Origin of the sequence: Brevundimonas sp. KM4, assembly GCF_000964075.1 — a bacterium.
In the GTDB taxonomy this organism is placed as follows: Bacteria; Pseudomonadota; Alphaproteobacteria; order Caulobacterales; family Caulobacteraceae; genus Brevundimonas; species Brevundimonas huaxiensis.
Map to the genome: position 1 here is coordinate 112,629 of NZ_JZRG01000003.1, position 47,838 is coordinate 160,466.

49 protein-coding genes and 1 other RNA gene (1 of these 50 cut by a window edge) are annotated in these 47,838 nt (G+C 67.3%); 23 read left to right on the plus strand and 27 right to left on the minus strand.

The window, feature by feature from the left end; genetic code table 11:
- The 6 genes from galU to VH88_RS00750 form a co-directional block, all read right to left on the minus strand.
- On the minus strand, positions 1-310 hold the beginning of the coding sequence (galU, locus tag VH88_RS00725) for a UTP--glucose-1-phosphate uridylyltransferase GalU (protein WP_017506634.1). Its footprint begins 569 nt before the window's first position; 310 of the gene's 879 nt are visible here — the first part of the coding sequence; it begins with the start codon at positions 308-310; the stop codon falls past the left edge of the window.
- Between the two features lie 120 nt (positions 311-430).
- Positions 431-1,498: a substrate-binding domain-containing protein gene (locus VH88_RS00730; RefSeq protein ID WP_045809537.1), complete on the minus strand. Its 1,068-nt coding sequence runs from the start codon at positions 1,496-1,498 to the stop codon at positions 431-433.
- A 79-nt stretch (positions 1,499-1,577) separates the two neighbouring features.
- Positions 1,578-2,390, minus strand: a complete 813-nt coding sequence (phnE, locus tag VH88_RS00735; RefSeq protein ID WP_045809538.1) for a phosphonate ABC transporter, permease protein PhnE — start codon at positions 2,388-2,390, stop codon at positions 1,578-1,580.
- Positions 2,387-3,403: a phosphate/phosphite/phosphonate ABC transporter substrate-binding protein gene (gene phnD / locus VH88_RS00740; protein WP_045809539.1), complete on the minus strand. Its 1,017-nt coding sequence runs from the start codon at positions 3,401-3,403 to the stop codon at positions 2,387-2,389. The genes phnE and phnD overlap by 4 nt, the downstream gene beginning before the upstream one ends.
- A complete protein-coding gene (phnC, locus tag VH88_RS00745) occupies positions 3,400-4,209 on the minus strand; it encodes a phosphonate ABC transporter ATP-binding protein (RefSeq protein ID WP_017506638.1) in 810 nt (269 codons plus the stop codon). The genes phnD and phnC overlap by 4 nt, the downstream gene beginning before the upstream one ends.
- Positions 4,210-4,300: 91 nt before the next feature.
- Positions 4,301-5,524, minus strand: coding sequence for a DUF2254 domain-containing protein (locus VH88_RS00750; protein WP_045809540.1), 1,224 nt, complete (start codon positions 5,522-5,524; stop codon positions 4,301-4,303).
- A gap of 204 nt (positions 5,525-5,728) precedes the next feature.
- On the opposite strand from VH88_RS00750, the gene VH88_RS00755 reads away from it, so the two are divergent.
- Both VH88_RS00755 and VH88_RS00760 read left to right on the plus strand, forming a co-directional pair.
- Complete coding sequence (locus tag VH88_RS00755) at positions 5,729-6,994, plus strand: type III PLP-dependent enzyme (protein WP_045809541.1); 1,266 nt, start codon at positions 5,729-5,731, stop codon at positions 6,992-6,994.
- A 213-nt stretch (positions 6,995-7,207) separates the two neighbouring features.
- Positions 7,208-8,263: a deoxyhypusine synthase gene (locus VH88_RS00760; RefSeq protein ID WP_045809542.1), complete on the plus strand. Its 1,056-nt coding sequence runs from the start codon at positions 7,208-7,210 to the stop codon at positions 8,261-8,263.
- A gap of 61 nt (positions 8,264-8,324) precedes the next feature.
- Here the strand turns inward: VH88_RS00760 and VH88_RS00765 are convergent, their stop codons facing one another.
- Genes VH88_RS00765 through VH88_RS00775 form a run of 3 tightly spaced genes read right to left on the minus strand, consistent with a single transcriptional unit; the run spans position 8,325 to position 11,809 of the window.
- A complete protein-coding gene (locus tag VH88_RS00765) occupies positions 8,325-9,452 on the minus strand; it encodes a GTP-binding protein (RefSeq protein WP_045809543.1) in 1,128 nt (375 codons plus the stop codon).
- Between the two features lie 41 nt (positions 9,453-9,493).
- On the minus strand, positions 9,494-9,718 hold the full coding sequence (locus VH88_RS00770) for an alkylphosphonate utilization protein (RefSeq protein ID WP_045809544.1): 225 nt from the start codon (positions 9,716-9,718) through the stop codon (positions 9,494-9,496).
- Between the two features lie 51 nt (positions 9,719-9,769).
- Positions 9,770-11,809 carry an NAD(+) synthase gene (locus VH88_RS00775; RefSeq protein ID WP_045809590.1) on the minus strand — a complete coding sequence of 680 codons (2,040 nt, stop codon included), beginning with the start codon at positions 11,807-11,809 and terminating at the stop codon, positions 9,770-9,772.
- A 522-nt stretch (positions 11,810-12,331) separates the two neighbouring features.
- Here VH88_RS00775 and ftsY point away from each other — a divergent pair.
- The 3 genes from ftsY to VH88_RS00790 all read left to right on the plus strand — a co-directional run bounded on the left by ftsY (position 12,332) and on the right by VH88_RS00790 (position 14,593).
- Complete coding sequence (ftsY, locus tag VH88_RS00780; protein ID WP_045809545.1) at positions 12,332-13,267, plus strand: signal recognition particle-docking protein FtsY; 936 nt, start codon at positions 12,332-12,334, stop codon at positions 13,265-13,267.
- A gap of 1 nt (position 13,268) precedes the next feature.
- Complete coding sequence (locus VH88_RS00785; protein ID WP_045809546.1) at positions 13,269-13,889, plus strand: inner membrane-spanning protein YciB; 621 nt, start codon at positions 13,269-13,271, stop codon at positions 13,887-13,889.
- A 98-nt stretch (positions 13,890-13,987) separates the two neighbouring features.
- The gene (locus VH88_RS00790; protein WP_045809547.1) at positions 13,988-14,593 is read left to right on the plus strand and encodes a MarR family winged helix-turn-helix transcriptional regulator; all 606 of its coding nucleotides are present in this window, start codon (positions 13,988-13,990) and stop codon (positions 14,591-14,593) included.
- On the opposite strand, the gene VH88_RS00795 is transcribed toward VH88_RS00790, so the two are convergent.
- From VH88_RS00795 to VH88_RS00815, 5 genes are all read right to left on the minus strand, one after another.
- A complete protein-coding gene (locus VH88_RS00795; protein ID WP_052689433.1) occupies positions 14,590-14,988 on the minus strand; it encodes a phasin family protein in 399 nt (132 codons plus the stop codon). The genes VH88_RS00790 and VH88_RS00795 overlap by 4 nt on opposite strands.
- A 68-nt stretch (positions 14,989-15,056) precedes the next feature.
- Positions 15,057-15,830 carry a creatininase family protein gene (locus VH88_RS00800; protein ID WP_045809549.1) on the minus strand — a complete coding sequence of 258 codons (774 nt, stop codon included), beginning with the start codon at positions 15,828-15,830 and terminating at the stop codon, positions 15,057-15,059.
- A 46-nt stretch (positions 15,831-15,876) separates the two neighbouring features.
- The gene (locus tag VH88_RS00805; RefSeq protein WP_045809550.1) at positions 15,877-16,494 is read right to left on the minus strand and encodes a TetR/AcrR family transcriptional regulator; all 618 of its coding nucleotides are present in this window, start codon (positions 16,492-16,494) and stop codon (positions 15,877-15,879) included.
- Complete coding sequence (locus VH88_RS00810; protein WP_045809551.1) at positions 16,494-18,104, minus strand: DHA2 family efflux MFS transporter permease subunit; 1,611 nt, start codon at positions 18,102-18,104, stop codon at positions 16,494-16,496. The genes VH88_RS00805 and VH88_RS00810 overlap by 1 nt, the downstream gene beginning before the upstream one ends.
- Positions 18,101-19,186, minus strand: coding sequence for an HlyD family secretion protein (locus VH88_RS00815; protein WP_045809552.1), 1,086 nt, complete (start codon positions 19,184-19,186; stop codon positions 18,101-18,103). Before VH88_RS00815 ends, VH88_RS00810 begins: the two co-directional genes overlap by 4 nt.
- 121 nt (positions 19,187-19,307) lie before the next feature.
- Between VH88_RS00815 and VH88_RS00820 the strand changes: the two genes are divergently transcribed.
- Positions 19,308-20,624: an NAD(P)/FAD-dependent oxidoreductase gene (locus VH88_RS00820; protein ID WP_045809553.1), complete on the plus strand. Its 1,317-nt coding sequence runs from the start codon at positions 19,308-19,310 to the stop codon at positions 20,622-20,624.
- A complete protein-coding gene (nth, locus tag VH88_RS00825) occupies positions 20,621-21,367 on the plus strand; it encodes an endonuclease III (RefSeq protein WP_045809554.1) in 747 nt (248 codons plus the stop codon). Before VH88_RS00820 ends, nth begins: the two co-directional genes overlap by 4 nt.
- Here the strand turns inward: nth and VH88_RS00830 are convergent.
- Positions 21,364-21,852 (minus strand): MarR family winged helix-turn-helix transcriptional regulator, encoded by a 489-nt coding sequence (locus tag VH88_RS00830; protein WP_197070950.1) that lies wholly within the window; start codon positions 21,850-21,852, stop codon positions 21,364-21,366. The two genes, nth and VH88_RS00830, sit on opposite strands and share 4 nt — an antisense overlap.
- Before the next feature lie 225 nt (positions 21,853-22,077).
- Between VH88_RS00830 and VH88_RS00835 the strand changes: the two genes are divergently transcribed.
- On the plus strand, positions 22,078-23,538 hold the full coding sequence (locus VH88_RS00835; protein WP_082064320.1) for a methyl-accepting chemotaxis protein: 1,461 nt from the start codon (positions 22,078-22,080) through the stop codon (positions 23,536-23,538).
- A gap of 40 nt (positions 23,539-23,578) precedes the next feature.
- On the opposite strand, the gene VH88_RS00840 is transcribed toward VH88_RS00835, so the two are convergent.
- Complete coding sequence (locus VH88_RS00840) at positions 23,579-24,451, minus strand: RimK family alpha-L-glutamate ligase (protein WP_045809557.1); 873 nt, start codon at positions 24,449-24,451, stop codon at positions 23,579-23,581.
- 91 nt (positions 24,452-24,542) lie between these two features.
- Between VH88_RS00840 and VH88_RS00845 the strand changes: the two genes are divergently transcribed.
- Positions 24,543-25,562, plus strand: coding sequence for an adenosine kinase (locus VH88_RS00845; protein WP_045809558.1), 1,020 nt, complete (start codon positions 24,543-24,545; stop codon positions 25,560-25,562).
- Between the two features lie 43 nt (positions 25,563-25,605).
- Here VH88_RS00845 and VH88_RS00850 read toward each other — a convergent pair whose 3' ends face one another.
- The gene (locus VH88_RS00850) at positions 25,606-26,736 is read right to left on the minus strand and encodes an aromatic ring-hydroxylating dioxygenase subunit alpha (RefSeq protein ID WP_045809559.1); all 1,131 of its coding nucleotides are present in this window, start codon (positions 26,734-26,736) and stop codon (positions 25,606-25,608) included.
- 108 nt (positions 26,737-26,844) lie between these two features.
- Between VH88_RS00850 and VH88_RS00855 the strand changes: the two genes are divergently transcribed.
- The 3 genes from VH88_RS00855 (at position 26,845) to VH88_RS00865 (ending at position 30,658) form a co-directional block, all read left to right on the plus strand.
- Positions 26,845-27,828: an alpha/beta fold hydrolase gene (locus tag VH88_RS00855; protein ID WP_045809591.1), complete on the plus strand. Its 984-nt coding sequence runs from the start codon at positions 26,845-26,847 to the stop codon at positions 27,826-27,828.
- A 6-nt stretch (positions 27,829-27,834) separates the two neighbouring features.
- Positions 27,835-28,458 (plus strand): trans-aconitate 2-methyltransferase, encoded by a 624-nt coding sequence (locus VH88_RS00860; RefSeq protein ID WP_045809560.1) that lies wholly within the window; start codon positions 27,835-27,837, stop codon positions 28,456-28,458.
- Between the two features lie 106 nt (positions 28,459-28,564).
- The gene (locus tag VH88_RS00865) at positions 28,565-30,658 is read left to right on the plus strand and encodes a transglycosylase domain-containing protein (protein ID WP_045809561.1); all 2,094 of its coding nucleotides are present in this window, start codon (positions 28,565-28,567) and stop codon (positions 30,656-30,658) included.
- 72 nt (positions 30,659-30,730) lie between these two features.
- Here the strand turns inward: VH88_RS00865 and VH88_RS00870 are convergent, their stop codons facing one another.
- From VH88_RS00870 to VH88_RS00885, 4 genes are all read right to left on the minus strand, one after another.
- A complete protein-coding gene (locus VH88_RS00870) occupies positions 30,731-31,108 on the minus strand; it encodes a lysozyme inhibitor LprI family protein (RefSeq protein WP_045809562.1) in 378 nt (125 codons plus the stop codon).
- A 58-nt stretch (positions 31,109-31,166) separates the two neighbouring features.
- Positions 31,167-31,889, minus strand: a complete 723-nt coding sequence (locus tag VH88_RS00875; protein WP_045809563.1) for a M48 family metallopeptidase — start codon at positions 31,887-31,889, stop codon at positions 31,167-31,169.
- Positions 31,855-33,135, minus strand: a complete 1,281-nt coding sequence (locus tag VH88_RS00880; protein WP_045809592.1) for a polyhydroxyalkanoate depolymerase — start codon at positions 33,133-33,135, stop codon at positions 31,855-31,857. The genes VH88_RS00875 and VH88_RS00880 overlap by 35 nt, the downstream gene beginning before the upstream one ends.
- A gap of 80 nt (positions 33,136-33,215) precedes the next feature.
- Complete coding sequence (locus tag VH88_RS00885) at positions 33,216-33,839, minus strand: SCO family protein (protein WP_045809564.1); 624 nt, start codon at positions 33,837-33,839, stop codon at positions 33,216-33,218.
- A 44-nt stretch (positions 33,840-33,883) separates the two neighbouring features.
- On the opposite strand from VH88_RS00885, the gene VH88_RS00890 reads away from it, so the two are divergent.
- Both VH88_RS00890 and VH88_RS00895 read left to right on the plus strand, forming a co-directional pair.
- Positions 33,884-35,338, plus strand: a complete 1,455-nt coding sequence (locus VH88_RS00890; protein ID WP_231576538.1) for an ActS/PrrB/RegB family redox-sensitive histidine kinase — start codon at positions 33,884-33,886, stop codon at positions 35,336-35,338.
- Positions 35,339-35,427: 89 nt separating this feature from the next.
- Positions 35,428-35,982, plus strand: coding sequence for an ActR/PrrA/RegA family redox response regulator transcription factor (locus tag VH88_RS00895; protein ID WP_045809566.1), 555 nt, complete (start codon positions 35,428-35,430; stop codon positions 35,980-35,982).
- A 9-nt stretch (positions 35,983-35,991) separates the two neighbouring features.
- On the opposite strand, the gene VH88_RS00900 is transcribed toward VH88_RS00895, so the two are convergent.
- Both VH88_RS00900 and ffs read right to left on the minus strand, forming a co-directional pair.
- A complete protein-coding gene (locus VH88_RS00900) occupies positions 35,992-37,824 on the minus strand; it encodes a DNA polymerase III subunit gamma/tau (RefSeq protein WP_045809567.1) in 1,833 nt (610 codons plus the stop codon).
- 340 nt (positions 37,825-38,164) lie between these two features.
- Positions 38,165-38,260: signal recognition particle sRNA small type (gene ffs / locus VH88_RS15485), an RNA gene on the minus strand.
- A 47-nt stretch (positions 38,261-38,307) separates the two neighbouring features.
- On the opposite strand from ffs, the gene nudC reads away from it, so the two are divergent.
- Positions 38,308-39,228: an NAD(+) diphosphatase gene (gene nudC / locus VH88_RS00905; protein ID WP_045809568.1), complete on the plus strand. Its 921-nt coding sequence runs from the start codon at positions 38,308-38,310 to the stop codon at positions 39,226-39,228.
- A gap of 293 nt (positions 39,229-39,521) precedes the next feature.
- On the opposite strand, the gene VH88_RS00910 is transcribed toward nudC, so the two are convergent.
- Positions 39,522-40,244, minus strand: a complete 723-nt coding sequence (locus tag VH88_RS00910) for a 3-deoxy-manno-octulosonate cytidylyltransferase (protein ID WP_082064316.1) — start codon at positions 40,242-40,244, stop codon at positions 39,522-39,524.
- Between the two features lie 142 nt (positions 40,245-40,386).
- Here VH88_RS00910 and VH88_RS00915 point away from each other — a divergent pair, with 142 nt between their 5' ends.
- Complete coding sequence (locus VH88_RS00915; protein ID WP_045809570.1) at positions 40,387-41,121, plus strand: cytochrome c family protein; 735 nt, start codon at positions 40,387-40,389, stop codon at positions 41,119-41,121.
- 72 nt (positions 41,122-41,193) lie between these two features.
- Here the strand turns inward: VH88_RS00915 and VH88_RS00920 are convergent, their stop codons facing one another.
- Positions 41,194-41,808, minus strand: a complete 615-nt coding sequence (locus VH88_RS00920) for a malonic semialdehyde reductase (protein ID WP_045809571.1) — start codon at positions 41,806-41,808, stop codon at positions 41,194-41,196.
- Between the two features lie 155 nt (positions 41,809-41,963).
- Here VH88_RS00920 and VH88_RS00925 point away from each other — a divergent pair, with 155 nt between their 5' ends.
- Both VH88_RS00925 and recR read left to right on the plus strand, forming a co-directional pair.
- The gene (locus tag VH88_RS00925) at positions 41,964-42,293 is read left to right on the plus strand and encodes a YbaB/EbfC family nucleoid-associated protein (RefSeq protein WP_045809572.1); all 330 of its coding nucleotides are present in this window, start codon (positions 41,964-41,966) and stop codon (positions 42,291-42,293) included.
- Positions 42,293-42,895 carry a recombination mediator RecR gene (gene recR / locus VH88_RS00930; RefSeq protein WP_045809573.1) on the plus strand — a complete coding sequence of 201 codons (603 nt, stop codon included), beginning with the start codon at positions 42,293-42,295 and terminating at the stop codon, positions 42,893-42,895. Before VH88_RS00925 ends, recR begins: the two co-directional genes overlap by 1 nt.
- Positions 42,896-42,900: 5 nt before the next feature.
- Here the strand turns inward: recR and VH88_RS15305 are convergent, their stop codons facing one another.
- Positions 42,901-43,263, minus strand: coding sequence for a hypothetical protein (locus VH88_RS15305; RefSeq protein WP_052689434.1), 363 nt, complete (start codon positions 43,261-43,263; stop codon positions 42,901-42,903).
- A 120-nt stretch (positions 43,264-43,383) separates the two neighbouring features.
- On the opposite strand from VH88_RS15305, the gene VH88_RS00940 reads away from it, so the two are divergent.
- The 5 genes from VH88_RS00940 (at position 43,384) to VH88_RS00960 (ending at position 47,009) form a co-directional block, all read left to right on the plus strand.
- Complete coding sequence (locus VH88_RS00940) at positions 43,384-44,601, plus strand: DNA recombination protein RmuC (RefSeq protein ID WP_045809574.1); 1,218 nt, start codon at positions 43,384-43,386, stop codon at positions 44,599-44,601.
- A gap of 85 nt (positions 44,602-44,686) precedes the next feature.
- Positions 44,687-45,145: a hypothetical protein gene (locus VH88_RS00945; RefSeq protein WP_052689435.1), complete on the plus strand. Its 459-nt coding sequence runs from the start codon at positions 44,687-44,689 to the stop codon at positions 45,143-45,145.
- A gap of 3 nt (positions 45,146-45,148) precedes the next feature.
- Positions 45,149-45,355 carry a helix-turn-helix transcriptional regulator gene (locus VH88_RS00950; protein WP_039244055.1) on the plus strand — a complete coding sequence of 69 codons (207 nt, stop codon included), beginning with the start codon at positions 45,149-45,151 and terminating at the stop codon, positions 45,353-45,355.
- Positions 45,352-46,002, plus strand: a complete 651-nt coding sequence (locus VH88_RS00955) for a hypothetical protein (RefSeq protein WP_045809575.1) — start codon at positions 45,352-45,354, stop codon at positions 46,000-46,002. The genes VH88_RS00950 and VH88_RS00955 overlap by 4 nt, the downstream gene beginning before the upstream one ends.
- Positions 46,003-46,046: 44 nt before the next feature.
- On the plus strand, positions 46,047-47,009 hold the full coding sequence (locus VH88_RS00960) for a TraB/GumN family protein (RefSeq protein ID WP_082064317.1): 963 nt from the start codon (positions 46,047-46,049) through the stop codon (positions 47,007-47,009).
- 168 nt (positions 47,010-47,177) lie between these two features.
- Here the strand turns inward: VH88_RS00960 and VH88_RS00965 are convergent.
- A partial coding sequence (locus VH88_RS00965) for a hypothetical protein (RefSeq protein ID WP_231576539.1) occupies positions 47,178-47,838 on the minus strand: 661 nt, incomplete at its 5' end.

The following is a 47,838-nucleotide window of genomic DNA, read 5'->3' on the forward strand; positions in this document are numbered from 1 at the left end:
TCTCCCCGGCCGAGGCCAGTTCGGCGTTCATCATCTCCAGGATGTCGGTCTTGCCCTTGGCCTGAAGCTGGGCTTCCAGTTCGATCTGATGATCGAAATAGTCCTCGATGGCGCCCTTGGAGCGGCCGGTGACGAAGACGATGTGCTCGATCCCTGCCTCGCGCGCCTCTTCGACGATGTAGGACAGGATCGGCCGGTCGACGACGTTCAGCAGTTCCTTGGGGGTCGTCTTGGTGCCGGGCAGAACCCGGGTGCCGAGGCCCGCGACGGGCAGTACGGCCTTGCGCAGGCGCGCGGGCGTGGTGGTCATCAAATCATCCTGACAGCTATCCCGCCCCTTCTACGGCCTCGTGCGCTTCAGTTGAAGCGCTTCGCGCTTCAACGGGGCGAACCGGTGAAAGAAGGGGCGGAACGGCGGTCGGGTTCCGCCTTATTTGGCGGGGCGGGCCATCGGGGTCATGGCGGCGATGGTCGCGCGCTGGGCCAGCAGTTGGTCTTCCGGCAGCGGGATCAGGCCGCGATCAGCCAGATAGCCGCCCTTGCCGGCGGCGCCTTCCGACAGGAACTCCTGCACGAACTGCTGCAGGCCCGGAATGACGCCGATGTGGGCCTTCTTCACATAGATGTAGAGGCTGCGCGACAGCGGATAGGCGCCGCTGGCGATGGTGTCGGCGGTCGGGGCGACGCCGTCGATGGTCTCGGCCTTCACCGTATCCAGGTTCTGCTCCAGGAACGAATAGCCAAACACGCCCAGCGAACCCGGCGTGCGGGTCAGGGTCTGGACGATGGCGTTGTCGTTCTCGCCGGAATCGATCCAGGCGCCGTCCTCGCGCAGGGTGTGGGCGATGGCTTCGAACCGGTCCTTGTTGCCTTCGATCGCCTTGACGGCCGGCACCAGCTTGGCGCCCGGCGTCATGCCCAGCTCCAGGAAGGCGTCGCGCGTGCCCGAGGTGGGCGGCGGGCCATAGACCTGGATGCGCTGGTTCGGCAGGCCGGCGTTGACCTGGTTCCAGGTCTTGGCCGGATTGGCGACGAACTGACCGTTGGCGCCCGGCACTTCCTTGGCCAGGCCCTCATACAGGTCGTTCAGTTCGAAGTTGAAGCCGTTGCCGTTACGGGCCGTGGCGATGACGATGCCGTCGAAGCCGATCTTGATCTCGACGATGTCGGTGACGCCGTTCTTGGCGCACAGGTCGAACTCGGACTGCTTCATCTGACGCGAGGCGTTGGCGATGTCCGGGGTGGTCGGGCCGACGCCCTGGCAGAAGGCCTGGATGCCGCCGCCGGTGCCCAGCGATTCGACGCGCGGCGCCGCGCCGCCCGAACCGCGCGCGAAGGTCTCGGCGACCCGCGTGGCGAAGGGGAAGACGGTCGACGAACCGGCCGCCCAGATGCCGGAGCGCGCGCCGGAGGCGGAGCCGCCCCCGCCGTTGTCGCCACAGGCCGCCAGGGCCAGAAGGGCGGCGGCCGAAGCCGCCAGTTTCAGTGTGCGGATCATCCAAGGCTCTCCCTGAGCATCGATTTCGCGATGCTTAGAGCAGAGGATTATGACAGTCCCGCGAAGGGGACCGCCGCCGCTACAGCAGGCGGCGGCGCATCACCTGCGACAGGGTGTCGATCAGGGTCACGGCGACCACGACGACGATCACGATGGCCGAGACGGCGCGGAAATCGAAGGCGTTCATGCTGTCGAACAGCACCTGGCCGATGCCGCCCGCGCCGATCAGACCCAGCACGGTCGCGGACCGGCTGTTGGATTCGAAACGGTATAGGGCGAACGAGGTCCACAGCGGCGCGACCTGAGGCAGGACGCCCCAGACGATCTCGTGCAGCTTGCCCGCGCCGGTGGCGCGCACGCCTTCGACCGGACCCTTGTCGATCGACTCGACCGCTTCCGAAAACAGCTTCGCCAGAACCCCGGCCGTATTCAGGGTGATGGCCAGGACGCCCGCCAAAGGCCCCAGGCCCACGGCGGTCACGAACAGCAGGCCGATCACCAGATCCGGCACCGAACGCAGCAGGTTCATGATCCAGCGCACCGGCGTCACGACCCAGACGGGCGCGATGTTGCGCGCCGCCGCCAGACCGAGCGGAATGCCCAGGATCACGGCCAGGAAGGTGCCCCACAGGGCGATCTGCACCGTCTCCCACATCTTGGCGACGAACATCTTCCAGTCGCTGAAGTCGGGACGCAGCAGGTCATGGACGAACAGCTGGGTGCTGTCGTTGCCCGCAAACAGGCGCGAGATGTTGCCCAGATCGACGGCGTCGATGCTGTACAGCAGGACGGCGGCGACGCCGCCCCAGACCAGGACGTCGGCAACCCAGGCGAGGGCGGACTTCTTGGGCGCCGCCGGAATCGCGACGGCGGGAGACGCGACTGCGGTCAAGGCCGGACCTCACGCAAGCTGCGCAGGCGTTGAAGCTCGCGCTCGGCGGCGGCGGCGGCGGCCGTATCGCCCTTGGCGCGGGCCTCGCCCAGTTTCTGGTCGGCGATCATTTCGCGGATCGGGTCCAGATAGCTGTCGTCGGCGGCGGTGAAGCGGGAATATTCCAGGTCCGCCAGAACCTTGCGTTGCCGCTCGGCCTCGGCGCCTTCGCCCTGGCCATAGGTCAGGAAGAAGCTGCGGATCTTTTCCTTCAGCGCCGGATCCAGATCCTCGCGCACGACGATGCCGCTCTCGGGGATCGGCGGCGAGGTCCAGATTTCTTCGATCTGGCCGGCCAACTGCGGGTTCTCCTTGCGCATGAAGATGGTGTTCACGCTGTTGGAGGTGGCCACGTCGATCACGCCGGTCGCCACGCCGAAGGCGTTGGCCTGGTGGTTGGCCGAGCGCACGGTCTTGAAGCACTGGCTGGGGACCACGCCGCGCGGATTGAACAGGAAGGTCAGCGGGGCCAGGGTGCCCGACGTCGACTGGGCGTCGCCGATGCCGAAGTTGTACTTCTTGCCGCACGCCATGACCTGATCGAGCGTGATGCCCGATCCCTTCTTGACGATCAGGGTCGACTGATAGCTGTCCAGACCCTCGCGGTTGACGGTGCGGGCGATGACCTCGGCCTTGGCGCGGTCGATGGCCTCGACCTCAGGCTTGGCGGAAAACCAGCCCACCTGAGTGTGGTTGCCGCGCATGGCCTCGACCAGGACGGTATAGTTCGAGCCGAAATAGGGCTTCACCGGCACGCCGATGGCCTTGGACATGTCGTCCAGCAGCGGCTGCCACAGCGGACCGGCCGAGGCCTGGCCTTCGGCGGACAGGATCGAGAAGGTGATCTCGCTCGCCGTGCCGCCCGCAGCCTTCTTGTCCTCGCCGCCGCCGCAGGCCGCCAGGCCCAGGATCATGACGGCGGCGCCGGCCGCCGCCATCAGACGACGAGTGGGGGCAATACGGGACAGGCTCATGCCTTGGTCTCCCAGAACGCGTCCTCGAACTCGGGACCGTAGATTTCGATCAGGCGCTTTTGGTCCAGCGCCGTGGACGGGCCGTCATAGACGATCTTGCCGCCTTGCAGGGCGATGACGCGGTCGCAGTAGCGGATGGCGTAGTCGACCTGGTGCAGGGTGACGATCACCCCCATGCCGTCGCGCTTGTTCAGCTCGACCAGCAGTTCCATCACCTTGCGGGCGGACACCGGGTCCAGCGAGGCGACGGGTTCGTCGGCCAGGATGGCCTTGGCGCCCTGCACGATGGCGCGGGCGATGGCGCCGCGCTGCTGCTGGCCGCCGGACAGGGTGTTGGCGCGCTGGGCGGCATAGTCGCTGACGCCGACGCGGTGCAGGGCCGCCATGGCCTTGTCCTTGTCCGCCTGGGGCCACAGGCCCAGCAGGCCCTTCCATCCGGGCAGACGCCCCAGCGCGCCCAGCATGACGTTGGAGAACAGGCTCAGACGCCCGACCAGATTGAACTGCTGGAAGATCATGCCCAGCTTGCTGCGCGCCTTGCGCACGGCGCCGGTGACCCGGCCGTCCTTCTGCACGGTCTCGCCGAACACCTGGATGGTGCCGGCGCCCGCGTCGATCGACTGCAGGCCGGTGATGGAGCGGAGCAGGGTGGACTTGCCCGAACCGGACGGACCGATCAGGGCGACCATTTCGCCGGAGGCCACGGAAATCGAGACGCCGTCCAGCGCCTTTCGCGATCCGAAGGTCTTCGACACGTCACGCGCCAGGACTAGCCCAGGGGCGGCGGCGGCTGCGGATGAACTCATGAACTCGCTAGGAGGCTATGGCGAAGGGGCGCCGCAATAAGCTGAAATCACGCTTGGGCAAGTCTTAATCGCACGGGGCGTGGGATTTCGTCTAGTCCGCCCTTACGGTCTCGCCCAGGCCGCAACGCCGCAGAAGCGCCCCGTCCGCCGCGTCCTGGGGCTGCGCCGCCTGTAGCAGCCGGGCGTCCATGGCCAGCGCCGGACCCGCCAGAACCGGATGGACCGACAGCGACGCCAGGGCCTTGCGCAGTCTGATGGCGGCCGTCAGATCGTGGGCCCCATGCCGCAGGACCGGGCCGAAGATGTCGTCCAGCAGCTCGGATGCGTCCAGCGCCTCGGCCAGAACGCGGTCACACTCCGCCACCTTTTCGGTTCTCTGATCGGCCCACTGATCCAGCAGCCGAACGCCTGATCCGACGACGCACACGACCGTGCCGATGTCGTTGACGGCGCTCGACAGCGCCTTGTCGGCGATCTCGCCCAAGACGATCAGGCCATAGCGCGGATCCTGATCGAACGACCGTTCCCGACCTAGGATGAAGGCGCTGAGCACCGCATCTGGGGCGATCTTGTCGCCGTCCAGACGCGCCAAGGGTTCGCCCCGCATGCGAAAGGCGCCGGGCCGCGCCAGAATCTGGACCCGCGCATCCGCCCGTTCCGCCAGCGTCTGCAGGTGCTGGACATCGACGTTCAGGACGTAGCCGGTCGACGCCGCCGCGACGATCCGGCCTTGCGAAAGCGTTCCCGACGCAGCGCCCATGCGTGGTCGTTCCGCGTCCGCCTTCAGCGCCTTGGCCGCCTCGGCCTCGACCCGCTCGACGGTATGGCTGAGCCGCGCCAGACTGGTCAGGCGGCTTACCCAAGTCAGAAGACGAAAGGCCACCAGCGCCACGACGCCAAGGCTGAAGACGAAGATGATCGCTCGTCCGCCCGGGCCGTAATACTGGGCGTTGATCGCGGTGACGCCGACGATGGCGTAGAGAAAGGCCCCCACGAAGGTGGACAGGGCCTTTTGCGTGCTTTCGTCGCCGGTGATCAGGGCGGCGGCTCGCGGAGTCGCTGCGCTCGACACGCTGGTATAGGCTGTGACCATGGCGCCCAGCGAAAAGGTCGCCACCGCCAGAAGGCTGGACGCCAGGATCGTCAGCACCGCTTCGACGGAATCGCCGCCGAACCGTTCGGCCAGAACGTCAGGGGCGAACGGCGCGCCCCACGCCCCGGCCAATGCGGCGATCACGCCAAGAGCGGCATACAGGCTGGCGCGCCACCACAGTTGCCGCGACAGGCGACGAAACAGAAAGATCCAGCGATTCATGACGGTCCCCTCGAAAGCCTAACGCAGCCGTTGGTCGCCAGTTTCCCCGACGCTTCGCACCGCTTCTTGCCGGCCCCGCCATGAAAAAACCTCTTTACATGACAGTCGCGCGTCCCCATATCGCGCTTTCCGGCGGACCCCGTAGGTCCTGTCTGCGCCGCTAACGCCGGTCTGGGTTTAACAATTAGCAGGGGGTTACGTGAATTGCGCACGTATCAGCTTCCCCTGGACCTGGTCCGTGAGCGGCCCCCTGAACGTCCCGTCGCCCTCGTGCGGCCGCGTTCGGTTTCCGTAGCGGCGCGCTGGTTCCAGGATAATCTAAAGGCCGACGTCTTCTACGCTGTGAAGGCCAACCCTTCGCGCTGGGTCGTCGAAACCCTGATCGAGGCCGGCGTTCGCGGCTTCGATGTGGCGTCCATCGCCGAGATCGAGCTGGTTCGTTCGGTCAGCCATGACGTTCGCCTGGCCTTCATGCATCCGGTCAAGAGCCGCTCTGCGATCACCAAGGCCTATTTCGATCACGGCGTGCGCACCTTCTCGCTCGACTGCATCGACGAGCTGAACAAGATCCTCGACGCCACCGGCGGGGCGGACGACCTGAACCTGATCGTGCGCATGGCCGTCTCGGCCGACGGCGCCGCCTATACGCTGTCGGGCAAGTTCGGCGTGTCGTCGGATCAGGCGCCGGCCCTGCTGATGGCGACGCGCCAGGCGGTCAAGGACGGCCTGATGGGCGTTTCCTTCCACGTCGGCAGCCAGTGCATGCGCCCGACCGCCTATCAGGCCGCCATGGCCCAGGTCGGCCGGTCGATCAGCCGTGCGGGCGTGATCGTCGATATCGTCGATGTCGGCGGCGGCTTCCCGTCCGTCTATCCGGGCATGGTCCCGCCGGACATGAGCGAATACGCCGACGCCATCCATCGCGGCTTCAACGAGATGCCGGTGTCGGAAACGACCGAGCTGTGGTGCGAGCCCGGCCGGGCGCTGGTCGCCGAATCCTCGTCGATCCTGGCCCGTGTCGACCTGCGCAAGGGCGACGCCCTTTATTTGAACGACGGCTCCTACGGCTCGCTGTTCGACGCGACCCACTCGCGCTGGCCCTTCCCGACCAAGCTGGTCCGGGACGGCGAAAGCGCGGGCGAGCTGAAGGCGTTTCAGTTCTACGGCCCGACCTGCGATTCCATCGACCATATGCCGGGACCCTTCTGGCTGCCGGCCGATGTGCGCGAAGGCGACTTCATCGAAATCGGCATGCTGGGCGCCTATGGCGTCGCCATGTCGACCGGCTTCAACGGCTATGGCGAACACGACATCGCCGCGGTCGAGGACGCCCCGATGGCCTCGCTGTACGGTCTGGCCCCGCGTTCCATCCCCACCGTGCGCACCACGGCGGAAGAGAACGCCCGTAAGGTCGTGCGCCTGTCACGTCCCAAGGGTAAGGCCGGTCAGCGCAAGTCGCGCCGGAAGTAGCACGCTAGCACCTGCAACCGTCATCCTCGGGCAAGACCCGAGGAGCGGCCCGTCTGCGTCTTCCTTGCGAGGAACGCGCGGCGGAACGTCCGGCCCTCGGATCAAGTCCGAGGGTGACGGCCGATGGTTGGGCGTCTATCGGTCCTGTCGGTCGCTCCGTCCCGGCACGTCTGCTTGTTCGACGGGCGCTCAAATCACAGGGAAACCGCCGAAATGAACGCTCCCGTTCAATCGAACACCAAGGCCCAGCTGCTGCAGAATGTCGTCGAGCACGTCGACATCACCAGCTTCGACGCGCGCCCGATCATCGACTCGATGCGCAAAATGTCCTTCTCGTCGCGCGACACCGCCCGCGCTGCGGATATCTTCTCGATGGCCATCGAGGACAAGGACTGCTCGCCCTGGCTGATCCTGGCCGGTTCGACCTCGGCCGGCGGCTGCATGCACGTTTACCGCGACATGGTGAAGTTGGGCATGGTCGACGCCGTGGTCGCCACCGGCGCCTCGATCGTCGATATGGATTTCTTTGAGGCCCTGGGCTTCAAACACTATCAGGCGGCCGGCGAGGTGGACGACAACGTCCTGCGCGACAACTACATCGACCGAATCTACGACACCTATATCGACGAGGAAGAGCTCCAGGCCTGCGACCACACCATCCTGGAGATCGCCAACCGCCTGGAGCCGCGCGGCTATTCCAGCCGCGAGTTCATCTGGGAAATGGGCAAGTGGCTCAGCGAGGGCAATGCGAAAAAGCCCGGCTCGCTGATCCAGACCGCCTATGAAGAGGGCGTGCCGATCTTCTGCCCGGCCTTCGTCGATAGCTCGGCCGGCTTTGGTCTGGTGAAGCACCAGAAAGAGCGCGCGGCCGCCGGCCAGCCCTATCTGATGCTGGACGCCATCGCCGACTTCCGCGAACTGACCGACATCAAGATCGCCGCCGGCGTCACCGGCCTGTTCATGGTCGGCGGCGGCGTGCCCAAGAATTTCGCCCAGGACACCGTCGTCTGCGCCGAAATCCTGGGTGTCGAGGCCGAGATGCACCGCTATGCGGTCCAGATCACCGTCGCCGACGTCCGCGACGGCGCCTGCTCGTCCTCGACGCTGAAAGAGGCCGCGTCCTGGGGCAAGGTCCAGACCACCCACGAACAGATGGTCTTCGCCGAGGCCACCACGGTCGTCCCCCTGATCGGCTCCGACGCCTACCACCGCGGCGCCTGGAAGGCCCGCGACAAGCGCCGCTGGAACAAGTTGTTCGAGAAGGGCTGAACAAAGAAAAAGGCCGGTGGATTGCTCCGCCGGCCTTTTGTCAATCCGTCTACCTTTGAGATCAGGCGGCGCAGGCCTCGAAGCCGGCCTTCAGCGCGGCTTCGTCCAGATCGCGGCCGATGAAGACCGCGCGGCTCCAGCGGCGTTCGGCGGCGCCCCATTCGCGTTGCAGGTCGCCTTCCAGGATCATGTGCACGGCCTGGAAGACCAGGCGTCGGTTCTCGCCCTTCACGTCGATGATGCCCTTGGCGCGTAGGATGTTCTGACCCTGCTCGCCTAGCAGCCGGTCCAGCCAGGCGGTGAATTTCGCCCCGTCCAGCGGCCGATCCAGCGAAAGGGAGATGCCCTTAATGTCGTCCTGGTGGGCGTGGCCTCGCGCGCCGTGGGCGTGATCATGCGCGTGGTCGTGGTGATGATGATCGTGCCCATGGTCGTGGTCGTGATGGTCATGACCGCAGTGTTCGTCATGCACATGGCCGTCCGCGCCGTGCGGCGGGTTCACGAAGTCCGGCTTGACCTCGAGAATGCGCTCCAGATCGAAGGCGCCCAGGCCCAGCACCTGATCCAGCGGCACGTTCGACCGCTCGGCCCGCACGATGGGCGCCAGCGGGTTCAGGGCCCGCAGACGCGCTTCGACCGTATCCAGTTCGTCGGCGGTCGCCAGATCGACCTTGTTCAGGATGATCCGGTCGGCGAAGGCCACCTGCTCGCGCGCCTCCTTGGAGTCGTCCAGGCGCGCCATCACGTGTTTGGCGTCGACCAGGGTCGTGACGCTGTCCAGCTGGGTCTTGGCCTTGACGTCCTCGTCCACGAAGAAGGTCTGGGCCACCGGGCCTGGGTCGGCCAGACCGGTCGTCTCCACGATGATGGCGTCGAAGGCGGGCTTTCCGGGGCGCTGGCGCTTCATCAGGCCGGCGACCACGCGGATCAGGTCGCCCCGCACCGTGCAGCAGACGCAGCCGTTGTTCATTTCGAACACGTCCTCGTCGGCGCCGACCACCAGGTCGTTGTCGATGCCGATCTCGCCGAACTCGTTGACGATGACCGCGTAGCGCTTGCCGTGATCCTCGGTCAGGATCCGGTTCAGCAGCGTCGTCTTGCCCGCGCCAAGATAGCCGGTCAGGACGGTGACGGGGATCTTGCTGTTGGCGGAGGCGGTCGAGGCGGGGGCGGCGAGGGTGTCGGTCATAGGCCGCTAGATGGCGGCTGCATCGCGCGAAGGGAAGAGGGTCAGGCCTTCTTCACGAACTCGGTGCGCAGGACCAGGCCGCGCACCTTCTCCACATTGGCCTCGATCTCGTCCGGATCGCCGGTCAGGCGGATGGTCTTGACCAGCGTCCCGCGCTTCAGCGTGACCCCGCCCGATCCCTTGACCTTCAGATCCTTGATCAGGGTCACGCTGTCGCCGTCAGCCAGGAGGTTGCCGTTGGAATCTTTGGTCACGTCGTCGGTCATGGCCAAGCTTCTAGGGCCGCGTCTCCTCCCCATGCAATGGGGAGGAGATGGTCAGTCCGGTTCGTTTGCGTCCAGCTCGTCCAGCCACACCCGCGCATTGCCGTCCGACGGCGCGCGCCAGTCGCCGCGCGGCGACAGCGATCCGCCGGTGACCACCTTGGGCCCGTTCGGCAGGGCCGAGCGCTTGAACTGGGCGGTCTGGAAGAAGCGGATCAGGAACTTCCTCAGCCAGCCCTTGATCGTCGCCAAATCGTATTCGACCTTTTCGTCGTCCGGCGTATTCGCCGGCCATTCACCCGCGCCCGCATCGCTCCAGGCCTGATGCGCCAGGAAGGCGACCTTGGACGGCGTCATCCCGAACCGGCTGATGTAGAACAGGAAGAAGTCGTTCAGCGCATAGGGGCCGACGGTTTCTTCCGTCGACTGGATCACCCCATCCTTGGCCGGCACCAGCTCGGGCGAGATCTCGGTATCCAGAATGGCGTGCAGCGTGTCGCGCGCGCCCGCGCCGATCAGGTCGCCCGCCGCCACCCAGCGGATCAGGTGCCGGATCAACGTCTTCGCCACCCCGCCGTTGACGTTGTAATGGCTCATATGGTCGCCGACGCCATAGGTGGCCCAACCCAGCGCCAGTTCCGACAGGTCCCCGGTCCCCAGCACGAAGGCTTTGTGCTGATTGGCCAGCCGGAACAGATAGTCGGTCCTCAGGCCCGCCTGCACGTTCTCGAAGGTGATGTCGTGCACCGGCTGCCCCTCGGCGTAGGGGTGGCCGATGTCCTTGAACATCTGTTCGGCGGCGGGGCGGATGTCGATCTCGGCGCCCGTGACGCCCAGCGCGGTCATCAGGGCCCAGGCGTTGGACTTGGTCCCGTCTGAGGTCGCGAACCCCGGCATGGTGAAGCCCAGGATATTGGTCCGCGGCAGATCCAGCCGGTCGAAGGCGCGACACGCGACCAGCAGGGCCTGGGTCGAATCCAGCCCGCCGGACACGCCGATCACCAGCGACCTGGCGCCAGTCGCCGTCATGCGGCGCATCAGCCCCTGAACCTGGATATTGAAGGCCTCATAGCAATCCTGATCCAGCCGCCCGGCGTCGTCCGGCACGAAGGGGAACCGGTCCAGCGGCCGGATCAGTTCGCTGGCCTCATGGTCCTCGCGCGCCATGAAGGGCACGACCGTCGCCGCCTCGCCTTCGTTTCTAGCGCATTCGGCGAAGGTGCCGTTGCGCAACCGGTCCAGCCCGATCCGGTCCACGTCCACGTCGGCGATCGTCAGATGGCTCTCCAGGGCGAACCGCTCGCCTTCGGCCAGCTTCGACCCCAGTTCATGGATCGTCGCCTGCCCATCCCAGGCCAGGTCGGTGGTGCTCTCGCCCCAGCCCGAGGCGGCGAAGACATAGGCCGACAGGGTCCGCGCTGAATGGCTGGCGCTCAGCATCGCCCGCTCGTCCGCCTTGCCGATGACGATGTTGGACGCCGACAGGTTCAGCAGGATCCGCGCGCCCGCCAGCGCCGCCCGTGTCGAAGGCGGCAGCGGCGCCCAATAGTCCTCGCAGATCTCAACCGAGAAGACGAAGCCCGGCCGGTTGACCGCCTCGAACAAAAGGCCCGGCGCAAAATCCACCGTCTCGCCGTTCAGCGCGATCACGTCCTCGGCGCGCGCCGTCGCCGGCGCGAACCAGCGTTTCTCATAGTATTCGCGGTAGTTGGGCAGATAGGTCTTGGGCACGACCCCCAGCACCTCGCCCGCCCCGATAACCACGGCGCAGTTATATAGGGCGTCGCCGTTGCGGATCGGCGCCCCGACCACCGCCACGACGTCCGCCTCGGCCGTCGCCTCCGCGACCACGGCGATCTGCCGCTCGACCTCGTCCAGCAGCGCCGCCTGCATATGCAGATCGTCGATCGCATAGGCCGACAGCGACAGCTCGGGAAAGACCATCAGGTCCACGCCCTGCTCGCCCGCCTGACGGATCAGCGCGACGTGATCTTGCCCGTTCGCCTTGGGGTCGCCCACATGGCTGACCGGTGTCGCCGCCGCCACGCGCACGAAGCCGTGGGTCTTGGGAGAATGGAACAGAGCATCAGCCATCGGATCGTCCGCATCACCCGGCCCGCGCCGGTCGTCAGCCTTCATATAGGCGCGAATGATGAAGGGACGGAAACGACTTCATGCCTGTACTCTTTCGTCATCCTCCGACGCGCAGCGACCGGGGGGGGGGGCAGCGGCGCGCGAGAGCGCGAACCTGTCGTGCACGCCAGGCTTCAAACATTCGCCCAGCCGACGCATCGCCTTCGGCGCTGCTGGGTCCCACGGTCTGCGCCGTCACCGGCTTGCTGGAGGATGACGAAAGCGAAATGACGGCAGCCATCCTAACCGGCGGCTCCAAAACTCGCGCTTTCAACGGCTTGCCGGTTTCTCGCGACCTTCCGCCATCGTCGATTTTGCGGGGGTGTATACTCCTCGCTTTCGCACGCACGCTGACAGGGAGGCCTCGATTTCAGACCAATTAGACGAATTAGATGGTGTTTTTGTCGCCGACCGTCCGAAACGTCGCGGACGACCTTCGCGAATGCGGATGACGTTGGCCTTCGCCCCCGCTAAAGCCACTGCATGAACGACACGCCGAAAAAGGGCTGGTTCCAGCGCCTGTCCGCTGGGCTCTCGCGCTCCTCCAGACAGATGACCGATCAGGTCGTCGCCACCTTCGTCAAGGAACCGCTGTCCGAGGCCTCGCTGGAGCAGCTGGAGGAGCATTTGCTGGAGAGCGATCTCGGCCCGGCCGCCTCGGCCCGGATCGTCGAACGCTTTCGCGCGCTGAAGTTTGGCAAGGACGCGCCCGAGCGCGAGGTCAAGGAGGCGCTGGCCGAGGCGGTCGCCGCCGAACTGTCGCCGCGCCAGGCGACCTTCGACCCTCTGTCCGGCCCCAAACCCTATGTCGTTCTGTTCGTCGGGGTGAACGGATCGGGCAAGACCACGACGCTCGGTAAGATCGCCGCCGATCTGACGGGCAAGGGTGCCAAGGTGATGATCGTGGCCGGCGACACCTTCCGCGCCGCCGCCCGCGAACAGCTTAAGGTCTGGGCCGAGCGCTCGGGCGCCGACTTCGAGAGCCGTCGCGACGGCGCCGATGCCGCGGGCCTGGCCTTCGACGCCTATACCAAGGCGCGGGCCGAAGGCTATGACGTCGTCCTGATCGACACCGCCGGCCGGCTGCAGAACAAGTCCGCCCTGATGGACGAACTGCTCAAGATCGTCCGCGTGCTGAAGAAAGTCGATCCCGAGGCGCCGCACGACACCCTGCTGGTGCTGGACGCCACCGTCGGCCGCAACGCCTTGGCCCAGGAACAGATCTTCGGCCGCACCGCCTTCGTGACCGGCGTGGTCATGACCAAGCTGGACGGCACCGCGCGCGGCGGCGTGCTGGTGCCGGTGGCCCAGGCGTCCGACGCCCCCCTGATGCTGATCGGCGTCGGCGAAGGGGTCGAGGATTTGCAACCGTTCGACGCCCGCGCCTTCTCCCGCTCACTGGTGGGACTGGAAGACTGACATGACCGAGACGCCGAAAAAGGCTTCCAACATCCGCCAGGCCGTCGATTTCGGCGCGCTTGTGGCCTTCATGGCCGCCTATGCGATCAACCGATTCGCGCGCGGTCTGGACGGGCAGGAAGCCCTGGTTCAGGCGACGTGGGTCCTGGTCGGCGCCTCGCTGATCGCCCTGATCGTCGGCTATGTGGTCGAGCGTCGTCTGGCCCCCCTGCCGCTGCTGACCGGCGGCTTCGCCCTGATCTTCGGCGTGCTGACCATCGTCTTCCACGATCCGAACCTGTTGAAGATCAAGCTGTCGATCCAGAACGGCCTGCTGGCGGTCGTTCTGCTGGGGTCGCTGCCGCTGAACCGCTATCCGTTCAAATATCTGCTGGGCGAGGCGATCCGCATCACCGACGCGGGCTGGCGCGGGCTGACCCTGCGTTACGGCCTGTATTTCGCCGCCGTCTGCATAATCAACGAGATCGTCTGGCGCACCCAGTCCGACGACACATGGGTCGCCTTCCGCGGCGGACTGTGGATCGCCTCGGCCGTGTTCGGCGTCTGGCAGGTCTTCTTCATCATGAAGCACCTGATCAAGGACGACGAGCCGGCCCCCGTCTCGCCCGACACGGGGCTCTAGGGCGCGAGCGGAACTGTCACGGAACCGACGCGCTTTCCCCGTCAAATCGTAAAGCAGAGCTGATACGTGTTCGGACGAAACTTCAGGGGAGCGGCGCGATGGTGAAGGCGGGAAAAGCGGCAAGGAAGGTCGGCCCCCTGGCCACCTCGCCCAGCCACCTGATGCACCGCGCCTTGCAGCTGGCGCTCGACATCTATGCCGAGGAGACCGGCGCCGACGGCCTGACCCAGCGCCAGTTCGCGGTGCTGGAGGCGGTCTCGATCAAGGCCGGCCTGACCCAGACCGAACTGGTGCGGATGACCGGCATCGATCGCTCGACCCTGGCCGATCTGGTCGCGCGCATGACGACCAAGGGCCTGCTGGAGCGGGAACGCTCGACCCTGGATGCGCGCGCCAAGGCGGTGCGTCTGTCGGCTGAGGGCGCCGCCCGTCTGGAGGCCGCCCGCCCGCTGGTCGAGGCCGCCGACAAGCGGATCATGGCCCTGCTGCCCAAGGGCCAGCGCGAGACCTTCCTCAATCAGCTGGCCGATCTGGCCGCCGCCGCCGACGCCGCCCCTGACGCCGCCAAGGCCGAGGCCAAGGCGGCCAAGAAGGCGCTGAAGGCGGTCGAGAAAGAAGCCAAGAGGGCCGAGAAGGCCGCCAACAAGGCCGACCGCCCCGCCAAGGTCAAGAAGCCCAAGCTGAAGCTGGTGGAGCCGACCTAGCGCGTCTTGCGCAGCCGTTTGGCGTTGGCGGTCGCCGTCTTGTGGATCGGGGCCAGCGCCTCGGCCTGAGCCTTCAGAAGTTCGCCGTTCAGGGTCATGGCCTGGGCCGCCGCCCGGCTCCACCAGCTAATGGCGTAGCTGAACTGGGCCTCGGCCGCCTGGGCCGGGGTGCGGGCCTGGGTCACAGCCGCCGCCGCCCGCAGGGCATGGGCGCTCTCGTCCAGCGCCACGCGCCCCAGCCGCTGACCGATGGCCCCGGCGCTGGCGGCCATGGCGTCGGCGGAGGCGGACAGCGCCTCGGTCTTCTCGGAACTCATCAGCGACAGTTCCCTGAGGTCCTGCCCCTTGGCGCTGGTCAGGCCCTGCGCCATCAGGCCGGTGCGGGCCGCGATCACCTCGGCCGAGGCGGCTAGGATTTCGGCGCCGACGACGGCGGCGCTGGCGGCTGTGGGCGTCTTGCGGGTCAGAGCGACGCTCCCGGTTGGGTCTCTGCGGCGAAGGCCGCGATGTCACTCAACAGGGCGGGGACCGCCGCGTCGATGATCTGCTGGCCCTTCTCGGGGCTGGCCTGGCCTGGGTCCGAGCCGATCCGGCCGTCGGGGAAGCGGGCGCGATAGTCGAGGGCGTCGCGGATCGGCCCGTTCGGCGCGATCTGCGGGCTGTAGTCGGCGGTCTTGATCCGCTCGGGATAGGCGGCCTGCGTCACCGCGATCTCGGATGGGGTGGCGTGCATGCCGTGGCCGGTCGGGAACAGCCGGTTGCACAGGCCATTGACGCCGGGCAGGTCCCACCAGTTCTTCAGCTTCAGGACGAAGGGCGGGCTGTCCTCGACGAAGCTCCACTCGGCGTAGATTTCCGAGATCGTCGCCTCGATGGTCGCGACGTTCCCGCCGTGACCGTTCAGGAAGTAAATCCGCTCGAACCCGTGACGGCTCAGGGACGACACCCAGTCGGTGATCGCGGCCATGAAGGTCGAGGGGCGCAGGCTGATGGTGCCGGCGAAGGCCAGGTGATGCTGGGCCATGCCGATGTTGAAGGTCGGGGCCACGATCAGGTCAGCGTCGGTCTTCTCGGCCGCATGGGCGATGATTTCGGGGCACAGCCAATCGGTGCCCAGAAGCCCCGTCGGCCCGTGCTGCTCGTTGGAGCCGATGGGCACGACCACCGTCCTGGACAGCGGACCGCCGTCGTTCAGTCGCGCATCGATTTCGGGCCAGGAGGACAGGTGGATCAGCATGAAGGCGGTCTCAAGCGACAGGGTGGGCGACTGTAGCGCGCCGGGCTCAGGAAGTCTTGGCGGCCGTGGCGGGCGGATGGGCGGCCATGAAGATGCGCGCGGCCTCTCTGGCGCGGCCTGCGCGCTTGTCGGCCTCCAACTGCGGCACATCCAGCATGGCGCGCAGATGGCCGTGTCCCAGCACAAGGCCGGCGAACATCTCGGCCGCCTCTTCCGGGTCGGCGACGCTCATTCGGCCCAGCCGCGTCTGTTCCGCCAGCCAGGCGGCCAGTTCGCGCAGGCTGCGACGCGGACCGGCCTCATAGATGGCGTGGGCGATGTCAGGCGCCTCGACCGAGACCAGGGCGACCCCGCGCATCGAGCCGACCTTGTCGCCGCTGCACACCCGGTTCAGCAGCGTCAGGGCCAAGTTGTCGAGCACCGTCTGCGGATCGCCGGCGCCGCGCAGGGGGGCGACGATGTCCTCGACCCGCTTGGACGCCAGGGCCTGGGCGATCTCCAGCTTGGAGGCGAAGCGATTATAGACCGTCTGTTTGGAGACGCCGGCCAGTTTGGCGATCTCGTCCATCTTGGCCTGCAACCCCTTGTCGGCGAACAGGGTCGCGGCGGCGTCCAGGATCGCCTCGCTCTTGCGTTCATCGACCTGCCCGAGACGGCGCGCCATCAGTGGACGTCCGAGGGCGGGGCGCCGGCCTGGGCCTTCACTGGCTGGGCAGCCAGGGTGACGAAGGCCGCGCCCGCGCAAAGGATGGCCAGCAGGGCGAAGGCGTCGCCGAACGCCATCGTCGTCGCCTGTTTCTGCAACATCCCATAGATGGCCTTCATCGCCGAGGCGGCCGGGTCGATGGAGCCGGCGAACCGCTGGGCCATGCCGGCCATCATGTTGCGCATCGCCTGGTCCCCCTGACCGATGGCGCTGGTCAGTTCGCTCATGTGCAGGGCGGTGTTGGACGTCAGGCTGGTGTTCAGGATCGCCAGGCCGAAGGCGCCGCCGACGTTGCGCGACAGGTTCACCAGCCCCGAGGCGTTCTTGACCATGTGCGGCGGCAGGGTCGCCATCGTCACCTGCTGGGACGCGATCATGGCCAGCATCACGCCGACGCCGCGGAAGGCCTGGACCGAGGCGAAGTTCCAGAAGCCCCAGTCGTCGGTGACGACGCGCGCCTCCCACATGCCCCAGGCGCACAGCATGAAGCCGCCGAACATCAGCACCCGCGCATCCAGCTTGCGCACCAGTCGTCCGGCGAAGGGGCCGGTGGCGAACATGGCCAGGCCCGACACGACCATGGTGGTGCCGACCTCTGACGACGAATAGCCGAGCACGCGGCCCAGGAAGAGCGGCAGCAGGAAGGTGCCGCCGAACAGGGCGAACCCGACGATGAAGGTCATGATGAACCCGACCAGGAAGTTGCGATTGCCAAAGGCGCGCAACTCCACGATCGGCTGGCGATAGGTCAGGGACCGCCAGATGAAGATCGGTCCGGCGACCGCCGCCACGACGGTCAAAAGCAGGATGTGAGTATCGTCGAACCAGTCGTTTTTGGCGCCCTCTTCCAGCACAAACTGCATCGACATCAGAAAGACGGCCATCAGGCCCAGGCCCCACCAGTCGAACCCCTTGGCCAGCGACGGATCGCCCTTGTCGAAGTTGCCGTAGCGCCCAACCAGAAACAGCACCAGCAGGCCCGGTCCCACATTGATGAAGAACAGCCATCGCCAGCTCAGCCACTCTGTCAGGTGCCCGCCCAGCGTCGGCCCGACGGTCGGCGCCAAGGTCACGATCAGGCCCATGACCACGCTGGCGGTGACGCGCTTGTCGGGCGGAAAGGCGGTGAAGGCGACGGCGAAGACGGTCGGGATCATGGCCCCGCCCACGAAACCCTGGATGGCCCTAAACAGGATCATCATGTCGATCGACGACGAAAGGCCCGTGGCGACGCTCATCAGAACGAAGCCGGCGCAGGAGACCAGAAACAGCCGCTGCGTCCCCCACAGCCGCGACAGGAAGCCGGACAGGGGGATCATCACCACCTCTGGGATCAGATAGGCGGTCTGGATCCAGCTGATCTCGTCGGCCGAGGCCCCGACGCCGGCCTGGATCTGGGGCAGGGAGGCGGCGACGATCTGGATGTCCAGAATGGCCATGAACTGGCCCACCACCATGCCGGCGAAGCCCAGCAGCAGCATGGTCCAGTTGATTTCGGGATGGCCGGCGACGGGACCCTTTTGCGCGACAGGGGCCCCGCCATCTGCGGCGGGGTTGGCGGCGGTCACTGGCCTGTGGCTCCGGTCGTCGTGGCGGCTTCGGCGAAGCTCTGGCCGCCCTGGCTCTTTAAATCGATCTTGACGTCCACCGACAGGCCGGGACGCAGGGCCAGGCTGCGGTCTGCGCCGCTGACGACGATGCGGACGGGCACCCGCTGGGTGATCTTGGTGAAGTTGCCCGTGGCGTTCTCGACCGGGATCAGGGCGAATTCGGACCCGGTGGCGGGGGCGAAGCTGTCCACGCGGCCCTCGATCTTGCGGCCGGGGAAGGCGTCGGCGGAAATCTCCACGGTTTGACCCAGGCGCACCTTGTCCAGCTGCGTCTCCTTGAAGTTGGCGACGATGTAGGTGTTGGTCAGGGGCACGACTGACAGCAGTTGCGTGCCGGCGTTGACATACTGGCCGGGCCGCACGCTGCGGGCGCCGACGACGCCGGCGACCGGGGCGCGGATGACGGTGCGCTCCAGCGCGATACGGGCCTGTTCGACCACGGCGCGGGCCTGTTCGACGGCGGCGACGCTCTGCTGACGGGTCGAGCTCAGCACGCCGGCGGTGCGTTGTTCGGCGACCAGGGCGGCCTGGGCCTGCTGCACGCTGGCGGCGGCGGTGGCGGCCGAGGCGCGCTCGGTCTGGATGCGCTGCTGCGAGACCCAGCCCTGTTCGGCCAGCTTGCCGTAACGATCGACCTCGGCGCGGGCCAGGCCGGCCTGGGCGTTGGCCTGGGCGACCGAGGCGGCGCGGGCGGCGATGGTGGCCTGTTCCTGCTCGGCCTGGGCGTCGACATGGCCGACGGCGGCGATGGCGGCGGCCAGATTGGCCTCGGCCTGAGCGAGCTGAGCCTTCTGGTCGGAATCGTCCAGCTTGACCAGGATCTGGCCCGCCGCGACCCGCTGGTTGTCGCCCACCAGAACCTCGGTGACCCGGCCGGACAGTTGGGGGCTGACCAGGGTGGTGTCGGCCTGGACGAAGGCGTTGTCGGTGCTTTCCCAACGCTGGCCGTTCACCCACCAGACGATGCCGCCCACGATCAGGGCCAGGCCGACGAGGGCGGCCGCAAACAGCGGCAGGCGTTTCTTGAGTTCAGGCGACATGGAATATCCGGGGGAGGTGCGGCGTTTTGAAGCGGCGCTAAAATGGACCGCGCCGTCCAAAAATCAATAGGCGACCGGAACGGCGCCGATCACGACCGGTTTTCGTGTATGTCCTGACCCCATGAACGCCCGCATCTCCGCCTCCCAGCCGCTGCCGTCCCGGGTCGATGTCGTGGTGATCGGCGCAGGCGCCGCCGGCATCGCCGCCGCGCGCCGTCTGTTGCGGCCCGGCCTGTCGGTTCTGGTGCTGGAGGCCCGCGACCGGATCGGGGGGCGCGCCTGGACGGTTCGGGCCGAGGGCGAAGGCTTGGACATGGGGTGCGGCTGGCTGCATTCGGCCGACGACAATGTGCTGGCCGGACGGGTCGAGTCCGAGGGGCTGACGCTGGATCAGACCCCGCCGCCCTGGCGCACTCAGGCCTTCGACCACGAAATGACCCGCGCGGATCAGGCCGCGTTCGGCGAGGCCTTCGCCGCCTTCGACCAGCGGGTGAGCGAGGCGGCGTCGCTAGGTGAGGATCGCCCGGCGTCGGACTTCTTCGATCCCGACAGTCGCTGGAACCCGCACATGGACGCCATCTCGGGCGCCTTGAACGGCGCGCGGTTCGCCGAGGTGTCCAGCCTGGATTATGACGCCTATGGCGACACCGGCGTGAACTGGCGGGTGCGCGAGGGCTATGGCCGGCTGATCGCCCGGCTGGGCGAGGCTGTTTCGTCCATCACGGTCACGGACTGCGCCGTCAGCCGCATCGACCGTTCGGGACCGGTGCTGCGGCTGGAAACCAATCGCGGTGAACTGACGGCGCGGATCGTCATCCTGACGGTGCCCAACAGCCTGATCGCCGGCGAGGCGATCCGCATCGATCCGCCGGTTCCGGCCCTGCTCGAGGCGACGGCGGGCGTGCCGCTGGGCCTGGCGTCCAAGGTGCATATGACGGTGCGCGGCGCCGGCGATTTCCAGCCCGACACCCAGCTGTGGACCCGCACCGATACGGCCGAGACCGGCGGCTATCACCTGCGGCCGTTCGGGCGGCCGATGATCGAGGCCTATTTCGGGGCCGACCTCGCCTGGGGGCTGGAGGCGCAGGGGCCGGCCGCCCTGTTCGACTTCGCCGTGTCCGAACTGGTCGCGGCTCTGGGGTCGGACATGCGCCGGCGCTTGGAGGCGGTCGCGATCAGCGGATGGGGCGTCGATCCCTGGTCGCGCGGGGCCTATTCCCATGCCTTGCCGGGCCATGCGGCGGATCGGGCGAAGCTGCGCACGTCGGTCGAGGACCGCATTTTCCTGGCCGGCGAGGCGACCGCGCCGGTCTATTACGGCACGGCCCACGGCGCCTGGATGGAGGGCGAGCGCGCCGCCGACGCCGCCCTGACCGCCCAAGCGCTCAAGGGCCTGGGTCTTGACCCGCGCCGCCCCGAGGACGACAGCGAGGCATGAAGCCCGCCAAGGCCAGAAAGCCCGCCGCCAAGCCTGCCAAACGCCCGGCCGTGATGACCGGGGCGGCCATACCCATGCTGCGCTGGCCGCCCGACGAAGACCGTGTCGAGGCGATCTTCGAACGCCTGTCCGGCGTCATGCCCGAGCCCAAGACCGAACTGGATTTCTCCAATCCCTTCACCCTGGTCGTCGCCGTCGCCCTGTCGGCCCAGGCGACGGACGTGTCGGTCAACAAGGCGACCGAGCGGCTGTTCAAGGTCGCGGACACGCCGGAGAAGATGCTGGCCCTGGGCGAGGAGGGGCTGATCCCCTACATCGCCTCCATCGGCCTTTATCGCGGCAAGGCGCGGAACGTCATCGCGCTGAGCCGCATCGTGCTGGACCAGCATGGCGGCGAGGTCCCGCTGAACCGCGCCGATCTTCAGGCCCTGCCCGGCGTGGGGCGCAAGACGGCCTCGGTGGTTCTGAACGAACTGGGGATCGAGGCGGCCATCGCCGTCGACACCCACGTCTTTCGCGTCTCGCACCGGCTGGGCCTGGCCAATGCCGGAACGCCGGACAAGGTCGAGGCCCAGCTGTTCAAGGTCGTGCCGGAGGACTGGCTGCCCAAGGCGCACCACTGGCTGATCCTGCACGGCCGCTACACCTGCACGGCGCGCAAACCCAAATGCCTGTCTTGCATCATCGCCGACCTGTGCCCGTCGCGGGCAGGCCTGATGGCGCTGGGCGAGGCGGCGGGCTAGATCCCCGGAGCGGCGTCGGGGCCGTGGGTCAGCTTCTCAGCCAAGGCCTTCAGCACGCGACGTGCGGCAGCCATATCCTCGTCCGAAACGCCTTCGAACATGCGTTCGCGCATGGCCGCGGCATGGATCTCGAACGCCTCGATTTCGGCGCGCCCGGCCGGCTCCATCTGGATCAGCCATGACCGGCCGTCGCCGATCATCCGACGCCGGCTGACCATGCCGTCCTTCTCGAGTCTTTGCACCAGACGGGTCAGCGACGCGCCGGACAGCTCCATCCTGTTCGCCAACTCGGAAAGCCTCAGGCCCTTGGGCTCGTCCGCCAGGAAATAAAGCACCACGGTCGGCGCGCCCGTGTGACCGGACTCTCGGAACAGATCGGCGACACGTAACCTCCACCGCTTGGCTGTCACCATCAGCGTCATGGCGACGTCGAGCTGAAGGGCGCTGCGCTGATCTGACGACAGCAGGGTAGGGCGTTGCGACAAATATGACCTCATGGAACCAGCAGGCGGCGTAGCGGCTTTAAGGCGGCTAAAGCTAGACCGCAGAGGAATATTCTCCCCCAGGTTGAGCCTTTAGCGCGCTAACCATGCTGACACCCGATTTAAAGTGTTGACGTGGCATTAACGTTCATCTCAGCACGAAAGATTTTTGCATTGCGCCTTTTCGCCAAAACCAGAGATGACAAGACGCTCAACGAGCTGCGCAACATGATGGCTGCCGTCAGTCGCTCTCAAGCAGTCATCCAGTTCGATCTGGATGGCGTCATTCTGGAGGCCAATCAGAACTTCCTATCGGTGGTTGGATATGAGCCGGCTGAGATTGTCGGACGTCACCACAGGATGTTCGTCGATCCGACTGAGGCGCAGACGCCAGCCTATGCCGAGTTGTGGCGAAAGCTGAACGCCGGTGAGTTCGTGGCGGACAAGTTTGTGCGCTACGGCAAGAGCGGCCAGCGGGTGGTGATCGAGGCCAGCTACAATCCAATTCTGGACAGCGACGGACGCCCCTACAAGGTGGTCAAGTTCGCCACGGACGTCACCGCCGTCGAGGAAGAGCGCGAGCGCCGCGTCGAGGCCGATCGTCAGGCCGCCCAGGTCCAGGCCGCTGTTGTCGCAGGCACGGCCAAGGGCTTGTCGGCCATGGCCGCCGGCGACCTTTCCTATCGTATTCAGGACGATTTCCCGGGCGACTACGCAATCCTTCGCGACAACTTCAACCAGGCCATGGCGACGCTGGATCAGGCGGTCAGCGTCATTGGCGTCAACGCCGGGTCGATGCAGTCGGGCGCGCAGGAGATCGGCAGCGCCGCCGAAGATTTGTCGCGCCGCACCGAGCAGCAGGCCGCCAGTCTGGAAGAGACGGCCGCCGCGCTGGACCAGATCACCGCGACCGTGCGCAAGACGGCCGAGAACGCCCAGGCGGCGGACGGGGTGGTCGCCCAAGGCCGGACCCAGGCCGAGACCGGCGGCGCGGTGGTACAGAGGGCCGTCGCGGCCATGGGCGAGATCGAACGATCCTCCAACGAGATCAGCCAGATCATCGGCGTGATCGACGAGATCGCCTTCCAGACCAACCTCCTGGCGCTGAACGCCGGCGTCGAGGCCGCCCGTGCGGGCGAGGCAGGCCGTGGCTTCGCCGTCGTGGCCTCCGAAGTGCGCGCCCTGGCTCAACGGTCGGCGGAATCGGCCAAGGAGATCAAGACGCTGATCTCGGCCAGCTCCGGTCAGGTCAGGGACGGGGTCGTTCTGGTGCGTCAGTCGGGCGAGGCCCTGACGGGCATCGCCGGCCGCATCGAGGAGATCACGACCTTGATGAGCGAGATCCGCGCCTCGACCCAGGAACAGGCGGTGGGTCTGGCCGAGGTCAACACGGCCGTGAACCAGATGGACCAGGTCACCCAGCAGAATGCGGCTATGGTGGAGGAATCCACCGCCGCCAGCCTGAGCCTGAGCCGCGAGGCCGCCGAATTGGCCGAACTGGTCCGCCGCTTCGAGACCAGCCAGGTCGCCGCAGCCCCGACGCCGATCCAGGCGTCTCCCGTCCAGCAGATGAAGGCGCGGGTCGAAAGCTTCGCTCGGGCCCACGCCGCGCCTGCGCGCGCCCGCATGGCGGCCGGCGGCGGACGGGCGGCTATGGCCGCCGTTCAATCGGACTGGGAAGAGTTTTGAGCTCCAGGCCCGGTTCGGGCGCGGTTCAGCACGAGGCGGTCTAGGTCTCCAGCCGCGCTTTCACGGCCTCGGCGAAGCCGGCGCCGTTCGCGGGGTCGTGGTCCAGGTAGAAGTCCGGCTCGATCAGTTCGGCCTCCATCAGCACCCATTGGCCGTCGTCGTCGCGAGCCATGTCGATGCGAGCGTAGAGCAGCGGTTCATCGATGGCGGCCAGCACCTGCTCGGCCAAGGCCATCGCCGCCGCGTCCGGCGTCACGGCCCTGTACAGGCCGCCGAACTGCACCTGGATGCGGAAGTCGCCGGCCACGGGCCGTTTATTGACCGCATGGCTGAACCGGCCGCCGAAGAACAGCAGCGAGGTCTCGCCCGCGGTCTCGATCGACTTCAGATAGGGCTGGATCATGGCCACGCCCTCGGGCGCATCGCTCAACACCTCGCCCGGCGTCAGGCGCAGGGTGCGGAACGCCCCGGCCGACACCGTCGGTTTGACGATCAGCACCGGCGCGCCCGTCTCGGCGAAGGCGGCGTCCACCTGATCCTGGGTCACGCGGTCGGTCCAGCGCGTCTGCGGGATCGGCACGCCCTTGTCCGCCAGCCGCGCCAGATAGGCCTTGTCGGAGTTCCAGCGCAGCACCTCGGCCGGATTGGCGACCGGCAGACCGGCCTCGCGCCACGTCGCGCAAGCCTTCAGCCAGCGCCCCTGATCGCGGTGATAGCCCCAGGCGATGACCGGCAGGATCAGGTCATAGGCCTTGAGGCCCGACGCGTCCTCGACATGATCGCTCCAGGGCGTGGCCGTGACCGTCGCGCCCGTGCTCTCCAACGTCGCCTTCAACCGTTCCAGCACCTCTGGCCAGCGCCCGACATAGGTTTTGTCGGCGGGATCGGGGGTCAGGACGGCGATCTGGATCATGCGGTCCTATAGCGAAGCGACGCAAAGCATATAAGGGCTTCCTTATGTGATTTCGGGTGACGTGCGGGCGTTGACCGGCTAAGGCGCGACCATGACCCAGAACACCGCCCAATATGATGTCTGCGCCGTCGGCAACGCCATCGTCGATGTCCTCAGCCCCTGCGACGCCGCCTTCCTGACGGCCCAGGACCTGGCGCCCAACTCCATGCAGCTGGTCGATGCCGAACGCAGCGCCGCCCTGTATGACGCCATGGCGCCGGGCGTGGAGGCCTCGGGCGGATCGGCCGGCAACACCGTGGCGGGCGTCGGCTCGTTCGGCGGCCGCGCGGCCTATATCGGCAAGGTCGCCGACGATACGCTGGGCCAGGTCTTCACCCACGACATCCGCGCCGCCGGCGTCCACTTCGACACGCCTGTCCTGACGGGCGGGGTGGACCAGGGCTTCGGCACCGGCCGTTGCCTGATCAACGTCCTGTCGGACGGGGCGCGCACCATGGCGACCTTCCTGGGCGCCGCAAACCAGCTGTATGCCGACGACATCGACGAGGCCCTGATCGGCGCCAGCGAGATCGTCTATCTGGAAGGCTATCTGTTCGATCCGGCGCCCGCTCGCGCCGCTTTCGAACGCGCCGCCGCCGCCGCGCACAAGGCCGGCCGCAAGGTGGCCATCACCCTGTCGGACACCTTCGTGGTCGCCCGCTGGCGCGCCGAACTGCTGGACTTCATCACCCAGTCCGCCGACATCGTCCTGGCCAACGAGGCCGAACTGGGCGCCCTGTTCGAAACGGATGATTTCGACGCCGCCGCCGCGAAACTGGCCGCCATCGTCGAGATCGCCGCCGTCACGCGCGGCGAGCACGGCTCGGTCGTGATCCGTGGCGAAGAGCGCGTGGTGGTCGCCGCCTATCCGGTCGCTAAGGTGATCGACACCACCGGCGCCGGCGACCAGTACGCCGCCGGTTTCCTGCTGGGCCTCGCGCGCGGCCTCACACTGGAAGAGGCCGGCAAATTGGGCTCCCTGGCCGCCTCCGAAGTCATCGCCCACTGGGGCCCCCGCCCGATGGTGAAGCTGGTCGATCTGGCCTCCGAGCACGGGCTGAAGCTGCAATAACCCGGTGTCTCCTCCCCTTGATGTGGGGAGGAGACGTTCGTCTTCAGCTTTTCCACCTCAGAGTCACAGGCTGGATCGGATTCACGAAGGGGCGCGCTTCGGCGCGGCTCCTGGCCCATTCACGCTTCAGCTGCTGATACCATTTGGCCTGTTTGTCGGCGTCGTCGATCCAGATCAGGGCGGGGTCGTAGCGCAGGCCCTCGTTCTGAAGGTTCACCATGCCGCCGTCCTGTTTCAGGAAGGCGACGACCCCCATGCGCAGGAAGGGCTTGGCCAGGCCGAACACCCAGTGGTCGGACCAGAAGATCTGGGTGATGCGCGTCTTGGTGTCGGTGATCGGGGTCAGGCAGGTGAGGGCCAGGACCTGTTTTTCCCCCACCTGAATATGCTCCCAGCGGAAGCCCGGCAGGCGGAAGGTGATCTCGGTCGCGGGCGCCCCGCCCAGGATCTTGTAGAGGCGGCTGTTCGACGAAGGCGCATGGCGCACCATGGCCCAGCCGAATTCGGTCGGGGCGAAGGCCTTGGATTTTTCGTGCATCGAATGCTCGGACCGCCACCACCATTGCTGGTGGACGTAGGGGCCGTGGGCGGGGTCCATCAGGCCGACGACCGCGTGGTCGATATGGCTGTCGAAATCCATCGCCTCGACCAGCTTGGCCTCGCCGCCGACCACGCCGGGGAAGACCGGCGGCTCATGGTCCGGCTCCATCGGGTTGCGGGCGTCCGACGCCATCCAGACGAAGACGATGTCTTGGCTCTCGCGCACCGGATAGGACCGCACGCGGATGCGGTTCGCCTCGAACGCCTGATCCTCGACCAGCGAAGGAATGGCGGCGCACACCCCGTCGGGGCGGAATCGCCAGCCGTGATAGGGGCATTCGACCGTCTCGCCCTCGCCGGGCTTTTCGACCAGCTTGCCGGCCGACAGGGGCGCGGCGCGGTGGGGACAGATGTCGCGCATCGCATAGACCTGGCCTGCGCGGGTGCGGCCGATCAGCACCGGCTCGCCCATGATCTCATAGCGTTTCAGGCTGGCCGGGGCGACGTCGCGGCCCAGGGCGACGAAATACCAGGCGTCGGTGACGAACCCCTTGCCGAACGGCTGCGCGCCGGCTTTTGAAGGGGCGGGTTCGACCTGAGGGGACTGGACGGGAGCGGCGTCGGCGAGCTTCATACCGACTGTCTAACAGAGCCGCGCGCCGCCTGTCTCATGTCACCTGACAGAGAACTTTACATATCAAAGTCGGCGCGGCATAAGCGGGCGTCAAAGGGGAGTTTGATCATGACCATCGCATCCATTCTGAACCGCACCGTCGGCGCCGCAGCGGCCGCCGCCCTGCTGTGTGTCGCACCGGCCGCCCTGGCGCAGGACGGGCATGGCGCCCATGCGGAGGCGGGTCACGCCCACGGCCACCAGCATGCCGATTTCCAGTCCGACCGCATCCACGTTCGCGTCGATGGCGACATGGATGGTCGCGACATCATCCTGATCCCCGGCCTCAGCTCGTCGCCCGAGGTCTGGCAGGGGACGGTGGATCATCTGACGGCGCAGGACGGCGTGGGCTGGCGTGTGCACCGCATTCATGTGCAGGGCTTCGCCGGTGCGCCGGCCGAGGGCAATGCGCAGGGCGCGACCCCTTCGCCCGTCGCCGCGCCGGTGGCGGAAGAGATCGCTCGCTACATCCGCGAAAAGGGCCTGACCAAGCCGGTCGTCGTCGGCCATTCGATGGGCGGCACCATCGGCATGATGCTGGCCGCGCGCCATCCCGATGCGGTCGGCAAGCTGATGGTCGTGGACATGATTCCCTTCATGGGCGCGATGTTCGCTGCGCCGGGCGCCTCGGCCGAAAGCGTGACCCCGGTTGCGGACCAGATCTGGGCCGCCCAAGCCAACAGCCCGCGCGAGGCCTATGTCGCCCAGGCGACCGCCAGCATCAACGGCATGATCAACACCGAAAGCCGCCGCGCCGAAGCATTGAAAGACATGCGCGATAGCGACCAGAAGGTCTCGGCCGCCGCCTTCCGCGAGCTGATCACGACGGACCTGCGTCCCGAACTGTCCAGGATCACCGTCCCGACCGAGGTGGTGTACGCCAAGTTCAACGATCCGCGCATGACGCCCCAGATCACCGATAGCATCTATCAGATGTCCTATGCCGGCCTGCCGGGCGTGACGCTGAAACGGATCGACGACAGCGCTCACTTCATCATGTTCGACCAGCCCCAGGCCTTCTACGCCGACCTGGATGCCTTCGTGGCGAAATAGGCCGTCGTGACCCACCCGTCCGCGAAACGGATCGTCGGCCTTTATCGGGACAAGGCCGACGACTGGGTCCGGGATCGGGGCGCGACCCTGTATTCCGGCGACGGCGGGGTGGACGAAGCGGTCTGGCTGGATCGCTTCGTTGCGGACTTGCCTGCAGGCGCATCTATTCTGGACGTCGGCTGCGGTTCGGGCTGGCCGATTGGGGCCGCCCTGCTGGAGCAGGGACATCAGGTGACAGGCATGGATGCGTCGCCGGGCCTGATCGCCCATGCTCAGGCGACGCTGCCGACAGGCGTGTGGTCGGTCGCGGATATGCGCGATGCGTTTCCACCGGGTCCGTTCGACGGCGTTCTGGCTTGGCACAGCCTGTTTCATCTCAGCCCCGACGATCAGAGCAAGGTGCTACCGAAGCTGGCCGCGTGCGTCGCCGAGGGCGGGCGGCTGATGTTCACCTCTGGCCAGGCGCACGGCGAAACCATCGGACAGTGGCGGGGCGAGCCGCTCTATCACGCCAGTCTGGACCCGGAGGCCTATCGCGCCCTGCTGGTCGAGGCCGGCTTGTGCGTCGAATACGATGGGGCGGAAACCGGCGTGTGGCTGGGCCGGCGCGCCTTTCTTTCGGCGAAATAGCCGCTCACGATCCCGTGAAGTCGGCGGGACCGTTTCGGCGGGCGTTCATACGCGATACACAGCCGATGAACGAGAACTCGCCCAGCGCGGCATCTGAAGGACGGACATGGCGGGACCGGTGAATGCGGGCGGACCACAGGCGCAGGGCAAGCCCCGCCGGTCGGCCCTGGGACGGTTGTTTTACTGGAGCGCCGTGCTGGCGGTCTGGGGGCTGATCTTCCTGGTCGTCTTCTTCGCCGTCTTTGCGCGCGGCCTGCCGGACACCTCCAGCCTGTATCAGGTCGATCGCCAGCCCTCGATCACCTATCTGGATCGCAATGGGGCGCTGATCGCGACGCGGGGCACCCAGATGGCGCCGCCCGCCGATCTGGACGCCCTGCCGGACTATGTGCCGGCCGCCTTTATCGCGATCGAGGACCGGCGCTTCTATCACCACCCCGGCTTCGACCCCATCGGCATGATGCGGGCGATGGCGACCAACGTCCGCGCCGGGCGGGTGGTGCAGGGCGGCTCGACCCTGACGCAGCAGCTGGCCAAGAACCTGTTCCTGACGCCCGACCAGAACATGCGCCGCAAGGTGCAGGAGCTGATGCTGGCCGTCTGGCTGGAGATGAAATTCTCCAAGAAGGAGATCCTGGCCCTGTATCTGAACCGGGTCTATTTCGGCGCCGGGGCCTATGGGATCGAGGCGGCGTCGCAGCGCTATTTCGACAAGTCCGCCAAGGATCTGACGGTCGGCGAGGCCGCGCTGCTGGCCGGCCTGCTGAAGGCGCCCTCGCGCTATTCGCCGGTGTCCGAAAGCGAGCGCGCCGCCGCCCGCGCCACCGTCGTGCTGAACGAGATGGAAGAGGCCGGCGTCATCACCGCCGCCCAGCGCGAACAGGCCGTGACCCAGCCGGTCATCGTCTCGCGCACGCTCGCGACCCAGCATGCCCAGTATTTCATCGACTGGCTGGACAAGTCGATCCGCAGCCTGGTCGGCGAACCGACCGAGGACATGGTGGTCGAGACCACGCTGGACCTGACGCTGCAGACGGCGGCCGAGCGGTCGGTGCGCCGCATTCTGGATCGTGACGCCGGCAAGGGCGTGCAGCAGGCGGCCCTGGTCGCGCTGGACGGCGACGGCCGGGTGCGCGCCATGATCGGCGGCTCCTCCTATGCCGACAGCCAGTTCAACCGCGCCGTCGACGCCAGGCGCCAGGCGGGTTCGGCCTTCAAACCCTTCGTCTATCTGGCGGCGGTCGAGGCCGGCTATACCCCCCAGACCCCGGTGGTCGATCAGCCGATCACCATCGGCAACTGGTCGCCCCGCAACTATTCCGGCACCTTCAGCGGAAACATGACCCTGGCGCAGGCCGTGGCCCAGTCGACCAATACGGTCGCGGCCTATGTCGCCGATCAGGTCGGGCGCGACAGCGTGGCCCGCGCCGCGCGGCGTCTGGGCATCGAAAGCCGCATCGGTCTGGAGCCGGCGATGGCGCTGGGCGCGGTCGAGGTCTCGCCGATCGAGATGGCCACCGCCTATGACGCCTTCGCCAATGGCGGGCGCCGCGTCGACGCCTATGGCATCAGCCGAATCCGCACGCCCCAGGGCCGCGTCATCTATCAGCGCCAGTCGGGCCAGAGCGGCCAGGCGATCAACAATCCGTCGCTGTACTACATGAACCAGATGCTGCGCGGCGTGGTGACCAGCGGCTCGGGTCGGTCGGCGGCGATCTCGGGCCGCGACCTGGCCGGCAAGACCGGCACGACCTCGGATTACAAGGACGCCTGGTTCGTCGGCTATACCGGCGGCTTCGTCACCGCCGTCTGGGTGGGCAAGGACGACAACACCGCCATGCGCGGCGTGACCGGCGGCTCGTCGCCGGCCGCCATCTGGAAGGGCTTCATGGAGGCGGCCTTGCCGCGCCTGGACGCCCCCGCCATCCCCAATGGTCCGCCCATGCCCGAGGGCTGGGTCGCGCCCGATCCGGTCGGCGATCTGATGAGCGGCCTGGATCAGAACGGCCTGCCCATCGAACCCGTCGATCCCCTGGCCGGCGAACCCTATGTCCCGGACGAACAGGCGCCGATGCAGCCGCCGTCGCCCCAGCCGTCCAGCCCGGCGTCACCCAAGGGCAGCTATCGCGATGCGCCGAACCCGCAGCAGCCCGAAGGCCGTCCGGCGCCGGAGCGAAAGGGCGACGCCCTGTTCTTCTGATCGCGACGCCAACGGCGCGTAAAAAAAGGGAGGCGACCCGGCGGTCGCCTCCCTTTGCATTTCAGGCCTGGGTCAGCGGGGGCAGGACAGATCGCCTTCCTGACATTGGCTGAGGGTCCGCAACTGGCGTGTCCGCTCCGTCGTCAGACGCGCCAGGCAGGTCGAATGCACCATCGGATAGGCGGAACCGCCCTGAACGCCGGACGCCTCGAACCGGCATTGCTGATCGCGGAAGCTGATCCAGCTGCGTTGGGCGGTGCGCAGCAGGGTGCGGCTTGCGGGCGACAGCCTTCCCATCGTCATCGTGTACTGGCTGTTCAGCGCCCGATCGGCGCGCTGCAGTTCCTGGGCGGCGTTGGCGTTCATCGTAGCCTGCGACTGGGCGCTGGCGGACGAAGCGGCGGCAGCGGCGAGGCCGAGCGCGATCGACAGGGTGATCATCGTTTTCATGGGGCGTTCCTGAGTGGACGGGCCATGGTGAAACGCGCCCGGCCGCCAGGGTTTCCGCCTAGCGTCCCACGGCGTGCAGCGCCCCGCCGTAATCCTTTAGCCATTTGCGCCAGGGCTTGTGATCCCCGACCAGAAGTTCGACCACGGACCAGTAGGCCGGGCTGTGGTCGGCGTGGACCAGGTGGGCGACCTCGTGGGCGGCGAGGTAGTCGATGACCGGGGGCGGGGCCATGATGACGCGCCAGGAGTAGCGGATGGTGCGGTTGTGCGGGCTGCACGAGCCCCAGCGCGACCGGGTGTCGGCGATGCCCATCTTGACCGGGCCCTGGCCCAGCGCACGCAGATGGTGGTCGGTGCGTTCCAGAAGCGTATCGCGCGCCTCGCGCTTCAGCAGGTTCTCGACGCGGCGGGCGTAGGCCTCCCCTTCGCCGCCCGAGCGGATGATCGTCGCGTCCTCGACCAGGCGTGCGGCGCCCGCGCCGGGCACGGCCTCAAGCCGCACGGGCCTGCCGCGCAGGGAGATGACCTGGCCCGGTTCCAGCGGGCGGCTCTTGGGGCGGACGGCCAGGCGTTCGCTGATCCAGACGGCCTTGGATCGGGCGAAGGCGACGGCTTGGCTCAGGCCGCGCTCGGTCGGGGCGATGACCACGGCCTCGCCGGCGCGCGCGTCGATCCGCACCGACAGACGCCGGGCGCGCGGATTGACCGACAGTCTTAGAACGGGACCAGATCCGGCCCCGCTTTCGTCAAGCGGCAGCCGCTGACCGTTGCGGTACGCCACCGGCGGCCTCGTTCTTAGCGATGAAATCGCGCACGCGGGGATAGATCTCGTCACGGAAGCGACGGCCGTTGAACACGCCGTAATGGCCCACGCCCGGCTGGACGTAGAGGACGCGGCGATCCTCGGGGATGTTGGGGCACAGGCCATGCGCGGCCTGGGTCTGTCCAACGCCGGAGATGTCGTCCTTCTCGCCCTCGACGGTCATCAGGCCGATGTCGGTGATCCTGGACAGATCGACCTTGCGCCCGCGATGTTCCAGCAGGCCCCGCGCAAGCAGGTGCTGCTGGAAGACGATGTCGATGGTCTGAAGATAGAACTCTTCGGTCAGGTCCAGCACCGACAGATATTCGTCATAGAATTCCTCGTGCTTCTCGACCTCGTCGCCGTCGCCGGCGATCAGGCTGGTGAAATAGTTCCAGTGGGCGTCGCGGTGGCGATCCTCGTTCATCGACATGAAGCTGTAGAGCTGGACGAAGCCCGGATAGACGCGCCGTCCGAAGCCCGCATAGGGCAGTGGCACCGTGTGGATCATGTTCGACTTGAACCAGGTGAAGGGCTTTTCCTCGGCCAGCTGGTTCGTCACGGTCGGCGACAGGCGCGCGTCGATGGGCGACCCCATGAAGGTCATCGACAGGGGGCGGTTTTCGTCCTCGTCCTCGGCCATGATCGCGCCGGCGGCCAGAACGGGCGGGCCGGGCTGGCACACGCCGACGACGTGGGCGCGACCGCCGATCTCGGCCAGCATCAGGCGGACGTGGTCGATGTAGTCGAAGAAGTCGAACCGGCCCTCAAGCATCGGCACCTGGCGGGCGTTGACCCAGTCGGTGACATAGACGTCGTGGTCCTGAAGGAAGGCCTCGACCGTGCCGCGCAGCAGGGTGGCGTAGTGGCCCGACAGCGGGGCCACGATCAGGACGGCCGGGCCGGAGGCGGGCTTCTTGGCGCGCTTCAGATCGCCGATGTTGCGGGCGAAGCGAACCAGGCGGCACCACGGGCTCTGCCAGATCACCTGTTCGGTGGTGCGCACCGGCTTGCCGCCGATGTCGATGGTTTCCAGCTTCCAGGCCGGCTTGCCGTAGCGCCGCGTCACGCTCTCGAACAGTTCGGCCGAGGCGTAGGCCGTGCGGCCGATGGCGGTGTCGGCCGCCGGGTTGAAAGGCGAGGTCCAGAAGCTGCGGGCCAGTTGCGCGCCGACCCGAAACGGCAGGGCCGACTGGTAGGCGAGTTCATGAAAGGCGTAGAGCATGACGATCCGATACGGCCGAGCGCCGTTTGTGCAGGGCAACATATAATGCATCACCCTGCAAAAGGATTATGGGGTCGCCGCTAACCCCGCGCCATCGCCTGTTCGATGATCCTGGTCGTCTTGTCCGGCCCCATTCCATAGGCGACGGCGGTGCGGAACTTTCCGTCCGGACCCATCAGATAGACGGTCAGAGAGTGGTTCATCGTATAGCCCTCGCCCTCGCCGACCTTCTGATAAAAGGCGCGGTAGGCCTTGGCCGCTGTCGCCACCTGTTCAGGCGTGCCCGTCAGGCCGATGGTCCCCTTGGGAAAGCCGTCGGATGACAGATAGTCCTTGAGCGCCTGGGGCGTGTCGCGTTCAGGGTCGATGCTGACGAAGACGATCTGCAGATTGTCCGCCTTGTCGCCCAGCCGCTGCTGCACCGCGCCCAGCTCAGCGAGGGTGGTCGGGCAGAACTCGGGGCAATAGGTGAAGCCGAAGAAGACCAGGCTCCATTTGCCGTTCAGAATCGTCTGATCGACGGGTTGTCCATCCTGATTGACCAGTTGGAAGTCGCCGCCGACGAGAGGCTGACCGGTCGACGTCACCTCGGCGCCGTCCGACGTGGGCGCACGACCGCTGACCACCACGACGGTGATGATGGCCAGCGCCACGGCGATGGCGATGCAGGCGCCCGCGAACAGCAGGATGGAACGACGCGGCATGACGGCCTCTCACGAAACGGATGTGATCGGTCTATAGAAGGCGTGTGACCTCGACAGAAGCCCGCATGGCGCCGCACGGCGTATCCTCTTCGGAGCCGTTGAACGGCTGGGGCGACGCGCCGCGTCGCGGTCGGGGGTTTTCGCTGCGGACCCTGATCGTTCTGCGCTGGCTGACGATCATCGGCCAGAGCGCGGCGATCCTGACGGCGCATCAGGGGCTGCATTTTCCCTTGCCGCTCTGGCCCTGCCTGATCGTGATCGCCATCAGCGCGGCTGTGAATGTGGGGGCCATGGCGCGGGTGCGCCGGCTGGAGGCCAGCCTGCCGGACGGGCGCACGACGGCGATCCACCTGGGCTTCGACATTTTCCAGCTGGGCGTGCTGCTGGGTCTGACCGGCGGGCTGGAGAACCCGTTCTGCCTGCTGCTGGTCGCGCCCGTCACCATCGCGGCGGCGGCCCTGCCGGCGCGTCAGGCCCTGATGCTGGGCGTGCTGGCCCTGATCGCGGTCGGGGTGCTGTTCTTCTGGTCCGAGCCTCTGCCGTGGCGACCACACGAGAACTTCCACCTGCCGACCCTGTATCGCCTCGGCATGGCTATGGCTTTGGTGACCGGCGTGGTCTTCACCGCCGGCTACGCCTGGCGGGTGGCGGCCGATGCGGAGAAGCTGGAACTGGCCCTGGCGACCACCCAGGACGTGCTGCAACGCGAACAGAGGCTGGCGGCGCTGGGCGGACTGGCGGCGGCGGCGGCGCATGAGCTTGGCACGCCGCTGGCGACCATTCAGGTGGTGGCGAAAGAGCTTCAGCGCGCCTCGGCCCCCGACAGCGACGCGGCCGAGGATGCGGCCCTGATCCTGCAACAGGCCGAACGGTGCCGGGGCATCCTGACCCAATTGTCGCAGCAGCCCGAGGGCGACGACGCCCTCTATGCCGACGTCTCTCTGAAGGCCTTGCTGGAAGAGGTGGTGGAGCCGCACCGGGGCTTCGACCTAGCCTTTGACGTTCTGGTCAAGACGCCGCCGGGTCAGCCCGCGCCGCGCGTGCGCCGGATGCCCGAGGTGATCCACGGCCTGTCCACCCTGGTCGAGAACGCCGCCGATTTCGCCAAGACGACCGTGCGGGTCCAGGCGGTGGTGGACGCCGGCTGGATCGAGATCGAGATTCTGGACGATGGGCCGGGCTTCGCAGGCGACATTCTGCCCCGGCTGGGCGAGCCCTATGTGACCAGCCGGCCTCAGGGCAAGGCGCGCCAAGCCTTGGCCGCCCAGATCGCCGCCGCGGCCCGTCCGTCCAAACCGCGCGCAACGGTCGAGCCGCCCATCGCCCCCAGCCAGGGCGGCATGGGGCTGGGCTTCTTTATCGCCCGCACCCTGCTGGAACGGACCGGCGGGTCGGTCAGCGTGGGCCAGGGCCTGCCGCAGTCGGACGCCAAGGGTTCACTGCGCGGCGCACGCGTGGCGGTGCGCTGGGCGCGGCCCGCCTTGGAGGTCGCGGCATAAGCGGATTGGGTCGAAGCGTCGCAGGTGGAACCTTGGCCTTGACCCGCGCGCTACCCGTCCCGACTTGAAGCGGCAGGAGAGAGAAACGCATGTCAGAACTCGAAGCCCGCATCGCCGCCCTGCCCGACAAAACCCTGCTGCTGCTGGATGACGACCAGGCCCTGCGCACCCGCATGGGGCGGGCGCTGGAGGCGCGCGGCTTTCAGGTGACGACCGCCGAATCCGTCGCCGAGGCGATGCAGCTGCTGCGCGACAAGGCGCCGGCCTTCGCCGTGCTGGACATGCGGCTTGAGGACGGCAACGGCCTGAAGATCGTCGAGGCGGTGCGCGAGAAGCGCGAGGACGCCCGCATCGTCATGGTGACCGGCTACGGCGCCATCGCCACGGCGGTCGTGGCGGTCAAGGCCGGCGCCGTCGACTATCTGTCCAAGCCTGCCGACGCCGACGACGTGGTCAAGGCCCTGCTCGCCACCGGCGATTCGCCCGAACCGCCCGAAAACCCGATGAGCGCCGACCGCGTGCGCTGGGAACATATCCAGCGCGTCTATGAGCTTTGCGACCACAATGTCTCGGAGACGGCGCGCCGCCTGGGCATGCACCGCCGCACCCTGCAACGCATCCTGGCCAAGCGCGCGCCGCGGTAGGCCGAACCCTCAATCCTCGTCGTCGTCCTCGACCACGTCGGGGATTTCAGGAGTGACCACGGTCGGGGCGATGGTCTTGATCTCGCCCAGCTTGGCGCCGGGGAAGGCCTGGAGCACCGCCTGGACGAAGGGATTGGCCTCGACCTCGGCCCGTTCGGCGGCGCGGGCCTTTTTCTGGATCTCAATGACCGTCTCGGCCCCGCCCTGGCCGTTGGCGGCGATCAGCCAGGTGCGGCCGGTCCATTCGCGCAGGCGGGCCGACAGCTTGCGCGCCAGTTCGATGGGCGCGCCCTGGACGCTTTCATAAACGATGGCGCCGGGCTTGAACGAGACCGGCTTCACATACCGCTCGACATCCATCTGAAGCCCGACCTCGCGCTTCTCGCCGATCAGGGCGACGACCTGTTCGAAAGTCTGAGGATCGGGCAGGGCGGGCGCCATCACCGGGCGAGCGGCCAGTTGCGCCGAGGTTCCTCCGCCGCCGCCTCCGCCGCCGCCACGCGGGGCCGAGCCGCCGCCGATAAGTTCGCCGGACTGCAGCCGCTTCAGCGCCTCCTCCGGTCCCGGCAGGTCGGCGGCGTAGGCTAGGCGCACGATGGCCATTTCCACCGCATCGGCCGGATTGGGCGCGCGCCGCACCTCGTCCAGCGCCTTCAGCAGCATCTGCCAGGTGCGCGACAATGTCGCCGCCGGAATGGCCGCGCCCAGGGCCGCCAGCTTCTGCGCCTGATCATTGGGCAGGCGGGTCGCGTTCGGGCCCAGCATCTTGGCGACCGAGGCGGCGTGGCAATGTTCCAACAGGTCGTTGGTCACCTGCACCGGATCGGCGCCGAAGCCATATAGGGTGCGGAAACTCTCCAGCGCCTCGGGCGTACGGCCGGCCATGACGCTTTCGAACAGGGCGATGGTCTGGGTCCGGTCGGCCAGACCCAGCATGTCGCGCACCGTCTCGGTCTTGACCGTCTCGCCCCGCTCGGCCTGCACCAGGGCCTGATCCAGCAGCGACAGGCCGTCGCGCACCGACCCCTCGGCCGCGCGCGAGATCAGAGCCAGGGCGTCGGTCTCGATCTTCATGCCTTCTCGGTCGGCGATCCGGCCCAGATGCTCGACCAGGATTTCCGGCTCGACCCGACGCAGGTCGAAGCGCTGGCAACGGCTCAGGATCGTCACCGGCACCTTGCGGATTTCGGTGGTGGCGAAGATGAATTTGGCGTGGGGCGGCGGCTCTTCCAGCGTCTTCAGCAGGGCGTTGAACGCCTGCGTCGACAGCATGTGGACCTCGTCCAGCACATAGACCTTGTAGCGCGCCTCGACGGGCGCATAGCGGACGCTTTCCAGAATGTCGCGGATGTCGTTGACGCCGGTGTGCGACGCCGCGTCCATCTCCATCACATCCATGTGCTGGCCGGCCATGATGGCGGCGTCGTGCCGGCCGTGGGCGCTCAGGGTCAGCGACGGCTTGTCGATGACGTCGGTCTCGTTGTTCAGGGCGCGGGCCAGAAGGCGGGCGGTGGTCGTCTTGCCGACGCCGCGCACGCCCGTCAGCATGAAGGCGTGGGCGATGCGGCCCGTGGCGAAGGCGTTGGTCAGGGTGCGCACCATCGCCTCCTGCCCGATCAGATCCTCGAAGGTGCGCGGCCGGTATTTGCGCGCCAGCACCTGATAGGCGGCGCCGTCATCGGCGTGAGCTTCGACTTCGACGGGAGCGGGAGCAGGCGCGACGACAGGCTCAGGCGCCGCCGCGGCGGGCCCGCCGAACATGTCGTCGGTGTTCTCGTCGCGCGGGGCGACGTCATCCTCTTCCCAGGGCGGGCCGTCGAGATTCGTATCGCTGTCCGTCATGGGAGGAAGTCTTACAGCGGGTGACGGGCGGGAAGAAGCGATTCCAGCGTCGGTTCAAGCGCAGGTTCATCTTCTCTTTCGTCATTCCGGGCGCAGCGAAGCGGAGACCCGGAACCCAGCGGCGCCGAAGGCGAAATCTCTCCGCCGCATAGGTTTGAAAGCGGAGTGCGCGACAGGTTCGCGCTCACGCGCGCCGCTGGGTTCCCGGTCTTCGGGCCAAGAGGCCCTACGCCCGGAATGACGAAAGGAAAATGGCGTTAGCGCACCAAACGCGCTCAAGCAGCGAGCCGCCGTGCGGCGAGCGGTAGCGCCAAAAGGCGAGCGGTAGCGCCAAAAAAAGAGGAAGTAGAGACCGCGACCCGAAGGGGAATTCGTTGTGGCTGCTGCCTTCCGGCCCTGACCAGATTGGCGAAGCCTTCGCCCGCGATCTCCAAGCGGAGATATGACGGGTGCGGACGCCGGAATCAAGAGCTACAAACCCGCATGGCCCATCAGAACACCTTCGCCGGCAATCCGCTCGATCGGGCCGGCGACCTGAGGAATGATCCCGACTGGCTGGCCGAGCAGGCCGCCAAACCCTACGCCCAGGCCCTGGCGCTCTGGGAAGGGCGGCCGCTGATCGAGGAGACGGGCGAGGGGCCGAGGCTGGCATGGCTGCAGATGCGTCATGCGCGCACCTTGGTGCGGGACCGCGAGGCGTTTTTGGGCCTGTGGAACGACGAACCCGTCTTCGCCATCGAGTTCGAAGGCTCCATCGATCCGACCGACGGGCCGCTGGCCGGGCTGGGCGCCTTTCAGGAGATGCGTGCGGCGGCGGCGAGCCTGCCGGCGGCGGATGCGGCCATGGCCGGCGGCGCCAAGAGCCTGTTCGACTGGCGACGCAAACACGGTTTCTGCGCCAACTGCGGCACGCTGGGCGAGACGGCGTCGGGCGGCTGGAAGCGGGTCTGTCCGGCCTGCGGGACCGAGCATTTCCCGCGCGTCGATCCGGTCACCATCATGCTGCCGGTCTATAAGGGCGGGGCCGAGCCCATCTGCCTGCTGGGACGCCAGGCGGCCTGGCCTGCCGGACGAATGTCGGCGCTTGCCGGATTTCTGGAGCCGGGCGAATCCATCGAGGAGGCCTGCGCCCGCGAGGTGAAGGAGGAGGCCGGCCTGACCGTGATCGCCACGGCCTATCACTCCAGCCAGCCCTGGCCCTTCCCGTCTCAGCTGATGATCGGCCTGATCGCGGAGGTGTCGGACGATCAGGCGCAACCTGACCAGACCGAGCTGGAAGCCGTCGCCTGGCTGACGCGGGCCGAGGCGCGCGCCGTGCTGGCGGGCGAGCATCCGAGCATCCAGGCCCCGCCGCCCTTCGCCATCGCCCACAGCCTGATCCAGGCCTGGGTCGAGGAGCCCTGACGACCGCCTCACCCTTCCCGCAACGGGGAGGGAGGGCATTTAATGACTTTCCATCCTAACCCAGAGAACGAATCGGCGTCGTTTCAGGGGTTTACGGCTTCGCATCGACCGTCTGCCATACAGGGTCCCGGCCCGGCCTATGATGCCGACGGGTCTTTGACATCGTCGCGCGACCAGCATCGCAGACGGAATTGCACCGGTGCAACTCGGCGCAAACTATTCCTGAGTAAAAACAGTTCTATCCGCCGAAATTGCACGCCATTGCACCGTTTTCGCCGGGTGCAATTCCGGCGTCAGGCCAGCGCCCGCGCCGCCTCCAGGTCTGCCGGATTGTCGACGGAGAGGGGGGCTTCATCGATGACGGCGGCCCAGATCTGCATGCCCATTTCGAGCGCACGCAGCTGCTCCAGCTTCTCGCGCTTCTCCAGCGGCGACGGCGGCGCGGCGCAAAAACGTTTCAGCGCCTCTCGGCGATAGCCATAGACGCCGATGTGGCGCCAGACGGGCGCGTCGCCATACAGGGTTGAGCGCGTGAAATAGAGGGCGCGCGCCTGGCGTTCGCCTTCGCCTAGGGCCAGCACCGCCTTGACCACGTCGGGATTGGTCCGGTCCGACCCGTCGGCCTCGGCGGCGACCAGGGTGGCGATGTCGCAGGTCGGCTCGCCGTGCAGAATGGCGGCGCAGGCGACGGCCAGACCGGGGCTGGCGAAGGGCATGTCGCCCTGAACGTTGATGACGGCGTCGAAATCGCCCTCGGGGTCGATGGCGTCCACGGCGGCGCGAATGCGGTCCGAGCCCGAGGGCAGGGCCGGGTCGGTCAGGACGGCGCGGCCGCCTGCGGCTTCCACCGCCTCGACGATCTCGGGATCTCCGGCGGCGACCACGACCGGCAGGCCCGAGGCCTCGGCTTGACGATAGGCGCGCACGATCATCGGCGTGTCCCCGATCAGGGCCAGCGGCTTGTTCGGCAGCCGGGTGGCGGCCATGCGAGCCGGTATCATTATCAACGGATTCATCGACTTCCCTGACGCCTGTGTGGCCCGTCGCGCGTTGGGCCGGTTGCGAAGGCGGCGCTACCGTGCCAGAGACGCCAAAGCAAGATTATGTCCGGGGCGTGTTTTCGAGGGGCCCGGCCGGCAGAGGGAAACGACCAGGCGTATGAGCGGCGATCTTAAGTGGAACAAGATTTTCGGCGCGGCTCTGGGGACGGCGTTCGTCATCCTGGTCGTCCAGCAGGCCTCGGGCCTCGTCTATCATTCGGAAGCCCCCGAAAAGATGGGCTATTTCGTCGATGCGCCGGAAGAGGCCGCCGGCGGTGAAGCCGCCGAACTGGCGCCCGACTGGGGCACGGTGCTGCCGACCGCCGATCTGGCCGCCGGCGAGGCCGCCTTCGCCCGCTGCCAGGCCTGCCATGACGCGCACCAGGGCGGCGCAGACAAGATCGGTCCGAACCTGTGGGGCGTGATCGGCGGTCCGGTCATGCACCGTCCGGGCTTCGCCTATTCCGACGCCATGGCCAAGCACAAGGCCGAGGCGCCGACCTGGGGCTATGACCAGATCAACAGCTTCATCACGGCCCCGGCCAAATATGTGCCCGGCACCAAGATGTCCTTCGCCGGCATCCGCGACACCCAGACGCGCATCAATCTGATCGCCTGGCTGCGCACCCAGGGCTCGGGCGGCTTCGCCATTCCGGCGCCGGATCCCACCCGTCAGCCTGGCGCGGCCGCGCCGGCCGCAGGCGCGCCTGCGACGGGCGAGGCTCCGGTGACCGAAGGCGCTGCGGCGACCGAAGCGACCGGGACCACCCCGGCCGCCGGCGCCCCCGCCGCGTCTCAGGCGACCCCGGCGGCCCCGCCCGCTGCGACGGCGTCTGCGCCGCCCAACACCTGATCGCTGCGGCGATGAACGACAAAAGGGCGGCCCGACGGGCCGCCCTTCTTCATTTCGGGCTGAGCGCTCGGCTCAGAGGATCTGCGCGGCCTCGTCGAACGACAGGCGCGGCGAGCGTGGAAACAGGTTCTCGTCCGAGCCATAGCCGAGGTTGAGGATATAGTTCGGCTCGACATGGCTGTCGGGGAAGAACTCGGCCTTCACGCCGGCGGCGTCGAAGCCGGACATCGGGCCGACATCCAGGCCCAGGGCGCGGGCGGCGATGGTCAGATAGCCGCCCTGCAGCGAGGCGTTGCGGAAGGCGGTCTCTCGCCGGCCGGCCTCGTCTGCGAACCAGGCCTTGGCGCCCGGCGCGTGAGGGAACAGGGCGTCGAGGTGGTCGTGGAAGTCCATGTCCTGACCGACGATCACCGTCACCGGGGCCTGCTTCGTCTTGTCGCGATTGCCTTCGCTCATCAGCGGAATCAGGCGGGCCTTGGCCTCGGGCGAGGTGATGAAGACGAAGCGGGCGGGCGATTTGTTGACCGCCGTGGGCCCGAACTTGGTCAGGTCATACAGCTTGTGCAGCAGTTCCGGCGCGACGGGGCGGTCGGTCCAGCCGTTGCGCGTGCGCGCCTCGGTGAACAGTTGCGACAGGGCGGCGTCCGACAGCGGGACGTCGCGTTGGTGAGTAGCGTCATAGGCCATGGGATGCGTCCTGACTCAAATAGCAACGAGTACAGGTGCCAATTAGGGCGTTTTGCAACAGCCGCAAGCGCCAATCCCGAAAGGCTGGGTTTCGATATCGCGCACCGCGCACAACCCCTCTGTCGCCCGGGCTTGGTTCGCCCTATCTAGAGGGCATGAAAGATCTGACCCAACTGATGCAGCAGGCCCAGGCGATGCAGCAAAAGCTGCAGGACGCCCAGGCCAGGATGGCCGAAACGATCGCCGAGGGTTCTTCCGGCGGCGGCCTCGTCTCGGTGTCCCTCAAGGGCCCTGGCGAGATTACAGCCATCAAGATCGACGACAGCCTGCTGAGCCCGGGCGAGGGCGAGATCCTGGCGGATCTGATCGTCGCCGCCCATGCCGACGCCAAGCGAAAGCTGGATGAGCAGAACAACGCCCTGATGCGCGAGGCCGCAGGCCCAATGGCCGGGATGAACATTCCCGGAATGCCGAAACTGTTCTGATGGCCGCCTCCGCCGGGCCGGAGATCGAACGGCTGATCTCCCTTCTCGCCAAACTGCCGGGCCTGGGTCCGCGCTCGGCGCGGCGCGCGGCGCTGGCGCTGTTGAAGCGACGCGAGCAGTTGCTGGTCCCGCTGGCGGCGTCGCTGGCCGAGACGGCGGAAAAGGTCGTGTCGTGCTCGGTTTGCGGCGCGCCGGATACGCGCGACCCCTGCGCCATCTGTTCGGATGGAGCGCGAGACAACAGTCTGATCTGCGTGGTCGAGGAGGCCGGGGCCCTGTGGGCGATGGAGCGATCCGGCGCCTTTCGCGGCAAATATCATGTGCTGGGCGGACTGCTGTCCGCTCTCGACGGTGTCGGGCCCGAGCATCTGCGGGTCACGGAACTGGTCGGGCGCGTCAGGGGCGGGGGCGTGCGCGAGGTCGTGCTGGCCCTGCCGGCCACGGTCGATGGCCAGACGACCGCCCACTATGTCGCCGAGCGGATCGCCGGTCCGGATGTGGAGATCACCTCGCTGGCGCGCGGGGTGCCGGTCGGCGGAGAATTGGACTGGCTGGACGACGGCACCATCGTCCAGGCCCTTCGCGCCCGCCGCCCGGCCTGACCGAGTTAGTTCGAAGGAACCGTCGGGGCGTTGACGTTCGGCGCTTCGCCCGTCGGGGTCGGCACGGCGCGGCCCGTTTCATCCGTCGGCGCATCGGCGGCCGGCGGCGTCTGGCTGTCGCCGGCGAAGGCTTGGGTTTCGGCGGCGGCCGCCTCGGGCCCGGTCTCCGCGTTCTTTGAATCGAACGCCCCGTTGGTCACGAACCACAGGCCCAGCAGCAGAATGGCCGCCGCCAGCGTCGAGATCGCCAGGATGACGGCGATGCGCGGGTTCTTGCGGCCGCTGCGCGCCAGTTCGGCGTCGACCGGCCGGCCGTCGTGCACCGCATCGGCGGCGGTGTCGTGGCGGTGGGGCTTTTCCGGGGTCATGAGCGGGTCCTTCGTGCAAATGGCTGAGACACCAACGTCATCGCAACGGCGACGTTCCGGGCAAGCGGCGCCGGAAGGGCCCCGCTTCTCATTGATGGCGACTCCCGCTAGGAACGGAGCATGAACATGCTTGTGCCGATCCTCGCTGTCCTGGCCGCCGCCTTCGCGGGCGGTTTTCTGTGGGCCTATATGGGCTGGCAGAGGACAAGCGGCGCGCTTGCGGCGGCGGAGGCCCGCATCGATCTGGTCGAGGAAAGCCGTGTGACCATGGGCGAACTGCTCAAGGCCCAGGCCGCGCAGTCGGCCCAGGTCGTGGCGGATCAGATGGTCAGCCGCGCGACCGAAACCTTTCGCGCCCAGGATCAGCTGGCGCGCGAGCGGATGGCCGCCCAGCTGAAACCCGTCGCCGACACCCTGACCAAGTTTCAGGAGCATGTCGCCGCGCTGGAGAAGACGCGCTCTGAGGAGACCGGGGGGCTGCGTGAACAACTAGCCCAGCTGATGACGGCCTCGTCCGCCACGCGCGACGAGGCGCGCAAGCTGACCGAGGCCCTGCGCGGCAATACGGGCCGTCGCGGCCGCTGGGGCGAGCAGACGTGCCGTAACGTCCTGGAGGCCGCCGGCATGGCGGGGCGGTTCGATTTCACCGAACAGACCTCCAGCGCCGACGACGAGGGCCGCCAGAACCGCCCCGACTTCATCGTCCGCCTGCCCGGCGGCGGCATGTTCGTGATCGACGCCAAGGTCCCGCTGGCCTTCGACGACGGAGAGGGCGACGAGGAGGCGCGCGCCCGCTCGGTCGGCCTGCGCACCGCCGCCAGCCTGAAGACCCACGTGCGCCAGCTGTCGTCCAAGGCCTATCAGGACCAGTTCAAGCCTAGCCCGGATTTCGTCGTCCTGTTCGTGCCCGGCGATGCCTTCCTGGTCACGGCTCTGGACCACGAGCCGGACCTGATGACCCAGGCCATGGCCTCCCGCGTCGTCATCGTCACCCCTTCGACCCTGTTCGCCCTGTGCAAGGCCGTGGCCTATGGCTGGCGCGCGGAAGAGCAGGCGGCCAATGCCGACAAGGTCGCCGCCCTGGGCCGCGAACTCTACAAGCGGCTGTCGGTCATGGGCGGTCATGCCTCAGCCGTCGGACGCGCCCTGGATACGGCCGTCGGCAAGTACAATCAGTTCGTCGGTTCGCTGGAAAGCCAGGTCATGGTCTCCGCCCGCCGGTTCGAGGATCTGCAGGTCGATCACGAGGGCAAGGCCTTGCCGGATCTGACGCCGGTCGAAACCGCGCCCCGCGCCATCGCCCGTCCCGAACTGATCGCCGCCGCCAAGGTCGAATAAAAAGGCTCGGCGTGGAAAGGGCGCTTGACAGCGTCCGAGCAGGAATGTCAATGTAGCTTGTCAATAGGACAAGGGGTGTTGACGGATGCGCAAGTGGCGGCCGGTAATCAAGGCGACGGTGATCACGTTCGGCGGCGGCCTGCTGTTCGCCTTCCTCGGCGGCATCGCGGTCGGCTACGCCTCCAGTTCGGGATGGATCGCGCCCGAGATGGGCGAACTGATCGTGACCGCAGTCTTCGCCGCCGCCATCATGGCCGGCGCCCTGTGGATCGGCGCCGAATGGATGCGCGTGATCGATGAGGCTGCGCGGGAGGCGCACAAGGCGGCCTGGTACTGGGGCGGCACGGCGGGCATGTGCGTCAGCGGCGTCGGCCTGATTTTGTCCTCGGCCGGACCGTGGCGCGACATCATCGCGCGCCAGATCGGCTCGGGCGGTGCGCCCATCGACTATGTGTCCGCCGGCGCCGCCTTGATGATCGCTCCCATCCTGATCGGCTACACCGTCGTCTGGGTGTGGTGGTGGCTGGCGCGGATGCGGGGCTGAGCCATGAACAATCGTCTCAAGGTCCTGCGCGCCGAGCGCGACTGGAGCCAGGCGCAGCTGGCCGAACATCTGGGCGTGTCGCGCCAGACCGTGAACGCGCTGGAGACCGGCCGTTACGACCCCTCCCTGCCGCTGGCCTTCAAGATCGCCCGCGTCTTCGGCCAGCCCATCGAATCCATCTTCTCGGACGATCAGGAGCCGACGAAATGAAGCCTTCCACCCTCTCTCCCGCATCCTGGCCGCGCTGGGTTCGCGCCTTTGTTTTCGGCGCCGTCTTCGGGGTGATCGGTTACGGCGTCGGCGCCTGGCTGGCCAGGATCGCGCCCGGCGGATTCGGACCGACCGACATGGACTTGCGCTGGTCGGATGGCCTGGCGATGCTGGTCGGTCTGGCCCTGGTCGCGGGATCGCTGTGGGCGCTTTACGTCAGTTTGAACCCCGACCGCCTCGGCCGGATGTATAATCTGGACGGTCCCGCCTCGCCGGATGAGACGGCTCTGGCCCGGTTTCAGGCGCTGGTCATGGGCTTTTCCGGCGTCATCCTGACCCTGCCGGTCGTCTTCAGCCTGGCGGGCGTCAATCCTCTGCTCGGCCTCAGTGCCATCGGCCTTCTGCTGGTGCTCCACACAGTAATGAATGTGCGCGTCTATCGCCAGGCCGACGAGCTTCTGCGTCGGGCGGTGATCGAGGCGGCGGCCGTCACCTTCTTTGCGGGCCAGCTGGTCCTGTTCTTCTGGGCCGCCGCCGAGCGTCTGGGCGCCGCGCCCGCCATCACGGCCTGGGACATCTACGCCGTGCTGATGGCGCTCTATCTGGGCTGCTCCGTGTGGATCAGCGTGCGTCGCGGCCTGGCCTGATCGGTCCTTCTTCTCCTTCCCTTTCGAAAACAGCGAGACCTCTCATGACCTTCACCGATCGTCTTCTGTCGTCCGTTTCCAGCCTGGCGCGCGGCGCCGTGGGCGTCGCCGGCGGCCTGGCCCTGTTCGTCGCCATCGCCGGCGTCCCGGCCGACGCCCTGGCCCAGACCGCCGCGCCCGCCGCGCCAGCGCCGATCCAGGGCGAAGGCCCTGCCCTGTGGGTGGTCAGGGATGCGGATTCGACCCTGTATCTGTTCGGCTCGGTCCATGTGCTTCGCCCGACGACCGGCTGGTCCAGCCCCCGTGTCGAGGCCGCCTTCGACAGCGCCTCGGACATCTGGTTCGAGATCAGCAACCCCGACGACCAGGCCGCCATCATGCCGCTGATCCAGCAGCATGGTCTGTCGCCCGAGACGCCCCTGTCCAGCCGCCTGACGCCGCAAGAAAACGCCGAACTGGACGCGGCCGCCCAGGTCATGGGCGCCTCGGCCGCCCAGCTTCAACCGATGAAGCCCTGGCTGGCGGCGCTCAGCCTGTCGGTCGCGCCGCTGATCAAGGCCGGCTACGACCCAAAGTCCGGCGTCGAGCTGGTGCTGAAGGCGCGGGCCGAGGCGGCGGGCAAGCCGATCCACGGCTTCGAGACCATCGACAAACAGATCGGCATCCTGGCCGGCCTGCCCGACGATGTGCAGCTGGCTTTCCTGCGCGAGACCCTGAAGGACTATGAGAACGCCGCCACCAAGCTGGATGAAATGGTCGAGGCCTGGGCCCGGGGCGACGTCGCGACGCTGGACCGCGTCACGATCACGGAAATGAAGGAGGCCTCGCCGGCCCTCTATCAGTCCGTTCTGGTTGATCGGAACACCGACTGGGCCAACCAGATCCAGACGATGCTTGAAGGCTCCGGCACCGCCTTCATCGCCGTCGGCGCGGCCCACCTGACCGGCGACGACAGCGTCCAGGCCATCCTGCAAAAGCGCGGCGTGACGGTCGAAGCGGCGAACTGAGGTCGGAAGGAAGGCGCGGCGACGACGTCGCGCCTTCGCTGTCCACTTTCATACGATGTGATTCAGCGATGAAAAGATCAAACAGAATTCTAAGGGAAATATCTCAGCTAATTTTTCGGGAATCAGATGCGCTTTCATCAACTTGAGTCAGTTCTGCATTCGATTTCATCAGATTGATTCATGAGCACGGAGGAAACCCTCGATGGCTCTCCTTTCCCAAATTCTCACGCGATAGACGGTGTGAATAGGGACGAGGTTTTCTACATCCAGCCTGCTGCGCACCTGATGAAGGCGGCATTCGAGGCGCGCGGCGATCTCACACGCCAGGATGTAGCGCGCATGGAATTGCTTGAGGCTGTCCAAGGACACGCCGGCGCCCCGCTTCTTTGTATCGCCCTCTATAAGGCCGGCCGAAACGGCGGCTGCGACGAACTGACCCGATGTGCCCAGCGCCAAGGCGGCGTCCCTGCATGATGCAGAACCCATTAGCGGTCTGTCGACAAGCTGTTCCGACAGGAGAGCGGCATCCCTCTTGCGAATACGAAGTTCCACGAGAGGAAGCGCGTCGGAGTCGCCTGAATCCGCTCGTTGAGCTTGACCGTTCAGAAGGCGCTGGATCGCAGTGGACCAGCTACGGGGATCGATGCGGGAAGGAAGTCCTTGCGCCAATGCTATGCCGTGGTCGTGGGCATCGGCGGATAATTTAGCAAGTCTGGTGGAAAGGCTCTCAAGGGATTGCGTGCTGATGCGCTGCCCGACGCCATACATCACGTCTACATCATCGTTTCCTGTACCGTCCAAGAGGTGACGTGCCCCTGAGAATTTCCTC

Coding starts and splice junctions, on each gene's coding strand:
- VH88_RS00790 (WP_045809547.1), top strand. CDS start 13,988: ATGGTGAAGGCGGGAAAAGCGGCAAGGAAGGTCGGCCCCCTGGCCACC.
- VH88_RS00840 (WP_045809557.1), bottom strand. CDS start 24,451: ATGATCCAGATCGCCGTCCTGACCCCCGATCCCGCCGACAAAACCTAT.
- VH88_RS00870 (WP_045809562.1), bottom strand. CDS start 31,108: ATGAAAACGATGATCACCCTGTCGATCGCGCTCGGCCTCGCCGCTGCC.
- VH88_RS00815 (WP_045809552.1), bottom strand. CDS start 19,186: ATGTCGCCTGAACTCAAGAAACGCCTGCCGCTGTTTGCGGCCGCCCTC.
- VH88_RS00770 (WP_045809544.1), bottom strand. CDS start 9,718: ATGACCGACGACGTGACCAAAGATTCCAACGGCAACCTCCTGGCTGAC.
- VH88_RS00760 (WP_045809542.1), top strand. CDS start 7,208: ATGAACGCTCCCGTTCAATCGAACACCAAGGCCCAGCTGCTGCAGAAT.
- VH88_RS00765 (WP_045809543.1), bottom strand. CDS start 9,452: ATGACCGACACCCTCGCCGCCCCCGCCTCGACCGCCTCCGCCAACAGC.
- VH88_RS00775 (WP_045809590.1), bottom strand. CDS start 11,809: ATGGCTGATGCTCTGTTCCATTCTCCCAAGACCCACGGCTTCGTGCGC.
- VH88_RS00920 (WP_045809571.1), bottom strand. CDS start 41,808: ATGGCCTATGACGCTACTCACCAACGCGACGTCCCGCTGTCGGACGCC.
- VH88_RS15305 (WP_052689434.1), bottom strand. CDS start 43,263: ATGACCCCGGAAAAGCCCCACCGCCACGACACCGCCGCCGATGCGGTG.
- VH88_RS00865 (WP_045809561.1), top strand. CDS start 28,565: ATGGCGGGACCGGTGAATGCGGGCGGACCACAGGCGCAGGGCAAGCCC.
- VH88_RS00900 (WP_045809567.1), bottom strand. CDS start 37,824: ATGACGGACAGCGATACGAATCTCGACGGCCCGCCCTGGGAAGAGGAT.
- VH88_RS00880 (WP_045809592.1), bottom strand. CDS start 33,135: ATGCTCTACGCCTTTCATGAACTCGCCTACCAGTCGGCCCTGCCGTTT.
- phnD (WP_045809539.1), bottom strand. CDS start 3,403: ATGAGCCTGTCCCGTATTGCCCCCACTCGTCGTCTGATGGCGGCGGCC.
- VH88_RS00950 (WP_039244055.1), top strand. CDS start 45,149: ATGAACAATCGTCTCAAGGTCCTGCGCGCCGAGCGCGACTGGAGCCAG.
- VH88_RS00805 (WP_045809550.1), bottom strand. CDS start 16,494: ATGGCGCGCCGTCTCGGGCAGGTCGATGAACGCAAGAGCGAGGCGATC.
- VH88_RS00855 (WP_045809591.1), top strand. CDS start 26,845: ATGACCATCGCATCCATTCTGAACCGCACCGTCGGCGCCGCAGCGGCC.
- VH88_RS00960 (WP_082064317.1), top strand. CDS start 46,047: ATGACCTTCACCGATCGTCTTCTGTCGTCCGTTTCCAGCCTGGCGCGC.
- nth (WP_045809554.1), top strand. CDS start 20,621: ATGAAGCCCGCCAAGGCCAGAAAGCCCGCCGCCAAGCCTGCCAAACGC.
- VH88_RS00895 (WP_045809566.1), top strand. CDS start 35,428: ATGTCAGAACTCGAAGCCCGCATCGCCGCCCTGCCCGACAAAACCCTG.
- VH88_RS00785 (WP_045809546.1), top strand. CDS start 13,269: ATGACCGAGACGCCGAAAAAGGCTTCCAACATCCGCCAGGCCGTCGAT.
- VH88_RS00885 (WP_045809564.1), bottom strand. CDS start 33,839: ATGCCGCGTCGTTCCATCCTGCTGTTCGCGGGCGCCTGCATCGCCATC.
- VH88_RS00910 (WP_082064316.1), bottom strand. CDS start 40,244: ATGAATCCGTTGATAATGATACCGGCTCGCATGGCCGCCACCCGGCTG.
- nudC (WP_045809568.1), top strand. CDS start 38,308: ATGGCCCATCAGAACACCTTCGCCGGCAATCCGCTCGATCGGGCCGGC.
- VH88_RS00955 (WP_045809575.1), top strand. CDS start 45,352: ATGAAGCCTTCCACCCTCTCTCCCGCATCCTGGCCGCGCTGGGTTCGC.
- phnC (WP_017506638.1), bottom strand. CDS start 4,209: ATGAGTTCATCCGCAGCCGCCGCCGCCCCTGGGCTAGTCCTGGCGCGT.
- ftsY (WP_045809545.1), top strand. CDS start 12,332: ATGAACGACACGCCGAAAAAGGGCTGGTTCCAGCGCCTGTCCGCTGGG.
- VH88_RS00800 (WP_045809549.1), bottom strand. CDS start 15,830: ATGCTGATCCACCTGTCCTCCTGGCCCGAAATCGATGCGCGACTGAAC.
- VH88_RS00730 (WP_045809537.1), bottom strand. CDS start 1,498: ATGATCCGCACACTGAAACTGGCGGCTTCGGCCGCCGCCCTTCTGGCC.
- VH88_RS00845 (WP_045809558.1), top strand. CDS start 24,543: ATGACCCAGAACACCGCCCAATATGATGTCTGCGCCGTCGGCAACGCC.
- recR (WP_045809573.1), top strand. CDS start 42,293: ATGGCCGCCTCCGCCGGGCCGGAGATCGAACGGCTGATCTCCCTTCTC.
- VH88_RS00750 (WP_045809540.1), bottom strand. CDS start 5,524: ATGAATCGCTGGATCTTTCTGTTTCGTCGCCTGTCGCGGCAACTGTGG.
- VH88_RS00925 (WP_045809572.1), top strand. CDS start 41,964: ATGAAAGATCTGACCCAACTGATGCAGCAGGCCCAGGCGATGCAGCAA.
- VH88_RS00850 (WP_045809559.1), bottom strand. CDS start 26,736: ATGAAGCTCGCCGACGCCGCTCCCGTCCAGTCCCCTCAGGTCGAACCC.
- VH88_RS00820 (WP_045809553.1), top strand. CDS start 19,308: ATGAACGCCCGCATCTCCGCCTCCCAGCCGCTGCCGTCCCGGGTCGAT.
- VH88_RS00915 (WP_045809570.1), top strand. CDS start 40,387: ATGAGCGGCGATCTTAAGTGGAACAAGATTTTCGGCGCGGCTCTGGGG.
- VH88_RS00835 (WP_082064320.1), top strand. CDS start 22,078: ATGATGGCTGCCGTCAGTCGCTCTCAAGCAGTCATCCAGTTCGATCTG.
- VH88_RS00945 (WP_052689435.1), top strand. CDS start 44,687: ATGCGCAAGTGGCGGCCGGTAATCAAGGCGACGGTGATCACGTTCGGC.
- VH88_RS00940 (WP_045809574.1), top strand. CDS start 43,384: ATGAACATGCTTGTGCCGATCCTCGCTGTCCTGGCCGCCGCCTTCGCG.